Annotated in this window: 52 protein-coding genes, 1 tRNA gene and 8 pseudogenes (1 of these 61 only partly in view); 36 read left to right on the forward strand and 25 right to left on the reverse strand. The window is 62.7% G+C overall.

Translation table 11 applies throughout. From position 1 onward, the window contains the following. From miaB to BF95_RS02065, 5 genes and pseudogenes are all read left to right on the forward strand, one after another. Positions 1-229, forward strand: a pseudogene (miaB, locus tag BF95_RS02045) (tRNA (N6-isopentenyl adenosine(37)-C2)-methylthiotransferase MiaB); it begins 1,120 nt to the left of the window's first position. A gap of 100 nt (positions 230-329) precedes the next feature. Next, positions 330-1,334, forward strand: coding sequence for a PhoH family protein (locus tag BF95_RS02050; RefSeq protein ID WP_043149081.1), 1,005 nt, complete (start codon positions 330-332; stop codon positions 1,332-1,334). Between the two features lie 117 nt (positions 1,335-1,451). Beyond that, entirely contained in the window at positions 1,452-1,967 is a 516-nt protein-coding gene (gene ybeY, locus BF95_RS02055; protein ID WP_043148973.1) for an rRNA maturation RNase YbeY, read from the forward strand. Between the two features lie 8 nt (positions 1,968-1,975). Then, the gene (locus BF95_RS02060) at positions 1,976-2,920 is read left to right on the forward strand and encodes a hemolysin family protein (RefSeq protein WP_043148974.1); all 945 of its coding nucleotides are present in this window, start codon (positions 1,976-1,978) and stop codon (positions 2,918-2,920) included. 86 nt (positions 2,921-3,006) lie between these two features. Then, a complete protein-coding gene (locus tag BF95_RS02065) occupies positions 3,007-4,497 on the forward strand; it encodes a DUF2142 domain-containing protein (RefSeq protein ID WP_043148976.1) in 1,491 nt (496 codons plus the stop codon). On the opposite strand, the gene BF95_RS02070 is transcribed toward BF95_RS02065, so the two are convergent. The 4 genes from BF95_RS02070 to BF95_RS02085 are packed head-to-tail and all read right to left on the reverse strand — an operon-like array spanning position 4,477 to position 8,206. Then, the gene (locus BF95_RS02070; protein WP_043148977.1) at positions 4,477-5,109 is read right to left on the reverse strand and encodes a phosphatase PAP2 family protein; all 633 of its coding nucleotides are present in this window, start codon (positions 5,107-5,109) and stop codon (positions 4,477-4,479) included. The genes BF95_RS02065 and BF95_RS02070 overlap by 21 nt on opposite strands. After that, complete coding sequence (gene lpdA / locus BF95_RS02075) at positions 5,087-6,484, reverse strand: dihydrolipoyl dehydrogenase (protein WP_043148978.1); 1,398 nt, start codon at positions 6,482-6,484, stop codon at positions 5,087-5,089. Before lpdA ends, BF95_RS02070 begins: the two co-directional genes overlap by 23 nt. Positions 6,485-6,506: 22 nt before the next feature. After that, positions 6,507-6,908, reverse strand: coding sequence for an acyl-CoA thioesterase (locus BF95_RS02080; protein ID WP_043148980.1), 402 nt, complete (start codon positions 6,906-6,908; stop codon positions 6,507-6,509). After that, positions 6,908-8,206 (reverse strand): pyruvate dehydrogenase complex dihydrolipoamide acetyltransferase, encoded by a 1,299-nt coding sequence (locus tag BF95_RS02085; protein ID WP_043148981.1) that lies wholly within the window; start codon positions 8,204-8,206, stop codon positions 6,908-6,910. The genes BF95_RS02080 and BF95_RS02085 overlap by 1 nt, the downstream gene beginning before the upstream one ends. 185 nt (positions 8,207-8,391) lie before the next feature. Between BF95_RS02085 and BF95_RS02090 the strand changes: the two genes are divergently transcribed. The 5 genes from BF95_RS02090 (at position 8,392) to BF95_RS02110 (ending at position 11,873) form a co-directional block, all read left to right on the forward strand. Beyond that, positions 8,392-8,847: a universal stress protein gene (locus BF95_RS02090; RefSeq protein WP_043148982.1), complete on the forward strand. Its 456-nt coding sequence runs from the start codon at positions 8,392-8,394 to the stop codon at positions 8,845-8,847. A 42-nt stretch (positions 8,848-8,889) separates the two neighbouring features. Then, positions 8,890-9,240 carry a hypothetical protein gene (locus tag BF95_RS02095; protein ID WP_043148984.1) on the forward strand — a complete coding sequence of 117 codons (351 nt, stop codon included), beginning with the start codon at positions 8,890-8,892 and terminating at the stop codon, positions 9,238-9,240. A 33-nt stretch (positions 9,241-9,273) separates the two neighbouring features. Further along, the gene (locus BF95_RS02100) at positions 9,274-9,939 is read left to right on the forward strand and encodes a response regulator transcription factor (RefSeq protein WP_043148986.1); all 666 of its coding nucleotides are present in this window, start codon (positions 9,274-9,276) and stop codon (positions 9,937-9,939) included. Between the two features lie 206 nt (positions 9,940-10,145). Beyond that, positions 10,146-11,450: a sensor histidine kinase gene (locus tag BF95_RS02105; protein ID WP_043148988.1), complete on the forward strand. Its 1,305-nt coding sequence runs from the start codon at positions 10,146-10,148 to the stop codon at positions 11,448-11,450. A 69-nt stretch (positions 11,451-11,519) separates the two neighbouring features. Further along, a complete protein-coding gene (locus tag BF95_RS02110) occupies positions 11,520-11,873 on the forward strand; it encodes a YbaN family protein (RefSeq protein WP_043148989.1) in 354 nt (117 codons plus the stop codon). Between the two features lie 6 nt (positions 11,874-11,879). On the opposite strand, the gene BF95_RS02115 is transcribed toward BF95_RS02110, so the two are convergent. Both BF95_RS02115 and BF95_RS02120 read right to left on the reverse strand, forming a co-directional pair. Further along, positions 11,880-12,344, reverse strand: coding sequence for an EF-hand domain-containing protein (locus BF95_RS02115; RefSeq protein WP_043148990.1), 465 nt, complete (start codon positions 12,342-12,344; stop codon positions 11,880-11,882). Between the two features lie 45 nt (positions 12,345-12,389). Further along, positions 12,390-13,043 (reverse strand): squalene/phytoene synthase family protein, encoded by a 654-nt coding sequence (locus BF95_RS02120; protein WP_043149082.1) that lies wholly within the window; start codon positions 13,041-13,043, stop codon positions 12,390-12,392. 145 nt (positions 13,044-13,188) lie between these two features. On the opposite strand from BF95_RS02120, the gene BF95_RS02125 reads away from it, so the two are divergent. Genes BF95_RS02125 through BF95_RS02135 form a run of 3 tightly spaced genes read left to right on the forward strand, consistent with a single transcriptional unit; the run spans position 13,189 to position 16,099 of the window. Continuing rightward, positions 13,189-14,859, forward strand: coding sequence for a TadE/TadG family type IV pilus assembly protein (locus BF95_RS02125; RefSeq protein ID WP_081764003.1), 1,671 nt, complete (start codon positions 13,189-13,191; stop codon positions 14,857-14,859). Beyond that, positions 14,856-15,452, forward strand: a complete 597-nt coding sequence (locus BF95_RS02130) for a TadE/TadG family type IV pilus assembly protein (RefSeq protein WP_043148994.1) — start codon at positions 14,856-14,858, stop codon at positions 15,450-15,452. Before BF95_RS02125 ends, BF95_RS02130 begins: the two co-directional genes overlap by 4 nt. Before the next feature lie 2 nt (positions 15,453-15,454). After that, entirely contained in the window at positions 15,455-16,099 is a 645-nt protein-coding gene (locus BF95_RS02135) for a TadE/TadG family type IV pilus assembly protein (RefSeq protein WP_051519814.1), read from the forward strand. A 21-nt stretch (positions 16,100-16,120) separates the two neighbouring features. Here BF95_RS02135 and BF95_RS02140 read toward each other — a convergent pair whose 3' ends face one another. The 4 genes and pseudogenes from BF95_RS02140 to eno all read right to left on the reverse strand — a co-directional run bounded on the left by BF95_RS02140 (position 16,121) and on the right by eno (position 20,356). Then, positions 16,121-17,485, reverse strand: coding sequence for a pyruvate dehydrogenase complex E1 component subunit beta (locus tag BF95_RS02140; RefSeq protein WP_043148997.1), 1,365 nt, complete (start codon positions 17,483-17,485; stop codon positions 16,121-16,123). Beyond that, positions 17,485-18,558, reverse strand: coding sequence for a pyruvate dehydrogenase (acetyl-transferring) E1 component subunit alpha (gene pdhA, locus BF95_RS02145; protein WP_043148999.1), 1,074 nt, complete (start codon positions 18,556-18,558; stop codon positions 17,485-17,487). Before pdhA ends, BF95_RS02140 begins: the two co-directional genes overlap by 1 nt. Positions 18,559-18,694: 136 nt before the next feature. After that, positions 18,695-19,005: pseudogene (locus BF95_RS02150) on the reverse strand (FtsB family cell division protein). 76 nt (positions 19,006-19,081) lie between these two features. Then, positions 19,082-20,356: a phosphopyruvate hydratase gene (gene eno, locus BF95_RS02155; protein ID WP_043149084.1), complete on the reverse strand. Its 1,275-nt coding sequence runs from the start codon at positions 20,354-20,356 to the stop codon at positions 19,082-19,084. A 240-nt stretch (positions 20,357-20,596) separates the two neighbouring features. On the opposite strand from eno, the gene BF95_RS02160 reads away from it, so the two are divergent. From BF95_RS02160 to BF95_RS02180, 5 genes are all read left to right on the forward strand, one after another. Further along, positions 20,597-21,184: a hypothetical protein gene (locus BF95_RS02160; RefSeq protein WP_043149001.1), complete on the forward strand. Its 588-nt coding sequence runs from the start codon at positions 20,597-20,599 to the stop codon at positions 21,182-21,184. A gap of 78 nt (positions 21,185-21,262) precedes the next feature. After that, positions 21,263-21,646, forward strand: a complete 384-nt coding sequence (locus BF95_RS02165) for a phage holin family protein (RefSeq protein ID WP_152542524.1) — start codon at positions 21,263-21,265, stop codon at positions 21,644-21,646. Continuing rightward, the gene (locus BF95_RS02170) at positions 21,643-21,966 is read left to right on the forward strand and encodes a hypothetical protein (protein ID WP_043149004.1); all 324 of its coding nucleotides are present in this window, start codon (positions 21,643-21,645) and stop codon (positions 21,964-21,966) included. The genes BF95_RS02165 and BF95_RS02170 overlap by 4 nt, the downstream gene beginning before the upstream one ends. Then, positions 21,959-22,567: a hypothetical protein gene (locus BF95_RS02175; RefSeq protein WP_043149005.1), complete on the forward strand. Its 609-nt coding sequence runs from the start codon at positions 21,959-21,961 to the stop codon at positions 22,565-22,567. The genes BF95_RS02170 and BF95_RS02175 overlap by 8 nt, the downstream gene beginning before the upstream one ends. Before the next feature lie 104 nt (positions 22,568-22,671). Continuing rightward, positions 22,672-22,896 carry a DUF4170 domain-containing protein gene (locus BF95_RS02180; RefSeq protein ID WP_037473495.1) on the forward strand — a complete coding sequence of 75 codons (225 nt, stop codon included), beginning with the start codon at positions 22,672-22,674 and terminating at the stop codon, positions 22,894-22,896. A 55-nt stretch (positions 22,897-22,951) separates the two neighbouring features. Here BF95_RS02180 and BF95_RS02185 read toward each other — a convergent pair. From BF95_RS02185 to carA, 7 genes and pseudogenes are all read right to left on the reverse strand, one after another. Beyond that, a pseudogene (locus BF95_RS02185) lies at positions 22,952-23,589 on the reverse strand (rhomboid family intramembrane serine protease). Between the two features lie 25 nt (positions 23,590-23,614). After that, positions 23,615-24,091 (reverse strand): transcription elongation factor GreA, encoded by a 477-nt coding sequence (gene greA, locus BF95_RS02190; RefSeq protein ID WP_043149006.1) that lies wholly within the window; start codon positions 24,089-24,091, stop codon positions 23,615-23,617. Positions 24,092-24,170: 79 nt separating this feature from the next. After that, a pseudogene (gene carB, locus BF95_RS02195) lies at positions 24,171-27,505 on the reverse strand (carbamoyl-phosphate synthase large subunit). Next, positions 27,505-27,906, reverse strand: coding sequence for a hypothetical protein (locus tag BF95_RS27200; protein ID WP_152542525.1), 402 nt, complete (start codon positions 27,904-27,906; stop codon positions 27,505-27,507). Before BF95_RS27200 ends, carB begins: the two are co-directional and overlap by 1 nt. Then, positions 27,887-28,270 carry a hypothetical protein gene (locus BF95_RS27205; RefSeq protein WP_152542526.1) on the reverse strand — a complete coding sequence of 128 codons (384 nt, stop codon included), beginning with the start codon at positions 28,268-28,270 and terminating at the stop codon, positions 27,887-27,889. The genes BF95_RS27200 and BF95_RS27205 overlap by 20 nt, the downstream gene beginning before the upstream one ends. Next, positions 28,267-28,635, reverse strand: coding sequence for a ribonuclease E inhibitor RraB (locus BF95_RS02200; protein WP_043149007.1), 369 nt, complete (start codon positions 28,633-28,635; stop codon positions 28,267-28,269). The genes BF95_RS27205 and BF95_RS02200 overlap by 4 nt, the downstream gene beginning before the upstream one ends. Next, positions 28,632-29,897 (reverse strand): glutamine-hydrolyzing carbamoyl-phosphate synthase small subunit, encoded by a 1,266-nt coding sequence (carA, locus tag BF95_RS02205; protein ID WP_043149008.1) that lies wholly within the window; start codon positions 29,895-29,897, stop codon positions 28,632-28,634. The genes BF95_RS02200 and carA overlap by 4 nt, the downstream gene beginning before the upstream one ends. Before the next feature lie 160 nt (positions 29,898-30,057). On the opposite strand from carA, the gene BF95_RS02210 reads away from it, so the two are divergent. The 8 genes from BF95_RS02210 to BF95_RS02240 all read left to right on the forward strand — a co-directional run bounded on the left by BF95_RS02210 (position 30,058) and on the right by BF95_RS02240 (position 37,955). Then, positions 30,058-30,510 (forward strand): GatB/YqeY domain-containing protein, encoded by a 453-nt coding sequence (locus tag BF95_RS02210; protein WP_043149009.1) that lies wholly within the window; start codon positions 30,058-30,060, stop codon positions 30,508-30,510. An 86-nt stretch (positions 30,511-30,596) separates the two neighbouring features. Continuing rightward, positions 30,597-30,734, forward strand: coding sequence for an endonuclease domain-containing protein (locus BF95_RS30260; protein ID WP_268747134.1), 138 nt, complete (start codon positions 30,597-30,599; stop codon positions 30,732-30,734). A 32-nt stretch (positions 30,735-30,766) separates the two neighbouring features. Continuing rightward, the gene (locus BF95_RS30265) at positions 30,767-30,952 is read left to right on the forward strand and encodes a DUF559 domain-containing protein (protein ID WP_268747135.1); all 186 of its coding nucleotides are present in this window, start codon (positions 30,767-30,769) and stop codon (positions 30,950-30,952) included. 6 nt (positions 30,953-30,958) lie between these two features. Continuing rightward, entirely contained in the window at positions 30,959-32,869 is a 1,911-nt protein-coding gene (dnaG, locus tag BF95_RS02220) for a DNA primase (RefSeq protein ID WP_043149012.1), read from the forward strand. Positions 32,870-32,981: 112 nt separating this feature from the next. Further along, positions 32,982-35,039 (forward strand): RNA polymerase sigma factor RpoD, encoded by a 2,058-nt coding sequence (gene rpoD / locus BF95_RS02225; protein ID WP_043149015.1) that lies wholly within the window; start codon positions 32,982-32,984, stop codon positions 35,037-35,039. 141 nt (positions 35,040-35,180) lie between these two features. Next, entirely contained in the window at positions 35,181-35,861 is a 681-nt protein-coding gene (locus tag BF95_RS02230; RefSeq protein ID WP_043149017.1) for a DUF6975 family protein, read from the forward strand. A gap of 85 nt (positions 35,862-35,946) precedes the next feature. Continuing rightward, positions 35,947-36,792 carry an AAA family ATPase gene (locus BF95_RS02235; protein WP_043149018.1) on the forward strand — a complete coding sequence of 282 codons (846 nt, stop codon included), beginning with the start codon at positions 35,947-35,949 and terminating at the stop codon, positions 36,790-36,792. 128 nt (positions 36,793-36,920) lie between these two features. After that, positions 36,921-37,955, forward strand: a complete 1,035-nt coding sequence (locus BF95_RS02240; protein ID WP_043149019.1) for a hypothetical protein — start codon at positions 36,921-36,923, stop codon at positions 37,953-37,955. Between the two features lie 256 nt (positions 37,956-38,211). Here the strand turns inward: BF95_RS02240 and BF95_RS02245 are convergent. The 3 genes and pseudogenes from BF95_RS02245 to BF95_RS02255 all read right to left on the reverse strand — a co-directional run bounded on the left by BF95_RS02245 (position 38,212) and on the right by BF95_RS02255 (position 41,125). Then, positions 38,212-38,287: transfer RNA gene (locus BF95_RS02245), tRNA-Ile, on the reverse strand. Between the two features lie 31 nt (positions 38,288-38,318). After that, positions 38,319-39,355, reverse strand: a pseudogene (locus BF95_RS02250) (polysaccharide deacetylase family protein). Between the two features lie 54 nt (positions 39,356-39,409). Then, a complete protein-coding gene (locus BF95_RS02255) occupies positions 39,410-41,125 on the reverse strand; it encodes a sensor histidine kinase (protein WP_043149020.1) in 1,716 nt (571 codons plus the stop codon). Positions 41,126-41,305: 180 nt separating this feature from the next. Between BF95_RS02255 and BF95_RS02260 the strand changes: the two genes are divergently transcribed. Beyond that, a complete protein-coding gene (locus BF95_RS02260) occupies positions 41,306-41,779 on the forward strand; it encodes an Lrp/AsnC family transcriptional regulator (RefSeq protein WP_043149021.1) in 474 nt (157 codons plus the stop codon). 15 nt (positions 41,780-41,794) lie between these two features. Here the strand turns inward: BF95_RS02260 and BF95_RS02265 are convergent, their stop codons facing one another. Beyond that, positions 41,795-43,039, reverse strand: a complete 1,245-nt coding sequence (locus tag BF95_RS02265) for a tetratricopeptide repeat protein (protein ID WP_043149023.1) — start codon at positions 43,037-43,039, stop codon at positions 41,795-41,797. A gap of 109 nt (positions 43,040-43,148) precedes the next feature. Continuing rightward, the gene (locus tag BF95_RS02270) at positions 43,149-44,432 is read right to left on the reverse strand and encodes a hypothetical protein (RefSeq protein ID WP_043149024.1); all 1,284 of its coding nucleotides are present in this window, start codon (positions 44,430-44,432) and stop codon (positions 43,149-43,151) included. A 282-nt stretch (positions 44,433-44,714) separates the two neighbouring features. Here BF95_RS02270 and gyrA point away from each other — a divergent pair. Further along, positions 44,715-47,383, forward strand: a pseudogene (gene gyrA / locus BF95_RS02275) (DNA gyrase subunit A). Beyond that, positions 47,380-47,727 (forward strand): DUF952 domain-containing protein, encoded by a 348-nt coding sequence (locus BF95_RS02280; RefSeq protein WP_043149026.1) that lies wholly within the window; start codon positions 47,380-47,382, stop codon positions 47,725-47,727. The pseudogene gyrA and the gene BF95_RS02280 overlap by 4 nt, the downstream one beginning before the upstream one ends. On the opposite strand, the pseudogene BF95_RS02285 reads toward BF95_RS02280, so the two are convergent. Next, positions 47,724-48,834 (reverse strand): annotated as a pseudogene (locus BF95_RS02285) (glycosyltransferase). The gene BF95_RS02280 and the pseudogene BF95_RS02285 sit on opposite strands and share 4 nt — an antisense overlap. A 52-nt stretch (positions 48,835-48,886) precedes the next feature. Between BF95_RS02285 and BF95_RS02290 the strand changes: the two are divergent. The 7 genes and pseudogenes from BF95_RS02290 (at position 48,887) to BF95_RS02320 (ending at position 55,307) form a co-directional block, all read left to right on the forward strand. Continuing rightward, the gene (locus BF95_RS02290) at positions 48,887-49,765 is read left to right on the forward strand and encodes a lysophospholipid acyltransferase family protein (RefSeq protein ID WP_043149028.1); all 879 of its coding nucleotides are present in this window, start codon (positions 48,887-48,889) and stop codon (positions 49,763-49,765) included. Between the two features lie 31 nt (positions 49,766-49,796). Beyond that, the gene (locus BF95_RS02295; RefSeq protein WP_043149029.1) at positions 49,797-50,441 is read left to right on the forward strand and encodes a phosphoribosylanthranilate isomerase; all 645 of its coding nucleotides are present in this window, start codon (positions 49,797-49,799) and stop codon (positions 50,439-50,441) included. 98 nt (positions 50,442-50,539) lie between these two features. Next, positions 50,540-51,781, forward strand: coding sequence for a tryptophan synthase subunit beta (gene trpB, locus BF95_RS02300; protein WP_043149030.1), 1,242 nt, complete (start codon positions 50,540-50,542; stop codon positions 51,779-51,781). A 2-nt stretch (positions 51,782-51,783) separates the two neighbouring features. Continuing rightward, entirely contained in the window at positions 51,784-52,602 is an 819-nt protein-coding gene (trpA, locus tag BF95_RS02305) for a tryptophan synthase subunit alpha (protein ID WP_043149031.1), read from the forward strand. After that, positions 52,599-53,449 (forward strand): annotated as a pseudogene (gene accD / locus BF95_RS02310) (acetyl-CoA carboxylase, carboxyltransferase subunit beta). The gene trpA and the pseudogene accD overlap by 4 nt, the downstream one beginning before the upstream one ends. A gap of 27 nt (positions 53,450-53,476) precedes the next feature. Next, positions 53,477-54,799, forward strand: coding sequence for a bifunctional folylpolyglutamate synthase/dihydrofolate synthase (locus BF95_RS02315; RefSeq protein WP_043149032.1), 1,323 nt, complete (start codon positions 53,477-53,479; stop codon positions 54,797-54,799). A 67-nt stretch (positions 54,800-54,866) separates the two neighbouring features. Further along, positions 54,867-55,307, forward strand: a complete 441-nt coding sequence (locus tag BF95_RS02320; RefSeq protein ID WP_043149033.1) for a DUF6628 family protein — start codon at positions 54,867-54,869, stop codon at positions 55,305-55,307. Here the strand turns inward: BF95_RS02320 and BF95_RS02325 are convergent. Next, complete coding sequence (locus BF95_RS02325; RefSeq protein WP_043149035.1) at positions 55,292-56,617, reverse strand: AmpG family muropeptide MFS transporter; 1,326 nt, start codon at positions 56,615-56,617, stop codon at positions 55,292-55,294. The two genes, BF95_RS02320 and BF95_RS02325, sit on opposite strands and share 16 nt — an antisense overlap. A gap of 76 nt (positions 56,618-56,693) precedes the next feature. Next, entirely contained in the window at positions 56,694-57,149 is a 456-nt protein-coding gene (locus BF95_RS02330) for a response regulator (protein WP_043149036.1), read from the reverse strand. Positions 57,150-57,262 lie beyond the last annotated feature (113 nt).

Consider the following 57,262-nt stretch of genomic DNA (forward strand, 5'->3'; position numbering starts at 1 on the left):
CAACCGGCATCAGGTGGCGTTTAACAGTACGACCGTCGGTCGCCGCACCGACATCTTGCTGGAACGCAAAGGCCGTTATCCAGGTCAATTGATCGGCAAGACGCCCTGGCTCCAGTCCGTCCACGTCACCGCGCCCGACCATGCGATCGGTGACCTGATCGAAGTCGATATCATCAGCGCCGGTCCCAATAGTCTGGCCGGCGAGTATAGCAGGAGGAAAGCCGCTTGAACCAAGGCCTCGTCATTCCCGCATGTGTGGGACGCCATCTCCCCGATCTACCGCTATGGCGGATCTTCACGAGATGCATGACGAGCAAGGGAGGCTGACCATGGGCAAGAAACCGAACCCCAACCATCGCACCGACGTCGCCGAACGCGCCCGGCTCGAAGTCACTTTCGACAAGCCGCACCTGCTCGGCACGTTATTTGGCCAATATGACCAGAATCTGGTCGCGATCGAAAATCGGCTGGGCGTCTATATCGCCGCGCGCGGCAACAAGTTGCAGATCGAGGGTGAGGCGCAGGCCGCCGCCCGGGCGCGCGACGTGATGACCGGCCTCTACAACCGCATCGTGGCGGGTCAGCAGATCGACACCGGCGCGGTCGAGGCGGTGATCGCCATGTCGTCCGAACCGACGCTGGACGGCATCATCCGCCATGACGTCGCCGAACCGCCCACGGTGATGATCCGCACCCGCAAGAAGACGATCGTGCCGCGCTCTGCGACGCAGGTCACCTATATGGAGGCGCTGAACCGCAACGACATCATCTTTGCATTGGGGCCAGCAGGCACCGGCAAGACCTATCTGGCGGTGGCGCAAGCGGTCAGCCAGTTGATCACCGGCACGGTGGACAAGCTGATCCTGTCGCGTCCTGCGGTCGAGGCTGGCGAGCGGCTCGGCTTCCTGCCCGGCGACATGAAGGAGAAGGTCGATCCCTATCTCCGCCCAATCTACGATGCGCTTTATGATACGCTTCCCGCCGAGCAGGTCGAACGGCGCATCGCCAGCGGCGAGATCGAGATCGCGCCGCTCGCCTTCATGCGCGGGCGGACGCTCGCCAACGCCTTCATCGTGCTGGACGAAGCGCAGAACACCACCATCGCGCAGATGAAGATGTTCCTCACCCGCTTTGGCGAAGGCAGTCGCATGGTCATCTGCGGCGACCCCAAGCAGGTCGATCTGCCGCAACCCGGCGCATCGGGCCTCGCCGACGCGGTCGCGCGGCTAGATGGAGTCGAGGGGATCGCCATGGTGCCCTTCGGCATCGGCGATGTCGTCCGCCATCCCGTCGTCGGGCGCATCGTTCAGGCCTATGAGGGGCCGGATGCTTAACGCCGCGGACGTCCCAATCCCCGTTCGGTTCGAGCAGCTTCGAGCTTGTCGAGAAGCGTCCGTCGAGAACAGTTCTCGACAAGCTCGAACCGAACGGAATGATGAGATTCATAAATCATGATTGAAGTCGCTCTCCTCCATGAAGATGGCTGGCCCGGACCGGACTGGGAACAGCTCGCCCAAAGCGCCGTCGCCGCCGCCATCGCGCATAGCCCCTATGCTGCCTTCGCGACCGATCAGGCGCTGTATGAAATCGCGGTCAAGCTGACGAGCGATGCAGAAGTGCATGAATTGAACCGCGCCTATCGCGACAAGGACAAGCCGACCAACGTCCTGTCCTTTCCGATGGTGCAGGCCGACCTGTTGCAGGGCACCGCCAATACCGACGATGGCGAAGTCCTGCTCGGCGATATCGTGCTGGCCGAGGGGGTTTGTGCCGCCGAAGCGGCCGACAAGGGCATCGCCATCGCCGATCATGCCGTGCATTTGATCATACACGGGACTTTCCATTTGCTTGGATATGATCATATGGACGACAATGAGGCGCAGGCCATGGAAGCGCTGGAAGTCGCTGCCTTGGCCAGTCTTGGGCTAGCCGATCCCTATGCGGATCGCATAACGACAGGGGATTAGGACTAACTATGGCTGAGGGCAGCCCGAAGGACGGCAACGGTTCCAAGGAATCGGACAGTAGTAACGACGGCGGTTTATGGAGCGGCATCAAGTCGCTCCTGTTCGGCGACAGCGAATCCACCAGCCTGCGGCAGGAGCTGGAAGAAGCGCTCGACGAATATGACGAGGATAGCGAGGAAGTCGGCGCAGCGCCGCCGACCAAGGGCGACCTGTCGGCGATCGAGCGGCAGATGGTCCGCAACCTCCTTCATTTTTCCGAACATACGGTCGACGACGTCGCCGTGCCCCGCGCCGACATCATCGCGATCGAGGAGAAGGCGAGCTTTGCCGATCTCGCCGCGCTGTTCGCCGAAGCGGGCCATAGTCGCATCCCGGTCTATCGCGACACGCTCGATACGATCGTCGGCATGGTCCATATCCGCGACGCCTTCGCCATCCTGGCGGGCAAGGAACCCGTGCCAGACACGCTCGAACCGCTGATCCGCCAGCCGCTCTATGTGCCCGAAAGCATGGGCGCGCTCGACCTGCTCGCCGAAATGCGCGCCAAGCGCACCCATCTGGCCATCGTGCTGGACGAATATTCGGGCACAGAGGGGCTGTTGACCTTCGAAGATCTGGTCGAGGAAATCGTCGGCGAGGTCGAAGACGAGCATGACGACGCCCCCGAAGCCATGCTCGTGCAACTGGAAGACGGCCTGTGGGAGGCCGATGCCCGCGCCGAACTGGAAGACGTCGCCGAAGAGATTGACGAGAAATTGGGCGATATCGACGAAGATGTCGATACGCTGGGCGGCCTTGCCTTCGTCATCGCCGGGCGCGTGCCTGAACCGGGCGAAATCCTGGCGCATGTGCAAAGTGGTTGGAAGCTCGAAATCCTGGCCAGCGATGGACGGCGCGTCACCCGGCTAAGGTTGCATCCGCCAGTCAAACATGCCGCCGCCGAGGACGGTTAAGGCCGCCCCAGCAAAATTTGGTTACGGACTGGAAATATTAAGGGCTCCCGCTTAGCATCGCGGCCAAAGGGCAAAGTGCGGCGGCGATGCGAAGCGAACGGATCAGGACGAAGACAGGCGCGCCCAGTCCCGACATGCTGGTGGCGGCGCCATGGAGCCGGCTGGAAAGGCTGTTGCTGACCGCGATCGCCATCGCCACTTTATTCTTCACGCTGATCACGCCGCCTTTCCAGGCACCCGATGAAAACCAGCATTATATGAAGGCGCTGCTACTGTCGGAAGGCCGTGTCCTGGCCGAACAGCGGGGCGATCTGATCGGTGCGCCCCTCCCGCGCGCGGCGGTGGCGTTTCATGGCGTCGATTTCCCAACCGATGTCCCCGCAACGCTGCGCCGTTTCGACCGCACGATGCTGGAACAGAGCCCGGACGCGGATGCACGACGGCCGGGCATGGCCTTTGCCGAATTTCCCAACGTCGCGAGTTACGCGCCCAGCCTGTATGCGCCCGGCGCGGTCGGCCTGTATCTGGGCGATGCGCTCGACCTCTCGCGACGCGATGCCTTTTATGTCGGTCGCCTTGTCAATGCGGCGACGGGACTGCTGCTGCTGATTGGCGCGCTGCAACTCCTGCCCTTCGGCCGCAACGCACTGCTGGCGACGGCGCTGCTTCCCACCTTCGCCTATCAAACCGGGTCGCTCTCGCCTGATGCCGTCATCAATGGCCTTGGCTTTCTCGGCCTCGCGCTGGCACTACGGGTCGGATTCATGGGCGCGACCCCGGCCCGTACCGCCGGGCTGTTCGTCACCGCGCCGATTCTGGCCTTGGCCAAAGGCGTCTATCTCCCGCTCATGGCGGCGGGCTTGCGCTGGCCGCAGGACCGCCGTGACCGGCGGCCCTGGCTGCTGATCGGCGCGATGCTGGTGGGCGCGATCGGCTTCATCCTGTGGATGAAATTCTCGGGCGGCAGCCAGGCGCTCTACCATATCCAGTCGCGCCGCACCGGCGAGACGATGATGACCGCGCCGTTGGCCGACCAACTCGCCGTCGTCCTGCGCGATCCGCTGGCTTATGGGCGCGTCCTTATCTCCAGCGTGACCGAGCGTGCGCCGGTCTATGCGCTGCAGATCGTCGGGCGCTTCGGGTGGAACGCGATCCTGCTGCCGCTGATCGCGTATCCGCTGGCGCTGCTGATGCTGGGCGCGGGCGTTGCGACCGGCACGGGCGCGCGTTTCGGCATCGGCCAACGGCTATGGTGGCTGGCGGTGGCGGGCGGCATCGCCCTGCTGATCGAAACCGCCATGTATCTGACCGGCACGCCGCTCGGCGCGGATTATATCCAGGGGACACAGGGCCGCTATTTCCTGCCGATCCTGCCCCTGATCCTGATCGCCTTGTCCCCCGGTCGGCCGATACGCGGTGCGCCGCGCCTATTTGCGGGTGCAGCCTTGCTGCTACTCGGCGTCGCCGCTGCGACGGTCTTCGACAGTTTCTGGGTGCATGGTTTCATCACGACCGACGGGATGCCGCCCCACGACAGCCTCCTCCGCGCGCTGCTGCTACCCTCGCCGCGCTGGTAACCAGACGCGGCACAGCAGCAGCCAGCCAAAGCCTTCGACCCACCCGGCCATCACGTCGCTCGGCCAATGCACCCCCAGCCAGACCCGGCTGACGCCGATCAGCGCGATCATCACGCCCGCCGCCCAATAGACGCTGCGGCGCGCGGCCAGCATCGCCAAAGCGCCGAACAACATCATATTTCCCGCCGCATGGCCGCTCGGGAAACTGTAGCTGTGAACGACATCCAGATGCGGCAGCAGATCGGGGCGCGGCGCGGCGAATAGCTGCTTGAGGATCAGGTTGAGCGCGGTGCCGCCCGCCATCATCAGCGCCAGCCAAAGCGCATCCGCGCGTCGCTGCCGCCAAAGCAACAGGGGGAAAACGATCGCCAATATCGCGATCCTGCCGATCGTATCGCCGATCGCCGTCGCCAGCCGCATCAGCGCAATGGATGGCCCGCCCCAGGCGCTATCCCGCGCCTGGCCCGCTGCTCCCATCAGCCCATTGTTCAGCCCGTCGAGCCACCCGGCCCGCTGCATCCACGCTATGGCAAGCACGCAAAAAAGCGCGAGGACCAAAGCCCCCGCGCCTTTCTGTGCTGTCCAGCGATCAGATATGGATCGCACGCCCATAGGCCGCCAGCACGCTTTCATGCATCGATTCCGAAATGGTCGGATGCGGGAAGACCGTATGCATCAGTTCCGCTTCGGTCGTTTCCAGCGTCTTGCCGATCGTATAGCCCTGGATCATCTCGGTCACTTCCGCGCCGATCATATGGGCACCCAGCAATTCGCCGGTCTTGGCGTCGAACACCGTCTTGGTGAAGCCTTCGGCCTCGCCCAGCGCGATCGCTTTGCCATTGCCGATGAAGGGGAACATGCCGACCTTCACCTCGTAACCCGCTTCCTTCGCCTTCGCCTCGGTCAGGCCGACGCTGGCGATTTGCGGGTGGCAATAGGTGCAGCCGGGAATATTGCGCGGGTCCATCGCATGGGGGTGTTGACCCGCAATCGCCTCGGCCGTGATCACACCCTCATGGCTCGCCTTGTGCGCCAGCCATGGCGGCGCGGTTATGTCGCCGATCGCCCAGACGCCATCGACGTTGGTGCGGCACATCGCATCGGTCTTCAGGAAACCGCGATCGTCCATATCGACGCCCAATTCCTTCAGGCCAATGTCGGCCGTATTGGGAACGATGCCGATGGCGACGATCATATGGCTGAATTCGGCGGCCGTTTCCTTGCCAGCCTTGTCCTTCAGCTTCACCTTGACCCCGGTGTCGCTGACCTGAATGTCGCTGACGCCCGCGCCGGTCAGGATAGTCATGCCCTGCTTCTTGAGAGCCTTTTCCAGGAAGGCCGAGACGTCGGCATCTTCGACCGGAACGATCCGATCCATCATTTCGACCACGGTCACCTCGGCGCCCATGTCATTGTAGAAGCTGGCAAACTCGATGCCAATCGCCCCCGAGCCGATGACCAGCAGCTTGGTCGGCATTTCCGGCGGGGTCATGGCATGGCGGTATGTCCAGACACGCTTGCCATCAGCCGGCGTGCCGGGCAGGTCGCGGGCGCGCGCGCCGGTGGCGACGATGATGTTCTTCGCCGTCAATTCTTCGGTCTTGCCATCCTTGGTGACGGACAGCTTGCCCTTCGCGATGAGCTTGCCCTCGCCCATATGGACGGTGATCTTGTTCTTCTTCATCAGGTGGGTGACACCCTGATTAAGCTGCTTGGCGACACCACGCGACCGCTTCACCACCGCTTCGATGTCGGCCGTGATATTGTCCGCAGCCAGACCATAATCCTTGGCATGCTGCATATAATGGAAAATCTCCGCCGATCGCAGCAGCGCCTTGGTCGGGATGCAGCCCCAATTGAGGCAGATGCCGCCGAGATTTTCACGCTCGACGATGGCGGTCTTGAGGCCCAACTGCGCCGCGCGGATCGCGGCAACATAGCCGCCGGGGCCGGAGCCGAGGACGATGAGATCGTAGGTATCAGCCATGGGTCACACTCGCTTCTTGTAATTAGGCTTCCGCGATCGGCGGAACGGAACGGGGCTGGCGATCCTCGCCGATCGCCACGAAGGTAAAGGTCGCTTGGGTCACGCGATACGATCGGTCGTCATGACGCGCACGACGCCATGCTTCTACCGCGATCTTCATCGACGTGCGCCCCACGGAATTGAGGGTAGCAAACACCGAGACTTCATCGCCGACCACGACTGGGCGCAGGAATGTCATGCCTTCGACGGCGATCGTCACGGCACGGCCATGGCTGTAGCGGGCCGCCACCGAGCCGGCGGCCGAATCCATCAGGCTCATCAGCCAGCCGCCGAAAATATCCCCATAGGGATTGGTATCGGCGGGCATGGCGATGATCCGCACCGCCGGGCTATGCTCCGGTGGCTGCTCGTCGACGAACGGCATCAGGCCAGCATGCCGATCGGGTTTTCGATCAGTTCCTTAAACGCCTTCATCAACCGCGCGCCGTCGGCACCGTCGATGGCGCGGTGGTCGAAGCTGCCGGTGGCCGACATGACGGTGGCGATCTGCAGGCTGTCTTCGACGACATAAGGCCGCTTCTCGCCCGCACCGATCGCCATGATCATGCCCTGGGGCGGGTTGATGACCGCTTCGAACTGCTTGATGCCGAACATGCCCATGTTGGAGAGCGAGGCGGTGCCGCCCTGATATTCCTCCGGCTTGAGCTTGCCGTCCTTGGCGCGACTGGCGAGATCCTTCATCGCATCCGAGATGGCGGCCACGCCCTTGCTGCCTGCATCGGTGATGATCGGGGTGATCAGACCGCCGGGGATCGACACCGCGACCGAAATGTCGGCGCGCTTGAACTGCAGCATCTGGTCGCCTGCAAATTGGACATTGCATTCGGGCACTTCGGCCAATGCGACGCCCAGCGCCTTGATCAGCAAATCATTGACCGACAATTTAACCTTGCGGCTGGCAAGGCCCGCATTGAGGTCGGCGCGCAACTTTAGCAGTTTGTCGAGCTGGATATCGACCGTCAGGTAAATATGCGGAATCTGCTGCTTGGATTCGGTCAGGCGACGCGCGATCGTCTTGCGCATACCGCTGAGTTTGACGACCTCGTGCGGAATACCGAAATCCTGCGCGGCGGTCGGGGTGGCCGGAGTCGGCGCAGCGGGCGCCTTTTCGGCAGGCGCAGCAGTGGCAGCGGCCGATGGGGCGACGCCTTCCTTGGCTCCGTCCAGATCGCCCTTGACGATGCGGCCATTGGGACCGGAACCGGTCACTGCCGCCAGATCGATGCCCTTTTCCTGGGCCAAACGACGCGCAAGCGGGCTGGCCTTGACCCGGCCCTCGGCCGGGGCAGCGGCGGGCGCGGCAGCAGCCTTGGGTGCGGCGGCAGGCGCGGCGGGTTCTTCGGCTTCCGCCTTGGCAAGCGCGGTATCAGCCTTGGGTGCGGCCTCGCCCCCACCAGCCGCGACCGTCGCGACGTCTTCCCCCTCTTCGGCGATGATGGCAATCACGGTGCCGACCTTCACGCCCTCAGAGCCTTCGGATATCAGGATCTTCGCGATCACGCCTTCATCGACCGCCTCGAACTCCATCGTCGCCTTGTCGGTCTCGATTTCCGCCAGCAGATCGCCGGACGATACCGTATCCCCTTCCTTGACCAGCCATTTGGCCAGCGTCCCTTCCTCCATAGTGGGGGACAAAGCGGGCATCTGGATCGTCTTGCTCATGCGTTCGGGGCCTCTTCTGGTTTATGCGGCACGCGCCATTTGCTGTTCGTTTTCACCCATTCGCCGGAACGGTCAAGGGACGCCTTGCACCAAAGCCGATTATGGCCCACATTTCACCCCTATGGTTCGTTCGGCCCGATTGACCGAACGGCATAGCCATTAAATCTTTGCAGGGGCGATAAGAAGTGCGGGCATATCTGGTTGTTGTGGACGAATCGCCGGAGGCCGAAACCGCGCTGCGCTTTGCCGCGCGGCGCGCGGCCAAGACCGGGGGGACGGTTCGCATCCTCGCCCTGATCCCGCCCGCCGAGTTCGTCCAATGGGGTGGCGTGCAGGCAACGATGGAGGATGAGGCTTTGCAACGGGCCGAAGCGCTGGTGACCAGCGCGGCAGGCACGCTCACCGACGAATCCGGCATCCGTCCCAGCATCACCGTGCGCCAGGGCGAAGCCGTCGCGGTCGTGCGCGGAACGCTGGATGAAATGGAGGACGTGGCTGCGCTGGTATTGGGCGCCGCCGCCAGCGGCCCGCCCGGCCCGCTGGTATCGCATTTCGCCGGGGCCGATGCAGGCCGGATGCCCTGCCCGATCATGGTCATCCCCGGCGCGCTCGACGCGGAATCGATCGACCGGCTAAGCTAAGCCACAGCATCGAGACCCACGTCGTCATTCACCACCTGTTCAATGCCCTGCGCCTATGTCATGCCCATGTTCATGAAGTGGAAAATCCTGCCAGCCTCTGTGACGATCGGCATTGGCGCGGCCATGGCGCTGGTAGCGGCCATGCCTGCGGCCGAAGCCGGTGGTCGCCGCGACGAGCAGGACGCTGCTCGACGCGCCATGCTGGACGGGCATGTCATGCCTTTTTCCATGATCAAGCGCCGCGTCGATGCCCAGATGGACGGGGCCGCCTATGTCGGCAGCGAGTTCAACCCTGGTTCCAACCGCTATCGCCTGAAATATGTGAAGGATGGCAAGGTGGTATGGGTTGATGCCGACGGCCGGACAGGCGATATCATCGGCTGGGCGCGCTGACCGCGCTCGCTTTATAATAGAAACGGAAAGCCCATGCGCCTGCTGATCGTCGAGGATGAACCGAATCTGGGCCAGCAGCTCAGGAACACGCTGGAGGGCGCGGGCTATGCCGTCGACCTCGCCACCGATGGCGAAGACGGCCATTTCCTCGGCTCCACTGAAAATTACGACGCGGTCGTGCTCGACCTTGGTCTGCCGACGATCGACGGGCTGACGGTGCTGGACCGCTGGCGCAAGGAAGGCCGCGCCTTTCCGGTGCTGGTGCTGACCGCGCGCGACAGTTGGTCGGACAAGGTCGCGGGCCTCGACGCGGGGGCGGACGATTATCTCGCCAAGCCGTTCCAGAGCGAGGAACTGATCGCCCGGCTGCGCGCGCTGATCCGCCGCGCATCGGGCAATGCGTCGAGCGAACTGACGGCGGGCGACGTTCGCCTCGACACGCGCTCGGGCAAGGTCACGCTCAAGGGCGATCCGGTAAAGCTGACCGCGCAGGAATATAAATTATTGTCCTATCTGCTCCACCACAAGGGCAAGGTGGTCAGCCGCACCGAATTGATCGAACATATATACGACCAGGATTTCGACCGCGATTCCAACACGATCGAAGTGTTCGTGACGCGCATCCGCAAGAAGCTGGGCGCGGACGTCATCACCACCATTCGCGGTTTGGGCTACAGCCTGGACGAGCCGGGGCGCTGATCTGATTTCTCGTCCCGTTCGCCCTGAGCGAAGTCGAAGGGCTCTGCCGAACGCAGTGAGGTGCCTTCGCTCCGCTCAGGAGAGGGCTTCGACAGGCTCAGCCCGAACGGATATGGGGCCGAAGGGACATGGGACAGTCTGACAATAGCATGACCGAACCCCAGTCCCCTCCCCCCGTCCGCTCCACCGGGTCCATCAGCCGCCGGATGATGGGCATTGCTGCGCTGTGGATCAGCGTGTTGCTGCTGGGTGGCGGGGTGGCGCTGGACCGGGTGTTGAGCGACGCGATCACGCGCAATTTCGACGATGGCATGAATTATGTACTGACCGCGATGATCGCGGCGGCCGAGATCGGGCCGGAAGGCGAAGTCTTGTTCAACCGGGAACTCGCCGATCAGCGTTTCCTCGAACCCAATAGCGGGCTTTATTATCAGGTGAGCGCCAAGGGGCATGAGGATTGGCGCTCGCGCTCGCTGTGGGACCGCGCGCTTAAAGTCCCTGCCGAACATCGCGACCGGCATCTGCATGTCTATGACAGCAAACAGTTTCCCGGCGAAGATTTGCGCATCATGGAGCGGAGCGTAGTGCTGCCCGGCTCCGACAGCCGCTGGCTGTTCATGGTCGGCCAGGCGCGGTCCGGGCTGGACGCGCAGATCAAGACGCTTCGCGCGACGCTGTTTCAGAGTTTCGCGCTGCTGGCGCTCGGGCTGTTCGTGCTGGCGACGCTTCAGACCTTCTATGGGCTGCGGCCACTGCGCAAGGTGCGGCAGGAAATCGTGCGGATGCGCGACGGCCAGAAAAGCCGCCTGACCGAACCGATGCCCGCCGAAGTGCTGCCCATGGTCGAGGAACTAAACGCCCTGCTCGCCCATAATGAGCGGCAGGCGGAGGAAGCGCGCACCCATGCCGGCAATCTCGCCCATGCGCTCAAGACCCCGCTGACCGTCATCATGAATGCCGCGACCGCGCAATCGCCCGACCTTGGCGAAGCGGTCATCCGCGAGGCGACGACGATGCGGCGGCAGGTCGACCATCATCTCGCCCGCGCCCGCGCCGTCGGGCGGCGCGGCGCGGCGCAGAGCCGGGCCGAGGTCTGGGCCAGCCTGACCGCCGTCGAGCGCGCGGTGCAGTGCCTTTACCCACACACGCGGGTGGATATGGACGGCGACAAGGCGGCGGCCGTGCGCGTCGAGCGGCAGGATCTGGACGAAATGCTGGGCAACCTCATTGAAAATGCCGCGAAATATGGCGGCGGATCGGTGTTCGCGACGGTCACGCGCGCAGGCGACATGGTGGAGATACTGGTCGAAGATGATGGCATGGGCATCCCCCAGGAAGAGCGCGTCCGCATCTTCGATCGGGGCGTCCGGCTCGATTCGGGTAAGCCGGGCACCGGCCTTGGCCTCGCCATCGTGCGCGATGTCGCCGAAATCTATGGCGGATCGGTGCTATTGGAGGAAAGCGAGGATCTGGGCGGGTTGCTCGCGCGTTTGCGCTTGCCTGCGGCCTGATCTTTTCCTTGCCATCATGGTTCGCAGTTGCGAAACAATAGCAACAACCCCGCTCCCACAGGACCGATCATGCGGCGATATCTCTATTTCATCGCAGGTTGGGCGTCGCTGGGCCTCGGCACGATCGGCGCGTTCCTGCCCTTGCTGCCGACCGTTCCCTTCATGATCCTCGCTGCCTTCTGCTTTGCCCGGTCCAGCCCGAAACTGGAGGCCAAGCTGCTCGATCACAGGCATTTCGGCCCGCATATCCGCCGCTGGCGCGACGGCGGGGCGATCAGCCGCCGGGGCAAGAAGGCCGCGCTGGGTGCTTTCGCCTTCAGTGCCGTGCTGGCGCTGATCCTCTCGCCCTTCCCCTGGTTCCTGATCCCGATCGCCGCTGCACTGATCGGTGGGACGTGGATCTGGACCCGGCCTGAGGCCTGAGTCTTTTCAGCAGCGACATTTGGGTTTCGTGGCGCGCTTGGGCGCGGTCGTGGCGAATTCGGCGGGGGTCAGTTTGCCATCGCCATCGGCGTCCGCTGCGGCGAACCGATCCGATGTCGCCACCGCCCATTCCTCGAAAGACAGCAGGTTGTCGCCATTTTTGTCGAGCGCCTTGAACGCCTTGGTCCGGCTGCCCAGCATTTCGATGCGGGTGATGACCCCGTCGCGATTGCGGTCGTAGCGGGCAAAGCGTCGCTCTTCGCGGCTTTGCGGGCTGGCTTCGGCGGGCATGGGTGGCGCGTCCCCCACTGCGTCGGACCTGCCCTCCGGCAGGCTCTCCACGGCAGGCGGGGGTGGCGCGGCCAGGGCCAGTTGCGGCACAGGATCACTGCTCGCTTGGCCCGACCACCAGAACAGGCCGCCCGCAACCAGCAGCAACGCCGCCATGCCCCCTGCCAGCAATCGCCCCATATGCCCGCTCCCTCGCTCCTGCGGAACGCAGCCTATCGCGTCTGCCTATCGTCCGACAAGCGCGATCCGCAGCAGCCGCCATGCGAGCGAACGCGGCATCCCCAGCGGCGCGCGCCGTCCGGCCAGCACATCCTGATGCGCCAGCGTGGCCACTATCCGCACCGGTTTCCAGCCAAGCGGCCAGCGCGCGCCGTCCATCTGTGGCGCGATTTCCCGCGCGAGCGCCAGCGCGGCGTCGGCCAGTGCCGCGTCGCCGACATGGCCGGCCATATCCCATAAAGCCCAGACCTGCCCCGCCGCGTCCAGCCAGTCCGGCGCATCGGCGGCATCGACCAACGCGCGGAACAGCCCCCCGCCCCGCCCGGCGGCGTAAGCGCGCAGGCCTTCCACGTCGATTTCCGGTTCGACCACCAATATTTCCCAGCCGTCGATCATCGCCACCAGCCCCGGCGCGGCCATCGCGCCCGTCGCGCGCAGCGCATCGACCACCGGCTCGCCGCGCCCCTTGCGCGCGTCGGCATCGTCGATGACGTCATTCCACCAGGCCAGCCGCATCTGCCCGATCGCCGGTTCGCTGGTCGTGCGCGCGACATGGGCGAGCCGCGCGTCGAACGCCCAGAGTGCGCGGTGTCGGCCCGCTCGTGGCCCGGCATGCGCCGCCAGCACAGCGACCAGCGGCGACAGCTCTTCCCCGGCCATGCTCATTTGCGCAAATGTCCGCAGATCAGGCGGGATTGGCGGGTTATCGGTCCTTTAACCATCTTCCTCATACACATTCTAACGAGTGCGCCTGCATAGGCGACAATAATCTGTCCGGCCCGAAGTGGGGGGCGGCGGGCACGACATGGGTGATGGCGGACAAATGGGCAAGCAGATCGAACATCCTGTAGGGTTTCTTCGCCGTTTGGCGAAGAACCAGGCGGGGAACACGCTGGCGATCGTCGCTGCCGCGCTCGTGCCGCTCGCGGGCATGATCGGTGGTGGGCTCGACATCAGCCGGGGCTATCTGAGCCAGACCCGCTTGCAGCAAGCCTGCGACGCCGGAGTGCTCGCCGGGCGGAAATTGATGGGGACCAGTGGCGTCCTGAGCGATGCCGTAACCGCCGAAGTGCGCAAATATGTCAGGTTCAACTACCCCAACAACTATCTCGGCGCGACGTTGCAGGACGCCGATATCGTGCCAACGGTTGGCACGAACGAACAGATCGTTCTCACCGTCTCCACCGCTGTTCCGACCGTCATCATGAAATTGTTCGGTAAGGACGAGATGGCCGTCTCCGCGACGTGCAGCGGGCGCAACGATTATTCGAACATCGATATCGTACTGGTGCTCGATACGACCGGATCAATGGCGTGCAAGCCGGAATATACAGCGACCGAGTGCTCGGATTGGATTGCCGCCTATAGACGAGGTGGCAAGAAAATGACGGTGGATAACAAAACCGTCACTTATGTTTTAGAGCAAACGGAAGGGACTACCAATATCTCCCGTATGGAGGCACTTCGTACCGCCCTGACCAATCTACAAACTCAAATGGCGACGATCGAAAGCCAGTTCAACATGACTGAACAAGGCAAGCGAAAGCGTGTCCGCTGGTCGATCATTCCTTTTTCGCAAATGGTCAATGCTGGCTTCAGTAGGGGAACAGCTAACACCACGCTATATGATCGCAATCCTGGCTGGTTCAATACGACAGGCAGTTACAAGGAAACATCGTGTTACTCGTACCGCGGCCAAATATATTGCTCGGTCGACAAGAACCACAATAATCTTGCGCATGACTCGACGTGGATGACCAACATCTGGGATGGCTGCGTCGAAGAACAGAGCACGAGTAACGCGATCACGTCGAAAACAAGCACTATCCCGTCCACAGCATATGATATGCAGTATAATACGGTGCCGACTTCTACAGCGACGAAATGGACCGTAGCGGACCCGTCGATGACCGGCACCGCACAATATGCCTGCCCGAAGGCCATGCGCGAATTACAGCCCATGACGGCGACGACCTTCAACGACTATTTCAAGCTGACGAATGGCTTTGCAGCCAATGGCGGTACCTATCTCGACATTGGCCTGTTGTGGGCGGCCCGACTGCTGTCGCGCAGCGGCAATTGGGCGTCCGATAACCCGGCAACCTACAATACCTATCCCGTGAACCGCTATGTCATCTTCATGACGGACGGCGAAATGGATACTGGCAGCACAGGTTATGGGGCCTATGCGCAGGAATTCACCTGGAAGCGTATTGCCTCGAACGGCAACGCAACCACGTCCAACACCAATCACACAGCCCGCATGCTGATCACCTGTGCCGCCATCAAGAACATGGCGAGCACGAAAATCTACACCATCTCCTTTGGCGCAGGCTCCGGCTTGACCCAGGATCTCATCGACTGCTCGTCAGGTGCAGAGGATGAATATGCGTTCGAGGCGGCCAATGCGTCCGATCTGAACAACGTCTTTCGCGACATCGGCGAAAATATCGGCTCGCTGAGGCTGGCGCAGTGACGCAACACCCACATCTTTCGCGCAGGCTTGCAGTCGATCAGCGCGGTGCCTCCGTGCCCGAATTCGCGCTGATCCTGATACCCCTGTGCCTCATCCTGTTTGGCGGGTTGGAGATCGGCTATCAAATCTATGTGCGGTCGGTGCTGCTGGGCGCGATGGAACGGGCCACCCGCCTGACGACGCTGCAAACGGTGGACAGCACCGCCGTCGAAACCGACATTGAAGCCACCATCAAGCGCCTGGCCCCCAATGCGACGGTGCGCACGACCAAGGGCAGTTTCCTGCAATATAGCCAGATCAACGCGATGGAACGGCTGACCAAGGACACGAACAATAACGCCACGCTCGATAGCGGCGATTGCTGGGAAGATGTCGATGACAATGGCGTTCGTAACGTGGTGACGGAGGGCAAGACGGGCATCGGCGGTGCGGACGATATCGTGCGGTATAACACCGTCGTCACCTATAACCGTATCCTCCCAATCTATCGCTTCACCGGGATCGGTAATACCGCCACCCTGTCGGCAACCACCATGACCCGGCGCCAGCCCTATGAGCTGCAGAATGTCCTAACCCCCAAGTGCAAGGCATGACCATGGCCATCGGCAAAAAGTTTCGCCGGTCCTATCGCGAAATCCGGCATAATATGGCGGGGGTGGCGGCGATCGAATTTGCGCTGGCGCTGCCCGTTCTCATGGGCCTTACCCTTTACGGTGCCGAAGCCGCCAATATGGCCTACACGTCCCAAAAACTGGGCGACATCGCGACGCTGACCTCCGACAGCGTTTCACGCATCCGCCTCAGCATTTCCAATGGCGATGTGACTGATGCTCTGGGCGGTATCAAGATATTGGGCGACAGTATCGATCTGCGGAACAATGGGCGCATCATCGTTTCCAGCATCGCGCCGGTGCTCGACAATTCGAACAATGTTATCAATCAAAAGCTGCGCTGGCAGCGCTGTTCGGGCGCTCTGGTCAAGACATCGGCCTTTGCCACCACCGAAAACAGCAATATCGGCATTGATGGCATGGGTCCGACGGGTCGCAAAATCGCGGCGACAAAAGGCAGCGAACTAATTTTCGTCGAAGTCTATTATACGTATCGGCCGCTTGTTTCCGCGTCATTCTTCGGCACGCCGCAGATGTCGGCCTTTGCCGCGATGGCCGTCCGCGAGCGGACGGCCAATGATCTATTGACGAATGGCACCAATTCGCCCTGCACCACCTACGCCGCCTGACGGCGGCGTAGGCATGTTGGTTCAGCGATAGCAGACCTTCTTCGCCGCTTCGACCACGCGGGCGGCGTCGATAAGGGCTGCCTTTTCGAGGTTCGCAGCATAGGGGAGTGGCACGTCTTCGTTGGTGACGCGCAGCACCGGGGCATCGAGATCGTCGAAGCCCTTTTCCATCACGACCGCGGCGATTTCCGACGCGATCGAGCAGGTCGGCCAGCCCTCTTCGACCACGACGATGCGGTTGGTCTTCTTGAGGCTTTCCAGAACCGTTGCCGTGTCGAGCGGGCGCAGCGTGCGCAGGTCGATGACCTCCGCATCAATGCCCTCGCCTGCCAGCGTTTCGGCCGCGTCGAGCGCGAGGCCGACGCCGATCGAATAGCTCACGAGCGTCACATCCTTGCCCGGCCGCATGATCCGCGCCTTGCCGATCGGCAAGACATAGTCATCAACCTTGGGCACGTCGAAGCTGCGGCCGTAGAGCAGTTCGTTTTCGAGGAACACGACCGGATCCTGGCTGCGGATCGCCGCCTTGAGCAATCCCTTCGCATCGGCCGCATCATAGGGTGCGATGACGATCAGACCGGGGACGGCAGCATACCAGGGACCATAATTCTGGCTATGCTGCGCGCCGACGCGGCTGGCCGCGCCGTTGGGGCCACGGAACACGATCGGGCAACGCATCTGGCCACCGGACATATAGTTGGTCTTGGCAGCGGAGTTGATGATGTGGTCGATCGCCTGCATGGCGAAGTTGAACGTCATGAACTCGACGATCGGACGCAGGCCGCCCATGGCCGCGCCCGTACCGATGCCGGCAAAGCCATATTCGGTGATCGGCGTGTCGATGACGCGCTTGCCGCCAAATTCATCGAGCAGACCCTGGGTGACTTTGTAGGCGCCCTGATATTCGGCGACTTCTTCCCCGATCACAAACACGCGCTCGTCGGCGCGCATTTCTTCGGCCATCGCGTCGCGCAGCGCTTCGCGAACCGTGGTTTTGACGAACTCGGTGCCTTCGGGCAGGTCCGGGTCGGCGACGGTTGCCTTGGCTTCCGACGCCAACTTGGCGGTCCCGCTTTCGGGTGCCTTGGGCGCTTCGGCCTTGGCGGGCGCTGCCGCCTTGGGCGCGGGCGTGGCGTCCTCGCCCTCTTCCCCCGCCATCGTCGCGATGACGGTGCCGACCTTTACGCCCTCAGTGCCTTCGGCAATCATGATCTGGCCGATCTTGCCTTCGTCGACGGCTTCGAATTCCATCGTCGCCTTGTCGGTTTCAATCTCGGCCAAAATGTCACCGGATTTGACCTCGTCGCCTTCCTTCACCAACCATTTGGCCAGCGTACCCTCTTCCATCGTCGGCGAGAGTGCCGGCATCTTGATTTCGATACCCATTAATATTGCTCCACCAGCACGTCGGTATAGAGTTCGGCCATATCCGGCTCAGGCGAAGATTCTGCGAAATCGGCCGCTTCACTGACGATTTTGCGGATGTCCTGGTCGATCTTCTTGAGTTCGTCCTCGCCCACGCCATGTTCGGCAAGATAGGCCTTGGCACCTTCGATCGGGTCGGACTTGTCGCGCATCGCCTGCACCTCTTCGCGCGAGCGATATTTCGCCGGATCGGACATGGAGTGGCCGCGATAGCGGTAGGTTTTCATTTCCAGCAGGATCGGGCCATTGCCGCCCTGCACCCACTTCAATGCTTCCTCGGTCGCGCCGCGCACGGCCAGCACGTCCATGCCGTTGACCTGGATGCCGGGAATGCGGAAACTTTCGCCCCGGCGATAAAGCTGATCTTCCGCCGAAGAGCGGTTGACGCTGGTGCCCATGGCATATTGATTATTTTCGATCACGAAGATGATCGGCAGCTTCCACAATTCGGCCATGTTGAACGATTCATAGACCTGGCCCTGGTTGGCCGCGCCATCACCGAAATAGGCGACGCACACACCGCCATCACCATTATATTTATGCGCAAAGCCCAGGCCCGCGCCGAGCGACACCTGCGCGCCGACGATGCCGTGGCCGCCGAAGAATTTATGTTCGACGCTGAACATATGCATCGAACCGCCCTTGCCGCGCGAAATGCCAGCGCCACGGCCGGTCAGTTCGGCCATGATGACGTTGGGATCGATGCCATAGGCCAGCATATGGCCATGGTCGCGATAGCCGGTGATCACGCTGTCCTTGCCGGGCACGAGGGCCGACTGAATGCCGACGGCAACCGCTTCCTGCCCGATATAGAGGTGACAAAAGCCGCCGATGAGACCCAGGCCGTACAATTGGCCCGCTTTCTCTTCAAAGCGGCGGATGAGGACCATCTGCCGGTAGAATTCCAGCAATTCTTCCTTGCTGGGTTTATAATCGGTCGGAGTGTCGGGGCGAGGCCGGTTATGGTCCGCGCCGACCGGGCTTTTCGCCTCGGCCTCTGCGCGGGTCGGGCGCGGCGTCGTTGGTTTCGCCAAGGCTCTTATCCTCTTGCGTGGGGTAGGATGGAAGGAAGCCTGATATAGCGATAGAGTTGCATATATTGCAACGGCGGACCCAACGGAATCCGGGCAGCAGCTATAACCTCGCGCTAATATTGGTCGTGGCAAAGGCTCAGTTGAGCGGCACGATCACTTCATCATGATGGATGACGCCGAGTTGGCGACGGATCAACTCATCGGACAGGTCGGGATCGACCCGGCGTGGGTTCAGCAGATCGACCCGGTTGCGCAGGTCCGCCCGGGCATCCTGCACACGCTTGAGCTCCGCCTTCGCCGCGCCGAGCTGCCGCGAATAGTCGCCCCAGGCAAGGATGCCGTTCGAGCCCACGACGACATAGCCCGCGAAGGACAGCAGCAGCAGCAGCGCAATCGCAGGGCCAAGGCCGAAAATAAAAGAAGACGAAGCTTCGCGATGTGCGCCATAGCCCACAAGAATCACAAGAAAAGGTCGGCCGCAAGCGAATTTTATCGAACTTGCGGCCAACCGAAGGAAAGCCGATCAGCGGAAGATGGAGCGTCCGGCATAGACGGCGACATCGCCCAGTTCTTCCTCGATGCGGATGAGCTGGTTATATTTGGCGAGCCGATCGGAACGCGCGAGCGATCCGGTCTTGATCTGGCCACAGTTGGTGGCGACGGCGAGGTCCGCGATCGTCGCATCCTCGGTCTCGCCCGACCGGTGCGACATGACGGCGGTGTAGCGCGCGCGGTGCGCCATATCGACTGCCGCCAGCGTTTCCGTCAGCGTGCCGATCTGGTTGACCTTGACCAGCAGCGAGTTGGCCAGCCCCATGTCGATGCCCATCGACAGGCGCTTGGGATTGGTGACGAACAGATCATCGCCGACCAGCTGCACCGATCCGCCAATCTTGTCGGTCAGCGCCTTCCAGCCTTCGAAATCATCCTCGCCCATGCCGTCCTCGATCGACTTGATCGGATAGTCGGCGCACAGGGCGGCGAGATAGTCGGCCATTTCGACGGGGCTGAGCGACAGGCCTTCGCCCGAAATCTCGTACTTGCCGTTCTTGAAGAATTCCGTCGCGGCGCAATCGAGCGCCAGCATGACGTCGTCGCCCGGCTTGTAGCCCGCCTTTTCGACCGACAACATGATGAAGTCGAGCGCATCGCGGGTCGAGGCGATGTTGGGCGCAAACCCGCCTTCGTCGCCGACCGATGTCGCCAGCCCCTTGTCGTACAGGCCCTTCTTGAGCGTGTGAAAGATTTCCGACCCGATCCGCACGGCGTCGGCGATGCTTTCGGCACCGACCGGCATGATCATGAATTCCTGGAAATCGATCGGGTTGTCGGCATGTTCGCCACCGTTGATGATGTTCATCATCGGCACTGGCAGTACATGCGCGGACACGCCACCGACATAGCGATAGAGCGGCAAACCGCGCGCGTCCGCCGCAGCCTTCGCCACCGCCAGGCTGACGCCCAAGATGGCGTTGGCACCCAGGTTCGATTTATTGTCGGTTCCGTCGAGCGCGATCATCGCGGCATCGACTTCACCCTGGTCCTCGGCGTCGAAACCGATCAGCTCTCCGGCGATTTCGTCATTGACGGTATCGACCGCCTTCAGCACGCCCTTGCCCATATAGCGGCTCTTGTCGCCGTCGCGCTTTTCCACCGCTTCATAGGCACCGGTCGATGCGCCCGACGGGACGGCGGCGCGGCCGAAGCTGCCATCTTCCAGCATGACGTCGACTTCGATGGTGGGGTTGCCCCGGCTGTCGAGGATCTGGCGGGCGTGAATGTCGAGAATGGCGGTCATGATCGCTCCCTGCACTGGCGATGGGCTGGCGACCATGGTGGCTGCCCGTCCCTGTTTGTCCGCGCTCCGCTTAGCCAGCGCCCCGATGCTTGGCAATGCAGGGTTGCAAGGATCGTAAAAATGCCGATGCTCGAAAATGTAACGGCAACGGAACTGTAAGCCGCTGCGGAGCATTAGGAATATAACAACCTGCCGCCTCGTGCGGCGCACCATGCTGCATCAAGAGGGAGATTGAGGACGATGGTCGACACCCCGGAAACCCAGCCTGCAAAGCGCGGACGTCCAGCCAAGGTCAAGCCAGTGGACGACACCATGGCGGCGATTGCCGTGAAGGCCGAACCGCTCAAAACGGCGGCGACCGAAAAGGCCGCTGCAGCCGAAACTGCTGCCAAGAGCCTGTCCGACCAAATCGCACCGATCAAGGAACAGGCAGAAAAGGCCGCCAAAGCCGCTGCCGAGAAATTGAATGCGGTCGATTGGAAAGCCCATATCGACCCGATCAAGGAACAGGCCGGCAAGACCGCCAAGTCCGCCGCAGGCATTGCGAAGGACAAGACCGGCACGGCCATGCAAAACCTGTCCAAGCTGATCGCCGACACGGCGGGCACAGTGGACGCGAAACTCGGCCCGCAATATGGCGATTATGCACGCCAAGCCGCCGAACAGGTGGCCGGTGCCGCAAACAGCCTCGACAGCAAGGATGTCGATGCGTTGATGGCCGAAGCACGGGATTTCGTGCGGAAAAGCCCGGCGGTCGCAATCGGTGCGGCGGCCGTGGTCGGCTTCGTGTTGATGCGCCTTGCCAAAGGGTCTGACGATAAGGCCTGACGGTCTGGCTTTCCCGTCACTGACACTAAAGGCTCCGGTTCCGGGGCGGAGGATCTATTGACACAAGAGCCAGCGGATATGGCGGTAACGCCGAACGCCGAACAACCGGAACTAAACAGCGGTGAAGAGGGCACGCGCACCGAAAGTGTGCGCGATGTCTTCTCCCGCCTCTATGCGGATGGCCGCGCCTATGCCGCCGCCGAAGCCGATCGACAAAAACTGCGCCTGAGCCTTGTCGGCATCGGTGTCCGCAACGCAGCCGTGCTTGGGTTGGTGGCGTTGATGTTGGCTTTTGCCAGCATCGTATCATTGCTGGTGGGTCTGATCATTGCTTTGTCCCGCCATATCGAACCGCTATGGGCGACGCTGATCGTCACGGGCGGCGGGCTGGTCGTAACGATCGCGCTGCTGCTGCTGGCGAAGGGCTGCATTACCCGCATGAAGAAGGCGATCACGCCATGACACAGGAACTGGCCTATCGCGAAGCCTGTGCGCGCGCCACGCTGGCCCGGGCACAGATGATGTCGAGCGCTACCGAGGCCAAGGCCCGGATCGCGCCGGCCCGTTTGGTGCAGGATGTGAAGGACAAGGCGACTGGCACCGTGTTGGGTGCCGTGGCCCAGGGCGCGGCCAAGGCCCATCAACGCCCGGTCGCTGTTGGCGCGGCCGCTGCGGCCTTCGCGCTTTTTCTCGCACGGCGGCCGATCGCGGCACTTTTCGAACGTTTATACGTTCGCATAAGGAACACCCCAACAGATATGCCGGAGAATGACCATGGCTGACGTTCGTGCCCAAGTTAATCGTGCCCGTGATGCAGCGAATGACGCTGCCACGACGGCCACGGGCCGTATCCGCGAAACCACTGCCAAGGCGCGCGAAGGCGCGGGCGAATTGGTCCAGACCGGTCGCGACAAAGCTGGCATGGCCTATGGCGATGCCCGCGACAAGACGCAGCGCGTTGCAACCCGCGCCAACCAGATCGTGCAGGACCATCCCGTCGCCGCCGTCGCTGGCGCAATCGCCGTCGGTGCCGTCGTCGCGTGGATGTTCCCCAAGAGCCGCGCGATGATGAAAGCGCTGCCGGGCCTCGCCGTCACCGCCGGATCGCGCGTTGCCGAAGCGGCCGTCGCGGCCCGCGTGGCGGCTGCCGAAGGCGCTGAAACCGTCAAGACCAATGCCGCCCATGCACTGCATAACGCTGGCGACGCTGCCTCGCATGCGCTGCACAGCGCTACCGACGCCGCCGCGCATGCGCGCGACAATCTCGCATCGGCCGATCTGTCAGCCAAGGCATCGAAGCTGGCCGACGACGTGACATCGCTTGTTGCGCATCGCATCGAAGCGTTGGGCGATGCCGTCAAGGCGCGGTTGCCCAAAAGCTAATCGCGCACGCAGTAAAAGCATGCCAACAAGGCTTTAGTCCCCCTTGGATGGGACGTGCGGCGCTGCTAGGGTCGCCGCCCATCCAAGGGAGATAATAGAACGCCATGAGCAAAATGCATCTGGTGCTGGGCGGTCGCGTAACCGATCCGCAGACGCTCGAATTTCAAGACCTCAGCAAAGTCGACCTGGTCGGCGTATTTCCTGATTATGCCTCGGCCGAAAAGGCCTGGCGTGGCGCGGCGCAGCGGACGGTGGATGACGCTGAAATGCGCTATGTGATCGTGCATCTTCACCGCCTGCTCGAACCCGAATTGCCCAAGGCAGATTAAGCAACGACCATAGCCGTTTCCTGGCGAGCCCGGGGGACGGCTATTTTTTTGGCAATCAGTTGACCGCGCTTGGCCGCTTGCGGAAGCGCCATCGCAGCAATGGCCGGGTCAGCGCCAGCCCGGCGAGAAATCCCCCAATATGCGCGGCAACCGCAATCTGCCCCAGATCGCCCATGCCGCCGGCGGTGGCAAAGCCAATCATCAACTGGAGCGCGATCCAGCCGCCAGCCAGCCAGGCGAGACGCACGATATTGGCCGAAAACGGCCCGATCCGGCGCACCTGTTGCTGGCTGTAGAGCAAGGCGTAGGTCGCCACGACCGCTGAAATGGCCCCGCTCGCCCCGACCATCGGGCCGGTCGAGCCTGGATCGACCAGCCACTGCGCTCCGCAGGCCGCATAAGCGCCCACGCCATAAAGCAGCAGCGTCGGCCCCTTCCCCAGCACATGTTCGACATGCCGCCCGCAAAAGACGAGCATCAGCAGGTTGAATCCAACATGCAGCCACCCGGCGTGGATCAGCGTGCAGGTGAGCGGCGTCAGCCACCAGGCACCGCCGCCAGCCCAGCGAGCAGTTCTGGATCACCGACCCGCGCGGGGATGAACCCGCCCAAGACCGCTGCATTGTCGATATTCCCCGTCAGATACAGGATCAGGAACACGGCGAAGCTGATCGCCGCGATCCCGTTCGTCATGGGGCCAGCAGGCAATTTCACGGGATCAGATGAACTCGATTTTTTCGACCGAGTAGAATTTGTCGCCCGACGGCACCGAAACCTCAACATCCTCGCCGACCGTGCGCCCAATCAGGGCACGACCCAGCGGGCTGTTGTACGAGATCATGCCCGCCTTGGCATCCGCCTCGGCCTGGCCGACGATCTGATATTTCACCGGCTTGTCATCTTCTTCAAGCAAAGTCACGGTTGCGCCGAACACGATCTTATTGCCTGACAGCGTCGCGGGATCGATGATCTGCGCGCGCGACAGCTTGTCTTCCAGATCGTTGATCGTGGCCTCTACCTGGCCCTGCCGTTCCTTGGCGGCATGATATTCCGCATTCTCGGAAAGGTCGCCATGGGCGCGCGCTTCCTCGATGGCGTCCACGATCAGGGGCCGTTCGGCCTTGAGTTCGCGCAGCTGCGTATTGAGCTTGTCATAGCCCATCTGCAGCATCGGCATCTTCTCAACGGTCGCCATTATGCAAATCCTTCGTCAAAACTTCCCTTTGGCGGCCCGAACAGCGGGCCGCCCGCAGCATGCTTCCTTGTGCAGGGGATCAGGCGTGCGACAGGGGATAATAGGACTGGAGCGAGCGCACTTCAAGGGGATGCCCCCGTAAAGCCTCGATCGCATCGGCTGCAGCAACGCTGGCGGCGGCCGTGGTGAAGCTGGCGACCTTACCGCGCAGCGCGCTGGTGCGGATCGCCTTGCTGTCCTTCAAGGACTGCCAGCCCTCGGTCGTGTTGAAGATCAGTTGCACGTCGCCATCGGTGATCTTGTCCACGATATGCGGACGCCCCTCGGCGACCTTGTTCACCTTTTCCACCGCGATGCCATGGTCCGCCAGATAATCGGCGGTGCCGCCGGTCGCGATGAGCGTGAAGCCCATATCGGCCAGCTTGCGCGCGGCGGGCAGGATCACGGGCTTGTCGCTATCCTTGAGCGAGATGAAGACTGTGCCGCTGGTGGGCAAGACAGTCCCCGCCCCGATCTGCGCCTTGGCGAAGGCGGTCGCGAAATTGCTATCGATTCCCATGACTTCGCCGGTGCTCTTCATTTCCGGCGACAGGACGGGATCAACGCCGGGGAAGCGACCGAACGGGAACACCGCTTCCTTGACCGCCACATGGTCGATCGCATTGCGGTCGATCTTGGGCAGGTCGCGGATCATCTCCCCCGCCATCACGCGCGCAGCGATCTTGGCGATCGGGGTGCCGATCGCCTTGGCGACGAAGGGCACCGTGCGGCTGGCGCGCGGGTTGACCTCGATCAGATAGACCATGCCTTCCTTCACCGCGAACTGGATGTTCATGAGGCCGCGCACCGACAGCGCATGGGCCAATACCTCGGTCTGCCGCTCGATCTCCGTGATAATCTCGTCGGACAGGCTGTAGGGCGGCAGCGAGCAGGCGCTGTCGCCCGAATGGACCCCCGCCTCCTCGATATGCTGCAATACGCCCGCGACCACGACATCCTCACCATCGCACAGCGCATCGACATCGACCTCGATCGCATCGCGCAGATATTGGTCGATCAGCACCGGTGATTCGCCCGACACCTGAACGGCGGTGGTGATATATTCCTCCAGTTGCGCCTGCCCGTCGACAATCTCCATCGCCCGGCCGCCCAGCACATAGCTTGGCCGCATCAGCACCGGATAGCCGATGCGGTTGGCGACCGCGATCGCCTCCTCCCGGCTGCGCGCGATGCCGTTGGCGGGCTGGCGCAGCTTGAGCTTGTCGATCAGTGCGGCGAACCGCTCGCGATCTTCGGCCAGGTCGATGGCATCGGGCGAGGTGCCCAGGATCGGGATGCCCGCATCCTCCAGCGCCTGCGCCAACTTGAGCGGCGTCTGCCCGCCAAACTGCACGATCACGCCCTTGAGCGTCCCGTTGGTCATTTCGATGGCCAGGATTTCCAGCACATCCTCGGCGGTCAGTGGCTCGAAATAAAGCCGGTCCGACGTGTCATAGTCGGTCGACACCGTTTCCGGGTTGCAGTTGACCATGATCGTTTCATAGCCCGCTTCCGACAGCGCGAAGCAGGCATGGACGCAGCAATAGTCGAACTCGATACCCTGCCCGATCCGGTTCGGCCCGCCGCCCAGGATCACGACCTTTTCGCGATCGGTCGGCGCGGATTCATTCTCCGCCTCGCCAAAGATCGGCGCTTCATAGGTCGAATACATATAGGGCGTTTTGGCCTCGAACTCGGCGGCGCAGGTGTCGATCCGCTTGAACACCGGGCGCACGCCGAGCTTGTGGCGCAGCTTGCGCACCTCCGCTTCGGTCACGCCGCCCGTCATCGCCTTGATCGCGTCGTGGATCAGGCCCGACCCGCGCGCAATGCCCCGCTCCATGCCGCGCAGATTGGCGGATTTGAGCGCGAGATAGGCAAGCCGCTTGTCGGAAAAGCCCATGGATTTGAGGTGCCGCATAGCATCGGCATCACGCGGCAGGCCGTTCTCCAAAACCTGCGCCTCCGCCTCGATGATCTCCTTGATCCGCTCCAGGAACCAGGGATCGAATTTGGCGATATTGTGGATTTCCGCGACGGTCAGGCCTTCACGCAATGCCTGCGCCGCGACCAGCAACCGGTCGGGCGTCGCTGCGCCAGGGCCGCGACGATGTCGTCCTTGGGCGCGCCCGCCAGATGATCGACATCGTTGAAGCCGCACAGCCCGGTTTCCAGCCCGCGCAGCGCCTTCTGCATCGATTCATGGATGTTACGGCCGATCGCCATTACTTCGCCGACCGACTTCATCGCGGTGCCGAGCAGCGGTTCGGCGCCCTTGAACTTCTCGAACGCGAAGCGCGGGATCTTGGTCACGACATAGTCGATCGTCGGTTCGAACGAGGCCGGGGTCGCCCCGGTAATATCATTCTCGATCTCGTCGAGCGTATAGCCCACCGCCAGCTTCGCCGCGACCTTGGCGATCGGGAAGCCCGTCGCCTTCGATGCCAGCGCCGACGAGCGCGACACGCGCGGGTTCATCTCGATGACGACCAGGCGGCCATCCTTGGGATTGACCGCGAACTGTACGTTGGAACCGCCTGTTTCCACGCCGATTTCACGCAGCACCGCAATGGATGCGTTGCGCATGATCTGATATTCCTTGTCGGTCAGCGTCAGCGCCGGCGCGACGGTGATGCTGTCGCCAGTATGGACGCCCATCGGGTCCACATTCTCGATCGAACAGATGATGATGCAATTGTCGTTGCGGTCCCGCACGACCTCCATCTCGTATTCTTTCCAACCGAGCAGCGACTCCTCGATCAGCACTTCGGTCGTCGGCGACGCATCCAGCCCGCCGCGCACAATGGTCATGAACTCGTCGCGATTATAGGCGATGCCCCCGCCCGTGCCGCCCATGGTGAAGCTTGGCCGGATAATCGAGGGAAGCCCTGTAAACTCCAGCCCTTCCAGCGCCTCTTCCATCGTATGGGCAATGCGCGAGCGCGCCGATTCCAGCCCGATCTTGTCCATCGCGTCGCGGAACTTGATTCTGTCCTCGGCCTTGTCGATCGCCTCGGCATCCGCGCCGATCATCTGGACGCCGTACTTCTCCAGCGTGCCGTCGTTGAACAGCGCCAGCGCCGTGTTCAGCGCCGTCTGCCCGCCCATCGTCGGCAACACCGCATCCGGCCGCTCCTTCTCGATGATCTTCGCCACGATTTCGGGCGTGATCGGCTCGACATAGGTCGCGTCGGCAAATTCCGGGTCGGTCATGATCGTGGCCGGGTTGGAATTGACCAGGATGATGCGATAGCCCTCTTCCTTGAGCGCCTTCACCGCCTGCGTGCCCGAATAATCGAACTCGCACGCCTGACCGATGATGATCGGGCCAGCGCCGATGATGAGGATGGAGGAGATGTCTGTGCGTTTAGGCATTAGTGTCCTGCCGCTGAAAAGAGTGCTAAAATCGAAACAAACAACGAGGCAACACCGCAAATTTGGTTAGCTCGGCTTATTAGTTCCCAGATAATTGTGTCTGGAGGATCAGGTGAGTCAGCAAGCATTTTGGCCGCCATGACATGTGCCCGAACCGACGCTTTCTCGCTGTTAGGTAAAGGCAATTGGTCAAGCCGCCCTTCTACCTCACGTAGCATCTCAAGAAGACTATCATGGTCGATAGGAACAACTTTACGCCCGGTCCAGGCAGCGCTATCGACGGGCACATCGCTGACTTCGTCAAGATGCGTATCTTCCATTGCCAACTCGCCATCTAATTCACTGATCGCGGTAAAATCTTTGTCGTGAGATTCTACTGCTTCATATAAAAAAGTCGGCACCGAGATCTGCGTACGATTCTAGAAATTGAAATTTTACATCGTCATCCACTGCACCGGCAATATGATACATTCGGACACTGAAAGCGCCCATCTTCATCGATGAGAAAAACTTATTACTATCTACTAAATAATACGTCTGTATTTTATCATGGCTATATTTATTTAAACAACCTAGCTTTTCCAAAATACTGAACGAAGATTTTATTACAGCGTCAGAATGAGGAAGATTAAAGAAATCCCTAGAATACTTAATTACTGAATACCCAGCGCCTTTTAAGATGCCGCCCTCTTGCTGCTTGGCATATTCTACGATGCAGGCAGCATATATCTCCGACAGCAGAGGAAATATCGCGTCCCCGCTCAATGCACCGCCCCCGTCCGCGCCTCACAGCCCCAGCCGTCATATTCCACACCGCATAATATCTCGATCTGCAGGCATGTCTTGGTCAGCGCGCGGATCGATGCTTCGTCCACCGCCTGCTCACATTCCAGGAACAGGTAGAGTTCGCCGTCATCCCCCTCTTCGCGGTCCAGTTCGACCATGCCGAACTGGCTGGCGATCGTCAGGACACGGTCGAAATCCTTTTCGCTGCCTTTGAAGCTGACGTCCACGGCGCGCGGGATCATCGCCTTGTCGCCATTGGCGGCGAGGTTGGCGAGAACGTCCTTGTCTGCTTCCCACTCGGCGGCGAGGCGGGCTTCATCGACGGGGGGCAGCTTGATGCTCATGCCGCCACCGGCTTTTTCAGGCCATCGACGAACCGCTGGAACAGATAAAAGCTGTCCTGCGGCCCCGGCGAGGCTTCGGGGTGATATTGCACCGAAAAGGCGTTCTTGTCGGTCAGTTCGATACCGCAATTGCTGCCATCGAACAGCGACACATGGGTCGTGCGGACATTGGCGGGCAGCGTCTCTGCATCGACCGCAAAGCCATGGTTCATCGACGTGATTTCAACGAGGCCATCGCTCAGCCGCTTGACCGGATGGTTCGCGCCGCGATGCCCCTGATGCATCTTGATCGTCTTGGCCCCCACCGCCAGCCCCAGCAGTTGATGGCCAAGGCAGATGCCGAAGATCGGCACGTCGCGCGCCAGCAGCGCGGCGATCACCGGCACGGCATAGCTGCCGGTCGCCGCCGGATCGCCCGGCCCGTTGGAGAGGAACACGCCATCGGGCGAGAGGTCCATGATCTGCTCGAAGGTCGCGGTCGCGGGCAACACGGTCACGCGCGCGCCGGCCTGCACAAGATTACGGAAGATATTATTCTTCGCGCCATAATCGATCGCCACGACATGCGGGCGCGGCGTGGTGGTCGGGTGCTCCGCCTCAACCAGACGCAGCGCCTCGCCATTTTCGCCCGCTGCGGGATAGCCCGCCGCCACCGTCTCGACCTGCTCGGTCGCGTCCAGCGCATAGCCTTTGCCCAGCGTCCAGCCGCCATCCTTCCACAGCCGCGTTTCCTGGCCCGTGACTTCGATGGCGAGGTCCATGCCCTCCAGCCCTGGCCAGGCCGCCGCCTTCGCCGCCAGCGCAGCGAGGTCAAATGCGCCATCAGGGTCATGCGCGATCACGACATTGGGCGCGCCCTTTTCGCGGATCATACGGGTCAGCGCGCGGGTATCGACCCCGGCGAGGCCGATGCGGCCATTATCGGCCATCCACTGGTCGAACGGCATGACGTTGCGGAAGTTGGACGGCGCGGTCACATCCTCGCGCACCACGCAGCCCAGCGCATAGGGGTGCGCCGCCTCGACATCGTCCAGATTGGTGCCGACATTGCCGATATGGGGGAAGGTGAAGGTGATGACCTGCCCCGCATAGCTGGGGTCGGTCATGATCTCCTGATAACCGGTGATCGCGGTGTTGAAGCAGAGTTCGCCCACCGCATCGCCGACCGCGCCGAAACCGCGCCCGAACACGGCGCTGCCATCGGCGAAAACCACGACCCCGGTCGCTCCTTTGGGCACGGTAAGGGTCTTGGCGTCAGCCATGAGATCAGCGTCCTTTTTTGCGTTGGCTTTGGAACCCGTCTGCTGCGGGTTAAACGGCCGGTCACCTATGCCTGTGTGCGCTTGGGGTCAACGTCTGTTAAAAATCTCTTTTCGCTCTATATCTGTCCCTTTCCGCAAAGACACGAGGATTCGCTGCGCCATGATTCGCGAGCAGATAAAGAGCGCCCAGATCACCGCCATGAAAGCAGGCGACAAGGAACGCCTCGCCGCCGTGCGCCTCATCCTGGCCAAGCTCAAGGACCGCGACATCGAACTGCGCACCGCATCGACCGTGCCCGACGATGACGCCACCGTGGTCGAAGTGCTGCAGAAGATGGTCAAGCAGCGCCGCGAATCGATCGAGATGTTCACCAGCGGCGGTCGCGAGGAGCTAGCGGCCAAGGAACAGGTGGAACTGGACGTCATCGAAAGCTTCCTGCCGACGCAATTGAGCGAGGACGAGACCAAAGCCGCGATCGACGCGATCAAGGCGGAAGTGGGGGCCGCGAGCTTGAAGGATATGGGCAAGGTCATGGCCGTGCTGAAGGAACGCCACGGCAGCGTGATCGACATGAGCAAGGCCAGCGGCATGGTGAAGGCGGCCTTGGGCTGACTTGAAAGCCCCTCCTTTCAAGGGAGGGGTTGGGGTGGGTGATGGCGCTACGCATCAATGCCAGACTAGGCCAATATGCACGCGACATGCGCCGCGAACCCACCGACTATGAACGCCGCCTTTGGAGCGCCCTGCGCGCTTCCCAACTGGGCGGCTTCAAATTTCGACGCCAGGCAGTGATAGAGCCTTATATCTGCGACTTCCTCTGCCCATCGATCGGCTGATCGTCGAAGTCGATGATGATCGGCACGATCCGATCAAGGACAGGGACCGCGATTTCGATCTTGCCCATCAAGGCTATCTGGTGTTGCGCTTTTCCAATGCGGATGTGCGCGACAATATGGAAGGGGTGCTGAGCGTCATTCTTGATCGGGCGAATGCCTTGCCGCCAAGGCAGAAGATTACCCACCCCAACCCCTCCCTAAGTAGGGAGGGGCTTTAATCCGCCATGTCGCTAACCCCCGCCTTCCTCGACGAACTGCGCATGCGTACGTCGCTGTCCACGCTCATCGGCCGCACCATCAAGGTGCAGAAGGCCGGGCGCGAGTATAAGGCCTGCTGTCCGTTCCATAACGAAAAGACGCCCAGTTTCACGATCAACGATGAAAAGGGCTTCTACCATTGTTTCGGCTGCGGGGCGCATGGCGATGCGATCCGCTGGATGACCGACCAGCGCGGCCTGCCCTTCATGGAGGCGGTGAAGGAACTGGCGCAGGCGGCAGGGATGGATGTGCCCGCGCCCGATCCGCGCGCCGCCAAACGCGCCGAAGCGGCCAAGGGCCTGCACGACGCGATGGCCGCCGCGCAGGATTTCTTCGCCGCGCAACTCGACGCGATCGAGGGGGCGGAGGCGCGCGCTTACCTCAGCAAGCGCGGCATCAGCGACGCCACCCGCCGCACCTTCGGCTTTGGCTATTCGCCCGACAGTCGCGGGCGGCTGCGCACCGCGCTCAAGGACTTCGGCGATCCGATGCTGGTCGAAGCGGGACTGCTGATCGATCCAGACGCCGCCGAACCAGTCAGCGACCGGGCCAAGAAGCGAGATCCCTATGACCGGTTCCGGGGTCGCCTCATGCTGCCGATCCGCGACATTCGCGGGCGGACGATCGCCTTTGGCGGACGGATTTTGGGTCAGGGCGAGCCTAAATATCTCAACTCCCCCGACACCCCGCTGTTCGACAAGGGCCGCACCCTCTACAATATCGACCGCGCCTCCCCCGCCAGCCGCCAGACGGGCCGGGTGATAGTGGTCGAAGGCTATATGGACGTGATCGCGCTGGCGCAGGCGGGGTTCGGCGATGCCGTCGCGCCGCTCGGCACGGCACTGACCGAGCATCAGATCGAACGGCTGTGGAAGATGGTGGAGGTGCCGATCCTCTGTTTCGATGGCGATTCGGCGGGGCAGAAGGCGGCGATCCGCGCCGCCACCCGCGCTCTGCCGCTGCTGCGTCCCGGCCACAGCCTCGCCTTCGCCACCCTGCCCCAGGGTCAGGACCCTGACGACCTGCTGCGCGCCAGCGGCCCGGCGGCGATGGACGCCGTGCTGGACGCCGCGCAGCCGCTGGTGGAGCGCCTGTGGAGTCATGAGCAGACCATCGCCCCGCTCGACACGCCCGAACAGAAGGCCGCGCTCAAGCAGCGGCTCCGCGTCATTACCGACGCGATCGCGCATCCCGATGTCCGCGCCCATTATGCCCACGCCTTTCGCGAGCGTTATGACGCGCTCTTCTTCGCCCGCCCCGCCTTCACCCCCACAGCGCGTGGCCCCGGCGGTGGCGGCGGCAATAGCGCTGCCCGCTGGCAACGCGACAAGCGCGGCAACTGGAAAGCGCCGATCGGCCCGGCGGGCTATGAGGTCCGCGCCATCGGGGCCAGCGGCATGGAACAGCGGCTTTTGCGCGCAATTCTGGCCGGGTTGCTGCGCCATCCCGACCAGATCGCGCTCCATCGCGAGACGCTGGCGGGCCTGCCGATCGGCGATCCCATCCTCGCCCGGCTGGCCGATTCGATGATTAGTGCGTCGCTACGCAAAGAAACTGTTGAAACACAGGGCCTCCTTACCATATTGGAGCCAGGTGAAGTGTATAATATGGCTAAAGGGATGCTCCGGGCCGACACGTTCACACTCACCCCTCACAAGATGACCGCTGACCCGGATCGCCTTGCGCGCGATCTGGAGGAGGCCATTCGGGTGATGGCGCAGGGACCGGAGCTTGAGGCGGCGCTGGCGGAAGCGACACGGCGGTTCAAGAGCGACGTCAGCGAGGACAATCTCGCTGAGCAACAGCGCTTGCTGGCGCTCAAGGCCGACCATGACCGTCGATTGGCGGAACTGGCGCAGCCCGAAGACATTGTTTGACCAGGTCGTTCCTTCGCGGAGCGACAGGGTTTGAACGGAACGTCCCTTTGGCGGACGATGCATTGGAATTGATCGCTCCCGCCAGAGGGAGCGGCGGAGTTAAGGCGAATAGATGGCGACCAAGGCGAACAGCAAGAATGCGGCGGGTGCAGGCGATGGTGGGGATGAAGGTGGCGATGCGCCCCTGCTCGACCTCAACGAAGCCTCGGTCAAGAAGCTGCTCGCCCGCGCCAAAAAGCGTGGCTACATCACCTATGACGAGTTGAACAACGCCCTGCCGCAGGACCAGATGTCCTCCGAGCAGATCGAGGATGTCATGTCCGCGCTCAACGACATGGGCGTCAACATCGTCGAAAATGAAGAAGCCAGCGAGGATGGCGAGGACCAGCAGCGCGAGGACGACAACGACGACGCCAATGAGGCGGCGGACGATGACGATGGCTCGCCGCGCCTGGTCACCGAGAAGAAGAAGGAAACGGTCGATCGCACCGACGATCCCGTGCGCATGTATCTGCGCGAAATGGGCGCGGTGGAACTGCTCAGCCGTGAGGGCGAAATCGCCATCGCCAAGCGGATCGAGGCCGGCCGCGACACCATGATCCTGGGTCTGTGCGAAAGCCCGACCACCTTCAACGCGATCATCGAATGGTCGACCGCGCTCAACAATGGCGAAATGCAGCTGCGCGAGATTCTCGATCTCGACGCCATGCTCTCCAAAGACCCTGCCCCGGAAAGCCTGGAGGAAGGCGCCGAGGATGATGATGGCGAGATCAGCGAGAAGACCGCTGGCCCCAGCTTCAAGGAAGAAGAAGAGCCGGAGGAAGAATCCGCCGACGCCGATGAGGATGAGGAGGGCGCCGAACGCCGCCCCCGCCGCGTCGAAGAGGAAGAGGAGGAGGACAACACCCTCTCCCTTGCGCAGATGGAAGAAACGCTCAAGCCGATTGCGCTGGAGAAGTTCGCGACCATCACGGAAATCTTCCGTGCCTTTTCGGCCATTCAATCGTCGCGCATGCTGGCCATGGGCACCGGCGAAGTGCTGAGCCAGAAGGATGAGGATGATTATCAGGAACTGCGCGAAAGCCTGACCGCGCAGGTCGAGAGCGTCCAGTTCCATCAGCAGAAGATCGAATATCTGGTCGATCAGCTTTATGCCTACAACCGCCGCCTGACCGCGCTGGGCGGGCAGATGCTGCGTCTGGCCGAACGGCACAAGGTCAGCCGCAAGGATTTCCTCGACCGCTACGTCAATTTCGAACTGGACGACGCCTGGCTCGACCGGGTCAGCGGCATCGACAAGAAATGGGCCGCCTTCGCCGCCGCCGAAGCGCGCGCGGTCGAACGCATCCGCAACGAAGTCAGCGAAATCGCGCAGGCGACCGGCATGTCACTGGGCGAATTCCGCCGCATCGTCAACATGGTGCAAAAGGGCGAGCGCGAAGCGCGCATCGCCAAGAAGGAAATGGTCGAAGCCAATCTGCGCCTCGTCATCTCCATCGCCAAGAAATACACCAATCGCGGTCTGCAATTCCTGGATCTTATTCAGGAAGGCAATATCGGCCTGATGAAGGCGGTCGATAAGTTCGAATATCGCCGCGGCTACAAGTTCAGCACCTATGCGACCTGGTGGATCCGGCAGGCGATCACCCGCTCGATCGCGGATCAGGCGCGGACCATTCGCATCCCGGTGCATATGATCGAAACGATCAACAAGCTGGTGCGCACCAGCCGCCAGTTCCTGCATGAGCAGGGCCGCGAACCGACCCCGGAGGAGATGGCCGAGCGCCTCTCCATGCCGCTGGAGAAGGTCCGCAAGGTGATGAAGATCGCCAAGGAGCCGATCAGCCTCGAAACGCCGATCGGCGACGAGGAAGACAGCCACCTGGGCGATTTCATCGAGGACAAGAATGCCATCATCCCGGTGGATGCCGCGATCCAGGCGAACCTCAAGGAAACGGTTACCCGCGTCCTCGCCAGCCTGACGCCCCGCGAAGAGCGCGTGTTGCGCATGCGTTTCGGTATCGGCATGAACACTGATCATACGCTGGAGGAAGTCGGCCAGCAGTTCAGCGTGACCCGCGAACGCATCCGTCAGATCGAGGCGAAAGCGCTGCGCAAGCTCAAACATCCCTCGCGCAGCCGCAAGATGCGCAGCTTTCTCGACCAATAAAACCTCGCTTTCCGGCGATATGATAAAGGGCGGCCTCCGGGTCGCCTTTTTTTATGACGGCGTAAACGGGTCCTTTACCCCCTGTTGCTTAACCTGCGTTACGAAGCCCGTCGGCGGATCGGGCAAGACAGGAATCACGGCATGAGCGAAGCGGCACCGCGCTACCAATTTGGCGATATCGCGCGGATATTGGAGGCATTGGTTGCTGCCGATGGCACCGCAGCCCATAGCTATGCCTTGCGCGCCGGCACCGGTGTGGTCCGCGACACACTGCTCTCGCTTGGCGATCTGGCGGACGCCGCTTATTATCTTTGCCTGCTCCATGGCCGCCATCCCGGCGTCATCGATCATGCCGCCACCCGCTCTGCCGACAATGCCGCGCGCAACTGGCTGATCGAAGCCGCCGACGCCTTCGCTGCGGAGCGCGCCTATATTACCCAGGTCACCGTTGCCGCCGGCCCCGTGCCCAGCACCGCTGGCCAGGCCGATTGCGAAACCGCCGTCAGCCAGCAACGCCATGCGATCGACATGCTCGCCCAGTCCGACCGGCGCGGCTGTGCCATGGGTGCGGCGATGGCGCTGGTGCTGGACTGGCGCGCGGTGCGTCATGTGCTCGACATTGCTGCATTGCGCGCGGGCATCGAGCCCCATGCCTGCACTCTGCCCGACCGCGCCACCACGCTGGACGTCGCCCGCGCGATCGGCGGTGACGATGGTGTCGACCGCGCCATCCAGTTCGGCGCGCGGCAGTTGCTCAACCAACATCGCGGCCTGTGGGACTTGCTTGCCGCCCGCGCCGACGTCCGCACGCGCCAGGGCTGATCGATAGGTAATATCCACGCGGCTTGCGCCCGCGTGCCGCTTTGCCTAGTCCAGACGGAGGCACAGGCGAAGCGGACGGGAACATATGCGTTTTGAAGGCACCAGCGATTATGTCGCCACCGACGATCTAAAGGTCGCCGTCAACGCCGCCGTGCTGCTCCGCCGCCCGTTGCTGGTGAAGGGGGAACCTGGCACCGGCAAGACCGTGCTAGCGCAGGAGATCGCGACCGCGCTCGGCGCACCGCTGATCGAATGGAACGTCAAATCGACGACCAAGGCGCATCAGGGCCTCTATGAGTATGACGCCGTCGCCCGCCTGCGCGATGGCCAACTCGGCGACCCACGCGTCCACGAAATCTCTAATTACATCCGCAAGGGCAAATTGTGGGAGGCTTTCACGTCCCCTACCCTCCCCGTGCTGCTGATCGACGAGATCGACAAGGCCGACATCGAATTCCCCAACGACCTGTTGCAGGAACTCGATCGCATGGCCTTCCACGTCTATGAAACTGGCGAGACGATCGCGGCCGCCGACCGGCCCGTGGTCATCATCACCTCGAATAATGAGAAGGAACTGCCCGACGCTTTCCTGCGCCGCTGCTTCTTCCATTATATCAAATTCCCCGATCGTCAGACGATGCAGGCGATCGTCGACGTCCATTTCCCCGGCATCCAGAAAATCCTGGTCGGCAAGGCGATGGATATTTTCTACGAGATTCGCGACGTCCCGGGCCTCAAGAAAAAGCCTTCGACCAGCGAATTGCTCGACTGGCTCAAACTCCTGCTGAACGAAGATATGCCGCTCGACGTCCTGCAGAATAGCGACCCGACCAAAGCCATTCCCCCGCTTCACGGCGCGCTGCTCAAGAATGAGCAGGATGTGATGCTGTTCGAGCGCCTTGCCTTCATGGCCCGGCGACAAGGTCGGTAAGGGCTCAACTCAACGCAGCTCTCTTCAATTCCCTCACGAATCCCCTTGCGCCTGCGCGCATTGTCTGTAGCCTTCCTGTAACTATTCAACGCCGCGCCAAGACGGTCTGGATCAGGAGACGGATGCCAATGCCCAAGCGCCCCCTTTTTCTAGCAGCCGCCGTCCTCTCTCTGGCTGCACCCTTCGTCGCGCAGGCCGCAGATGCGCCCGAAGCCTGGACGCCGACCGACAGTAGCATCCGCGCGACTGCCGCGGGGATCAGCCTGCCCCACAGCATCGCCACATTGTCGCTCACCAAAAGTGGTGAAGCCTCGAACGGCGGCCGCGGTGTCGACAATTATGCGCAATATGTCTCGCAGGACGGCGCGGTGCAGGCGACGCTCTACGTCTATCTGCCCACCTATGCCGACGCCTCGCTCGCCGCCTATATGACCGACAAGGCGGTGATGGAGCGTTTCGGCCCCAAGACCCGCCGCACCGCCTATGCCAGCGCGCCCGTGGCAGGGCACACGGATGGCGCGATCCGCGCCGTCTATGAAGATGCGGCCGACGGCGCGCTCACCACGGCTGCAGGTTTCGTCCATGCGGGCCGCTGGATCGTCAAGATCCGCGTCACTGGCCCCACTGATCGCCGCGCCGAAGTGCTGGCTGGGTTGGACGGCATGCTTGCGCAGATGACGCTGGATGATCCGACGTCGTTGCACGCCACCACCCCCGCCCGGTTCGACGCTTGCCCGGTCGCCGCCAACAAGGACGCGCGCCTCACCCGCACGACCGAGCGCGGTGAAGCCGTTCCGCAGGACGTGCGCATGCCCCGCGAAGGCAAGGACGCCCTATGTGTGCGCGGCACCGTCGCCACCGCACAGGGCAGCTACGAAATGCTGCAGCAAGTGGGCCGTGACGACGGTGCGATCATCGTGCCGGTCGATGACAGCGGCACCGTTCTTGCCTTTGACCCGGCCGACAGCGGCGCAGGCTATAAGCTGTCGATCCACATGGTCGGCCAGACCGATCTCTATGGCGTCTATGATCGCGTCCCCAGCGCCCGACAGGTCGCCGCCATTCTCGACGGCGAAGACCCCCATACGGCAAAAGCCAGTGCAACAGCGGCCTACACCGCAACCGGCGACGTTACGCTCGTACAGGCGACGCCGGCGCGCTGATCCCGTTATCGTCGAGCGCTATCGATGGTGGGGGCGAGCGGATGGTTGTGCCCCGCAGCAGATCGGGCAAAGCATCTCGCCACCCGATCGATTTTCTTTCGACAACGCTTTGCCGAATGCTCCGCTGCGTCGAAGACGACGGAGCCGCACCCGATGAAGAGATCAGATTTTCAGCAGTTTCTACGCCTGTGGCCGATGCGCGCGATGAGCTACAGAAGCCGATATTTCACGAACCAATCCAAGGTCTGGAAATATTTGGTGGGCCCGGCAGGAATCGAACCCGCAACCTAGCCGTTATGAGCGGCCAGCTCTAACCGTTGAGCTACAGGCCCCACCTGTCGATGAAAGGTGGATTAGGCAGCATCAGGCGGCTTGGCAAGCCTCTGCGCGCATCGGAACTGCGGCCAGCAACTGATCCAGGCTCGCGGCGCGGACACCACGCCGCGCCAGATGGTTCAACACTGCGTCCCACCAGCCGTAAAAGGCGGTCCGATCCGCTCATCGCGGACATAGGGGGTATGACCCGGCTCCAGCGTGGGCGAATGAAAACTGAAATTCAGCAGCCGCACGCCTTCTTCCATCAGGGCGTCGATCGCCTGGATCGCTTCCTGTGCCGAAACCCCTTCAGGCGTTAGTGGGACGCGGCTAAGCATCCGCGCCCGTGCCATCGCACCTGCGAGCGGCCCCATGGTCTGGGCAGCGCGGTACAGGCGCTCTCCTGCCCCACGCAAAAGTCCGACAAAGGCCGTCGAAAGCGGCAGCTCGACCAATGTCCGGTTTGGCCCCGCCCAATAGGGCGTGAGCGGCATTCCGCAAAAATCCGGTCCATATTGGCCGCTATAATCAAACCGGCTCCGCACTGAACTGTCGAGCCGAAATCCGGCTGCCTCCAGCAGGCGCGCACTGTTGGGACCAACGCCATAGCGACCCGCTCGATAAGCGATTGGCCGTTGTCCGAATCGCTGTTCGATTCGGCGGCACAACGCCTCCAGCTTAGCCTGCTCGACCGCTTCGGGCAGAGACCCGGCATAGCTGTTGGCGGCCGTTACCTCTTCGACATGCGGCGGATTAACCCAGGGATGAAGATGCGCGCCGATGTCGGCCGCGCCGTCGTTGGCCCACTGCCCCATCATCGCGGCAGCGGCATCGCAATCGACCACGGGATAGTCGGTTACATAAATTGGCTTCACCCCAGCGGTGACAAAATAGCCTTGTCCGCGTGCCATGCCGTCCAACGCGGTGACGCCATGGCCAGTCCGGCTGAAGGGCGCATTCCAGTCGAATTCTTCCTCGGTATCGACGAACAGCATGAAGCGCGTGCCGAAATCCGGCGACAACGCGATCCGGTCCTGCGGCGGCGGGGCAACCAGAAGATTGCCGTCGAAGGGATGAGCGCTCATGGCCGTCGGTTTACCGCCCAATGGTTGCGATAGGGTTTCCCCCATCCCCGAAGATCAGCCGTGATCAGCCGCATCGTCGGCGATCGTGGCAGCGGGGATCGCCAGCAACAGCCGCCCCGGTTCGATTTCCAGGCTGCCCCGGCAACTCGCCGCCAGACTACGGATCAATCGCAGCGAAAAGCCGAGGCCCAGCAGCGGCCCGTCGGCCCAGTCGCCATCGGCGCTGTAACCCGGATCCAGCAACTGCGCTTCTTCCAGTCCGGTCAGGCTCGACGGCCGGTCGATCGCCAGCACGACCCGCCCTGCCCCGCCATCGGGCTGGAACCAGCAGGCCCCCGTCACCGTCTCCCCTGCCGGCGCGACCGAAATCAACGTCCGCAGCAGATGCTGCACCATCCGTTCGCCCTGGATCGGGTCGATCCGCACAGGGGGCAATGTCGGCGCAATCGCGATGTCGATGGCTGATCCGCCTGCCTGCGCCTGATCTTCGAACCGGGCTGCAACCTGCGTTACCAGCAGGTCGAGGTCCATCATCTCCGGCGCGCCCGTGCCATCACCCCGCGACACGCGCGCGGCAAGGTCGAGATCGTCGAACGCTGCGAGCAGGTGCCGCGCATCGACGGCGATCTTGCCCGCCATGTCGCGATACGCGACCCCCGCCGCGCCGAATAATTCCTGCTCGATGATTTCGGCGAAACCCAGGATCGCATTCAGGGGCGTGCGCAGTTCGTGCACCAATTGACGCAGGGAATCGGAAGAAAGACCGCTGATCGCCGAATGTTCGGGCTGGGCCGCGACTTCGTGCAGATAGGGACGCCGGGCCTGCCCACGATAACCCTGAAAGCGGCCAGAGCGCGGATCGAAAAAGGGTGTAGCCGATAGGCGCCATTCGCCCGACATCCGCCCGCCCACAATGGTGAAGCGGCCATTTTGAAAGCCACTGCGCCGGGCAAAGGCACCCGCGACATGGCCATCAGGGCCGCTGCCGCCGTCCAGCGCCACCTCGCCCAAGGACAGGCCGATGAGGGCGGCCCGCGGTCCTTGATCGACCCAAAGCAGGATGCCGGATGCGTCCGTCTCAAAAGCAAATTGGCGCGGCGCTTCGGCAACGGGCGTTTCGCCGGGTGCGGAAGCGACGCCCACCGGACGGCGCGTGCTGGTAAAATGGGCGATGCGATCGACCAGATTGCGGATCTGGTCCTGATCCTGCGCGGGCGGTCGCAAAGGCGTGACGACCGACGGCGCTTGCGATGTAGCCGGTTCAGCTTCCATGTCCGGCGTCAGCAACATGTCTGCCTCGCCCACCATATCCCGCCGCTCGGTGGTCAGCACCAGATCGACAGAACCGAAGGCTTCCAGCGCCTGTCGCGCCAGCGGGCCGACATCCCGACGTCCGCGCAGGACACCCCGCGCGGTCGGCGTCAGTCGGGGCATCATATCCGCCCAGATCGCATCAGGCAATTGCGCACGTGCCATCGCCGCCGCCGCTATCGCCGGGCGGTCCTTCGCGAAAAAAACCACGAGGCTAGCCGATCGCAGCCGCCGGCCCAGTTCCACCACCGTCGCGATTCGCTGCGTTTCGGATATCGTCGGCCGCAACGCTTCCAGTCGATCAAGCAATATCGTGCGATCCGATGCACCCATGACCGTGCGGTCCGCGCGATCATGCTGCGCCAACAAATCGACACATTGGCGCCAGGACGTCACCGCACCCAGTCCCGCACGGTTGTCGGCCGCCAGCACCGTTTGCATGAGATCGTTAAAACGCACCGAAAATCCCCATAAGCCGCGCGCCGCAGCCCGCTCGCCCTATCGTTAGGCGTTCATCGCGGCAAGGGAAAGGGGCGGCTCGGCGCGATCAAAAAGGATCGTCGCATAGTGGGACAATTGCATTGGCCTGAAACATTATTATGATGGGTGCTTCGAACAAGACAGGAAATAAGCACAATAATGGCCGGCCCGAATATCGACGACATCGACCTGCAGATCCTTGGAGAATTGCAACAGGACGGCAGGATGACCAACGTGGAACTGGCGCGCAAGGTCGGCCTGACCGCGCCGCCATGCCTGCGCCGTGTCCGCGCGCTGGAGGAAGCGGGCGCCATCACATCCTATCATGCGGTGGTCGATCCCGGCATGTTGGGCTACACCATCACGGTGTTCGCCATGGTGAGCCTCAAAAGCCAGGCCGAAGCCGATTTGACGGCATTTCAGGACCATATCGCGCTGCTGCCCGAAGTGCGCGAATGTCATATGCTGAACGGGGAAATCGACTTTATCCTGAAGGTCGTTGCCAAGGATTTGCAGAGCTTCCAGCAATTCCTGACGTCAAAGCTGACGCCCGCCCCCAATGTCGTAAGCGTCAAGACGTCGCTCACGATCCGCACGTCGAAAAACCTGCCGGGGGTGCCGCTGCCGGTCTGATCCGGCAGCGCGCGATCAGGCCGCCTTGCGGCTTTGCTGTTCCACCCAAACCGACCAGAAGCCCGCGACACTGGCCCAATCGCCGGTTGCCTGGCCAAGCGCAGCCTGCGCGCCGGGCAGGTCGCCCGAGCGCGCGAGCGCAACGCCGAGCCGCGCATTGACGCGCCCGGCATCGACACCGCCTTTGGTCAACGCGATGCGATAATGTTCTGCCGCCTGGGGGAACTGCCCCAACGCGAAATAGCTGTCGGCCAGCGACGCGGCTTCCTTACCACTGGATGCGCTTGCAGCCTTCTTGGCCAGCGCAGGTAGTGCGGCGATTTCCTTGGTCGCCTTCGGCGTGACATTCTTAAGCAACTTGCTGGTGGTCGGCTGCGTCGCGGTCAGCTTGCCGCCCTTGCGTCCGGCTTCGATGATCGCCTTGGCTTCGGCATAATAGCCCGCCTTTTCGGCCAATAGGGCATAGGATTGATAGTCGCGTTCGCTCGCCATGGCGCCATTGGCGGCTTGCAGGCGATAGAGGTCCAGTTGCAACTGAGGTTCGACATCGCCCGCCGCCAGATAATTGGTCAGCGCCGACCGCCACTCTTCCTTGTCGCCCGCCTGCCCCAGGCGATCGCGATATAATTGCCCGACCTCTGCCCAATCGCGCGCTTGATAGGCCATCGACAAAGCCCGATCGGTCCAGGCGATCGGCACAGGCTGACCCGAGGCGCGCTGCTGGGCAACGGCTTCCTGCACGAAGCGTCGTGCATCCTTGGGCTTGTTGCGACGCAACGCGATGTCGGCGCGCAGCATGGTTGCATCGACCCCGGCATAGCCCAAAGTCTTGGCATAATCGAGTTGCGCCGTCGCATCGTCATAATTGCCCACCTGATAGGACAGATAGGCTGCAACAAAGCGCAGACGCGGGGCTGCCGTCGCTGGCAGGGCGCTGGTCTTGAACACGTCCGTCAGCGCGATGCGCTGGGCCTGAACATCGCCGCGCATCACTGCAAGTTGGTAGCGCAAACTGGCCGTCGCATAGGTTTCGAAATCATTGGCTGGGGCCAAGGCACCGATCCGTGCGCTGGCCGTGGTTACGTCACGCGCCTGCACGGCGGCGTCAGCGGATTGCAGCGCCGCCCGGAACGTGTCGGACATGGCAATGGGCGGTCCTGCCACCACCAGCTTTTTCTTGGCCAAGGCAGGTGTCGCCATCAGAATGGCGGCCGCCAGGGCCACCGGCAGACCGGATGTCAGATTAGTCAATCGCCGCATGGCCTTACAGGCCTCCCCACATCATTTGCCGGGATAATGCCCGGCCGCACCTAAACCTATGCATCAAGCCAGGTCGGCGCGCCACCCCGGGGGATGGCGCGCCCGATTATCAAGCGCCCTTGCTGCCCAGATAGGCCAGCCACAGACCAGCGATCTGCTTGCGCGCGCCGCCCTGTACCGCTTCGAATGCTGCCTTGGCTGCGGCGTTGTCGCCGACCTTCATCTTGGCGATGCCCATGCGGGTGTTGATTTCGTCAGCATCAACACCGCCCTTTTCCTTGGCGAGTTCGAACATCGCCGCGGCCTTGGCATAGTCGCCATAGCCAAGATACGCGTCGGCGGTCGCCGCTGCGATCTTGCCAGTGGCAGCCTTGCGCGCGTCGGCCTCCGCCGCACCCAGCGTGCTCTTGTCACCCGCAATACGACCCATGGCGGTCTGATACAGATCTCCGCCCTGGCTGGCATTTAGCACATTCTTGGACCGACCCAGATCGATCGAGGATTTGACCTCGCCATAAATGCCCGTCTTTGATGCCATTTCGGCATATTCCAGGAAGTCGCCAGCGACGACGAGGCCGTCCGATGCCGACAGAAGGCGCAGCACGTCAAGATTTTCACGATTGGTGATGTTCGGGTTAGCGCGCTGGAACAGGCGTACCAGCGTCCGCAAATTGGCACCGCTCGGTTCGGCCTGATAGGCCATCTTGGCCCATTCGGTCACGTCCGGCAACTTGGCGGCTTCCGCGCGGCTAACGCCGATCTGATACCATTGCGCTGGCACCTGCTGACCGGATGCCTTCATGGCTTCGGCCGCTGCCTTGAGCGCGGCAAGGCCCTGCACATTGAAGCCACGTGCCGGTTCGACGGTCGCATTGGTCGTGCCTGCCTTGCCGAAATAGGCTTGCGCCAAGGTCGGGTTGACGCTTTCCGACTTCGCACCGGCGGCCAACGCCGCCTGCGCGCGCTGGATCGTCAGATCATAGTTTTTCGCATCAAGCGCCTGGTTGGCGGCGATCGAATTGAACTGCGCGGCCTGCTCCGGCGGCGTCAGGCCGCTATCGAGCATCTGGGTCAGCGCTTCGCTCTGCATCGCCGTATCCTTGGACGCGATCGACGTGTTCAGCTTGATCGCACCGATCTGATATTTGTCGTCGTTCGACACGGCCTTGCTGTCGGCTTCCGCCAGCGCAGCCTTGGCACCGGCAAAATCCTGCGCTTCGGCAGCCTTCTGCGCCGTCTGCAGCGACTTGATCACGTCGGGCGTGACATTCAGCTTGGGACCGGCTGCCTTTTCCTCTTTCTTGTCCTTCTTCGCAGCGAAGGCAGGGGCCGAAACGGCACCGCCGGTTACGGCCAGAGCCAGTACCAGCGCGAACGGGGTAACAAAACGCATAATCCTCATCTCCTATGCACGCCTGGCCGATGGCTAGAGGCGCGTTTTGGGGGTTGAACGCCGATTAGGGAACGGCGCGTGAATGACTATTGAACAAGCCTATATCGGCTGATTTTGCAACTGTCATGCCCGCAGCTTCGTTCCAGCAACGCCAAGCCGATAGCCGCTGTCCTTATCGATGCCCCGCGCGGGCGCGCGTCTGCGCGCGAGGGGTGACAGATTTGTTTCGCTCGGCTAGAGATCGAGCAACACAGCCAACATCATCGAAAAAAGAGAATCGCATTGACCGACGAGACTGTCCTCGCCGACCCTTCGGACATCAGCCCCGTCTCCATCGTCGAGGAGATGAAGACCAGCTATCTCGACTATGCGATGTCCGTCATCGTTTCGCGCGCCCTGCCGGACGTGCGCGACGGGTTGAAGCCGGTTCATCGCCGCATTCTCTTTTCGGCCCAGGAATCGGGCTTCCTCTACAACCGCCCCTATCGCAAGTCCGCGCGCCTCGTCGGCGAGGTGATGGGTAAATATCACCCGCATGGCGACAGTTCGATCTACGACGCTTGGCGCGGATGACGCAGGACTGGTCGATGCGCGTGCCGCTGATCGACGGTCAGGGCAATTTCGGCTCGATGGACCCCGATCCGCCAGCCGCCATGCGCTACACCGAAGCGCGTTTGGCCAAGGTGGCGGGCGCGCTGCTGGAAGATCTCGACAAAGATACCGTCGATTTCACGCCCAACTATGACGCATCGGAACATGAGCCGCAGGTTCTGCCCGCCCGCTTCCCCAATCTGCTCGTCAACGGTGCTGGCGGCATTGCCGTCGGCATGGCGACCAACATTCCGCCCCATAATCTGGGCGAAGTGCTGCGCGCCTGCCTTGCCTATATCGACAATCCCGGCATCACGACCGATGAACTGATCGCCATCGTCCCCGGCCCCGATTTCCCGACAGCGCCGCTGATCCTCGGCCAGTCGGGCGCGAAATCGGCCTATCATACCGGCCGCGGCTCGATCATGATGCGCTCGCGCTATGTGATCGAAAGCGGGCGCGGGGATCGCGAATCCATCGTCCTGACCGCCATCCCCTATCAGGTCGGCAAGAACGGCCTGGTCGAGAAGATCGCCGAAGCCGCCAAGGAAAAGCGGATCGAAGGCATTAGCGACATTCGCGACGAATCCAGCCGCGAAGGCGTGCGGATCGTCATGGACCTGAAGCGCGACGCGACGCCCGAAGTCGTCCTCAACCAATTGTGGCGCAACACGCCTGCCCAGTCGAGCTTCCCCGCCAACATGCTCGCCATTCGCGGCGGTCGCCCGGAACTGCTGGGCCTGCGCGATATCATCGAGGCTTTCGTCAAGTTCCGCGAAGAGGTCATCACTCGCCGCACCAAGTTCGAATTGAACAAGGCGCGCGAACGGGCGCACATCTTGCTCGGCCTCGTCGTCGCGGTCACCAACCTCGATGAGATGGTCAAGATCATCCGCGGTTCGTCCAGCCCGGCCGAAGCCCGCGAAAAGCTGCTGGCACGCGAATGGCCGATCAGCGAGATCGCCCATTATATCCGCTTGGTCGAAGCGATCGACACCGAGATTTCGGGCGACGTCTATAAACTGTCCGAAGTGCAGGTCCGCGCCATCCTCGATTTGCGCCTGCATCGCCTGACGGCGCTGGGTCGCGACGAGATTGGCAAGGAACTGGCTGGTCTGGCCGAAGCCATCGCCGAATATCTCGCCATTTTGGGCGACCGGGTGAAGCTTTATGCCGTGATGCGCGGTGAGCTGGAAGCGATCGAACGCGAATTCGCGACCCCGCGCCTGTCCGAGATCACCGCCGCAGCCGATGGCATCGAGGATGAAGATCTGATCGAGCGCGAGGAGATGGTCGTCACCGTCACGGTGCAAGGCTATATCAAGCGCACCCCGCTCGAAAGTTTCCGGGCGCAGGCGCGCGGCGGCAAGGGCCGTTCGGGCATGGCGACCAAGGATGAGGATGCGATCACCGAATTGTTCGTGACCTCGACCCACACCCCGGTCCTCTTCTTCTCGACCGCGGGCAAAGTCTATCGCATGAAAGTGTGGCGCCTGCCCGAAGGTGGCCCGGCGACACGCGGGCGGCCGATGGTCAACCTGCTGCCGCTGGCGGCCGGTGAAACCATCCAGACCGTCCTGCCACTGCCGGAAGACGAGGAAAGCTGGAAGGATCTGCACGTCATGTTCGCTACCGCGAACGGCACCGTGCGTCGCAACAGCATGGACGCTTTCGCCAATGTGCCGAGCAATGGCAAGCTCGCCATGCGCTTCGATGATGGCAGCGATGATCGGCTGATCGGCGTGGCGCTTCTGTCGGAAGAAGATGATGTTCTGCTCGCCACGCGGCAGGGCAAGGCGATCCGCTTTGCTTCGACCGATGTGCGCGAATTCCAGAGCCGCACCTCGACCGGTGTGCGCGGCATGACGCTCAAGGGCGATGACGAGGTTATCTCCCTTTCCATCCTTCACCGCTCCGGTGCCGATCAGGAACAGCGCGAGGACTATCTGCGCTTCGCGCCCTGGAAGCCGGAGAAGGAAGGCGAAATGGGCGATCAGGCGATGTTTGCCCTGATGCGCGAGCGGGAGCAGTTCATCCTGACCGTGTGCGCCAATGGCTACGGCAAATTGTCGTCCGCCTATGATTATCGCCGCACCGGGCGCGGGGGTCAGGGCATCACCAATATCGACAATATCGGTCGTAACGGGCCGGTCGTGGCGAGCTTTGCCGCGACCCAAGGCGACCAGTTGATGCTGGTCACCGATCAGGCCAAGCTCATCCGCATGGGGCTGGACAGCCTGCGCGTCATCGGCCGCAATTCGGCGGGCGTGCGCCTGTTCGATGTCGCCAAGGACGAACATGTCGTGAGCGCAGCCAAGATCGAGGAAAGCGACGAAGCACCGGAGGTCGAAGAGGCGTGAGCGACCTCTTCGCCTATAAGATATTGACGGCCGAGCAATATGCGCAGTTCAAGGCCGATGGCGTGTTCAAGGGCGCGCCGGTCGACCTGGCGGATGGCTATATCCATATGTCGACCCGCGATCAGGCGGCCGAGACGGTGGCCAAACATTTTGCGGGGCAAGACCGCCTGGTCATGGTGATGATCGACCTTGCCCCCTTTGGCGAGGCGATCCGCTGGGAGGAATCGCGTGGCGGCGCGCTATTCCCCCATCTCTATGCCGACCTGCCGATCACGGCGGTCGCGGGCAAGGTGGTGCTGCGCATCGGCGACGATGGCACCCATTCGTTTCCCGCCGGCTTTTAAGGCGCGACCCGCGCCATCCGCGCAACCTTCCCACGCTGCATCCAATAGTCCCATCCGCCCCATCGGATATGGTTGGACGTCCCTGCTACCCCCTGCACGATCAGATGCGCCCAGCTTACCGCAAAGGGCGCGATACAATCCCACCAGAGCGAACGCCTGGCACGCCTCGCCTGTTCAGGCTCCAGCACCGCGCCGATGATCCGCCGCCGCACCAGTGCCCTGCCCCAGGCCGCACCATAGCCGATCGCGATCGCCCCCCAGCCGCCCCCAGCCCAACGCCCAGGCCCACGCGCCGGACTGCACCGCCACCACCGCCGTCGCCAGCGCCCACATGCCCCGATTATTGGTGGCGATATGCCGATATTGCCGCACACCGAAACCGATCAGATCACTAACACGGCCCTCCAGCGGGCTGGCCACTAGCAAATCCCGCACTGGCCGCATACGCAGCTTGGCGCGCCAGCCCGCCAGCCCAATCGCCATATCGTCGGATAATCGCCCGGCCAGCACTGCATCCAGGTCCAGCCGCTCCGCCACCGCGCGCGACAGGGCCATCGCCCCACCCCAAGGCATGGTCGCACTCGCGGCGCGCGGCAGCGTCGCCAACTGCATCTCGACCGCGCCGACCATCGCGGCCATCAATCCACGCCCCGGCAGCAACAGTCGATAGCCGGTGACGATGTCCGCCTTGTTCCGCACCAGCGGAAAAAGCAGCCGACCGACCAGCCGCGCGGGTGGCTCGATATCGGCGTCGATAAAGACCAACCACTGATCATCGGGTCGCAACGCTCGCAACGCCGCGCGCAGCTTGTGAACCTTTTGCCCCTCGTCCCTCGCCACACCCGCATGCACGACTTGCACATCCGCGCCCGCCAACGCCTCCGCCGCTGGGCAAGCCCCCGAAGTCGCGATCAGCAATCGACCTGCCGCGCTTTGCGCTGTCAGCCGCGCCATTAGGGGTGCACCACCATCCCAATCGTCGCGCACGCTCAGGATCACCACGACCCCATCGGGCGCTTCCTCCCGGCGCTCGACGGGCAGATGCCGCCAATAATTGACGACCCCCAGCAGCGTTAGTCCCTGAAGGACAATCCAGACCCAGATCATGACGCCGCACACCTCTTTACCGTCTCGCTGCCTGCTGTATGACGGGCGCCCTATGCTCTCCAACCCCTTTCTTTTCACGCTGATGCGCGTGCTCCCGGCACGATCAGCCTCCTGGCTCGGCGGATGGCTGTCCGCCCATGTCGCCCGCCCGCGCATGAAGTTGCGTGATGCTCGCGCCCGCGCCAATCTCGCACTACTCCGCCCCGATCTTGACGAAGCGGCGCGGGAAACGATGCTGACCCGCCGCTGGCGCAATATCGGCCGGACACTGGCCGAACTCGCCAATGTCGACCGGCTTGTCAGTCCGCATCATGTGCGCGTGCTGGACCCGGCTGGCTATCAGGCCGTGCTCGACCTGCCAGGGCCGATGATTTTTCTAACCACCCATATCGGCAACTGGGATCTGATGGCCGCGCATCTCAAGGCGGCGACCGATCGCCCCCCGCTTGGCGTCTATGATCCGCCGGACGATCCAAAGATCGCGGCTCAGCTCAAAAAGGCGCGGCAAAGTTATATGGGCGAAGCCATCACCGGCAGTGGCGGTGCCGCGCGCGGCATATTGCGCCATTTGGCCAAGGATCGGGCAATGCTCTATATATTGATCGACGAACGTCGCGATCATCAGGTCTGGTTCCCGCGTTTCGGGCGCGACCATCCGCTCTCCGGCAACATGTCGGTCGCGTTGCGGCTGGCACGCAAGTCCGGCGCGCGCGTCACCCCATTCTATCTGACCCGCACCAGCGGCCCCCATTTCGATCTACACTGGCACCCGCCGCTCGACCCCGCAACCCTGACGGATGACGCCATCGGCGCCGCCGCCGACGCTTTTCTGGGGCAGGCCTGCATTACCCACGCCGACGAATGGCTGGCGCTGCACGATATGGACCTGACGCAGCCGGGCCATGCGCCCACTGCCCCACCGGTCATGTGACTTGGGCGCACTTGCCCGCTAAAGCCCCTGCATGTCCCGACTCGCGATCAAAATCTGCGGCATTTCCACGCCCGACACCGTTGGCGCAGCCGTGCGTGCGGGGGCGAGCCATATCGGCTTTGTCCACTTCGCCAAAAGCCCGCGCCATGTCGATGTAGCCCAGATCGCCGCGCTGGCAAGAATCGCGCCTGCACATATGGAAAAGGTCGGCGTCGTGGTCGATCCCACCGACGATCTGCTGGTCGAACTGACCGCCAGCGGCGCGCTCACCGCGCTGCAGCTCCATGGCAAGGAAAGCCCGCAACGCGCCGCCGCCATCCGCCAGCGCTTCGACCTGCCTGTCTGGAAAGCGATATCGGTCAAGACCCGCGCCGATATCGATGCTGCGACCGCCTATGTCGGCGCCGTCGATCTGTTGCTGTTCGACGCCAAGACGCCCGATGGCGCGGCCTTGCCCGGTGGCATGGGGCTGCGCTTCGACTGGACGCTGCTGCGTGGCCTTTCGATCTCGGTGCCCTGGGGCCTGTCGGGCGGCTTGTCGGCCGACAATGCCGTCGAAGCCGTCCGCATCACCAGCGCCCCGCTGATCGACGTATCTTCAGGCGTGGAAAGCGCGCCCGGCATCAAGAGTGTGGACAAGATCATGGCCTTCTGCAAAGCGGTATCCGCATGTTGACGCTCACCGCTCCTGTCGAGCGCATCGGGATACGATGGCGCTGATCGCTTCTCCCTTGATCGAAGCGAACCGCCCTTCATGCCTGAAAGATTGATATCATGACCGACACGATTACCTTGCCCAACAGCCTGCGATCGCAGCCCGACGCCAATGGCCATTTCGGCGCATTTGGTGGCCGCTATGTCGCCGAAACGCTGATGCCGCTGATCCTGGACCTCGAAAAAGTCTATAAGGCAGCGAAGGAGGATCCGGCGTTCGAGGAGGAATATGACCATCTCCTCAAACATTATGTCGGCCGCCCCAACCCGCTTTATTATGCCAGCCGCCTGACCGAAGCGCTGCGCGCCCATGCACCGACGGGCAAGGGCGCGAAAATCTATCTGAAGCGCGAGGAGTTGAACCACACCGGCGCGCACAAGATCAACAATTGCATCGGCCAGGCGCTGCTCGCCCGCCGCATGGGCAAGAAGAAGGTCATCGCGGAAACCGGCGCTGGCCAGCATGGCGTCGCCACCGCGACCGTCGCTGCGCTGTTCGGCATGGAATGCAAGATCTTCATGGGTGCCAAGGATGTGGAGCGCCAGCGCCCCAATGTCTTCCGCATGAAACTGCTGGGGGCCGAGGTCATTCCCGTCACCTCCGGGTCGGCGACGCTCAAGGATTCGATGAACGACGCGCTGCGCCATTGGGTGTCGAACGTGCATGACACATTCTACATCATCGGCACGGCGGCAGGTCCGCACCCCTATCCTGAAATGGTGCGCGATTTTCAGTCGATCATCGGCAAGGAAACCCGCGCCCAGATCCTGGAAGCCGAAGGCCGCCTGCCTGACATGTTGATCGCGCCGGTCGGTGGTGGATCGAACGCCATCGGCATGTTCCACCCCTTCCTGGACGATCTCGACGTTGCGATGATCGGCGTGGAAGCGGCAGGCGAAGGCCTCGACAAGAAGCATGCAGCCTCGCTTGCGGGCGGCGCGTCGGGCATCCTGCACGGTAACCGCACCTATTTGCTGCAGGACGAAGATGGCCAGATCACCGAAGCGCACAGCATTTCGGCAGGTCTCGACTATCCCGGCATCGGGCCGGAACATAGCTGGTTGCACGAGATCGGCCGGGTCAAATATATGCCCGTGACCGACGATGAGGCGCTGGCCAGCTTCCAGAAGCTCTCCGCGCTGGAAGGCATCATCCCCGCGCTCGAATCCGCTCATGCGATCGCGGCCGCCGAGCAGGTGGCCCCCACCATGGATGCGGACAAGATCATCGTCATCAACCTGTCCGGCCGGGGCGACAAGGACATCTTCACCGTCGCCGAAGCGTTGGGAGTGGAAATGTGAGCATGACTGACCGCCTCTCTACCCGCTTCGCCACCTGCAAGGCGCAAGGACGCGCCACGCTGATCACCTTCGTGACGGCGGGTGATCCCGATGTGGCGGCGACGCCAGCCATTCTCGACGCGCTGGTCGCGGGTGGGGCTGACATCATCGAACTGGGCATGCCCTTCACTGATCCGATGGCCGATGGCCCCGCGATCGAACTGGCCAATCTGCGCAGCCTGGGTTCGGGCACCAAGACGAAGCATATTTTCGCGCTTGCCGCCGCGTTTCGGGCGCGGCACCCCGAAACGCCGCTGGTGCTGATGGGCTATGCCAATCCGATGCTGGTGCGCGGGTCCGACTGGTTCGCCGACCAGTGCAAGGCCGCTGGGGTGGATGGCGTCATCTGCGTCGATGCGCCGCCGGAGGAAGATGCCGAGATCGGCCCGGGGCTGCGTAACGCGGGCGTCCACCTCATCCGCCTGGCCACCCCGACCACCAACGCCGCGCGTTTGCCCGCCGTGCTGAATGGCGCGAGCGGCTTCCTCTATTATGTCTCCGTCGCCGGCATCACCGGCAAGCAGCAGGCGGCCCAGGCCAATATCGAAATGGCCGTGGATCGCCTGAAAGCCGCCACCGACCTGCCGGTTGCGGTCGGCTTCGGCGTCCGCACCCCTGAACAGGCCGCCGCCATCGGGCGCATTGCCGATGGTGTCGTCGTCGGCTCGGCCATTGTCGATATCGTTGGCAGCCATGGCGATGCCGCTGCGCCCTTCGTCCAGCAATTCGTCGCCGCCCTGTCCGGCGCACTCACTCCCAAAATTCAAGAGACCGCCGCATGAGCTGGATCAACCGCGTCCGCAAGGCCATCCCCTTCATCGCCAAGAAGGAACAGAGTGCCGAGACATTATGGTATAAATGCCCGGCCTGTTCGGAGATGCTGTTCATCAAGGAATGGGAGGATAACCTCTCCGTCTGTCCGCGCTGCAACCATCATGGCCGCATCGGTCCGGCGGCGCGGTTCGAGCAGATCCTCGACGCGGGTTTCATCCTGCTGCCAACGCCGCAGGTGCAGGAAGACCCGCTCAAATTCCGCGACACCAAACGTTACCCCGATCGCATCCGGGCGGCCCGTGCCGCGACCGGCGATCAGGACGCTCTGATCAACGCGCGCGGCGCGATCGATGATGTGCCGCTGGTCATGGGCGTACAGAATTTCGCCTTCATGGGCGGCTCCATGGGCATGGGCGTGGGCGCGGCCTTCATCCAGGGCGTCAATGACGCGATCGCCCATCATTGCCCCTATGTCATCTTCACGGCCGCCGGCGGCGCGCGGATGCAGGAAGGCATATTGTCGCTGATGCAGATGCCCCGCTCCACCGTGGCGATCCAGAAGCTGCACGCGGCGGGTCTGCCCTATATCGTCGTGCTGACCGATCCCACCACCGGCGGCGTGACGGCAAGCTATGCCATGCTGGGCGACGTACAGATCGCCGAACCCAATGCCCTGATCGGCTTTGCCGGGCAGCGCGTCATTGAGAGCACGATCCGCGAGACACTGCCCGAAGGTTTCCAGCGCGCCGAATATCTGCTCGACCATGGCATGATAGACATGGTGGTCCATCGCCATGAGCTGCGCGATACGCTGGCGCGCGTGATCGCTATCTCAGCCCGCGTATCGCCGCCTAAATCGACGCTCGGGGGGGGGACGCGCCTGTGGCAGACCATGCCGTTTCGGACGACCCGCAGGTACAGGCGCAGCTTGACCGGCTCTGGTCGCTGTCGCCAGGTGCCGACATATTGGGACTGGAGCGCATCACCCAGTTGATGACGCGGCTGGGCGATCCACACCTCGCCCTGCCCCCGGTTTTCCATGTCGCAGGCACGAACGGCAAAGGATCGACCTGCGCTTTTTTGCGCGCTGCGATGGAGGCGGACGGCAAGACTGTCCATGTCTTCACCTCGCCGCATCTGGTGCGCTTCAACGAACGCATCCGCGTGTCGGGGCAACTGATCAGCGACGAAGCGCTCGCCCGCTATCTGGCGCGCGTGTTGGACATTGCCGAGGGCATTGGCGCCAGCTTCTTCGAAGTCACCACGGCGGCAGCGTTCCTGGCCTTCGCCGAACATCCCGCCGACGCCTGCATCATCGAAGTGGGCCTGGGTGGTCGCCTCGACGCGACCAACATCATTACCGATCCGGTCGTCTGTGGCATTGCCCAGCTTGGTATCGATCATCAGGCCTTTCTGGGTGATACGCTGGCTGGGATCGCGGCGGAAAAGGCGGGAATCGCCAAGCCCGGCGCGCCGCTGGTGACGCAGCGCTATGACGACGCGCTCTTCCCGATGATGATCGATGCCGTCGCCAAGGCCCGCACGACCTGGATTGCCCAAGGCGATGGATGGGATGCGGCCGTCTATCGCGATCGGCTCCATTATCGCGATGAGCAGGGTCGGCTCGACACGCCGCTCCCGCGCCTGGCGGGTGCGCACCAGGTCCAGAATGCCGCGCTGGCCTTTGCCATGCTGCGGCATCAAAGCGCCGTCCCGCTCTCCGATGCCGCGCTCAAGGCCGCGCCGCTCTGGGCGCACTGGCCTGCCCGGCTTCAGCGACTCGACCATGGTCCGTTGTTGGCGATACTGCCCGCGGCTGCCACGGTCTGGCTCGATGGCGGCCATAATGCAGGCGCGGGTGAGGCGATCAGCGCCTTCTTCACGCCCGATCGGCTGGAGGGCCATAAGCTGCACCTCGTCATCGGCATGCTGGCCAACAAGGATGTCGACGCCTTCCTTGCGCCCTTCGCCGGACGGATCGCCCATATCCACGCGCTGCCCGTACCGGGTCATGAGCATCATCCGGCGGAACGCTTCGCCGCGATCGCGGCACAATGGGGCATCGGCTGCACGGCCCATGCCGATGCGCAAGGCGCTATCGGGGCCATTGCCGCGCAGGCTGATCCCGCGCCCAAGCTCTTGATCGGCGGCTCGCTCTATCTGGCGGGCGAAATTTTGCGACTAAACGCGCAACTGCCTGACTGATTATACTTGCGACTAACTCGCAATAGCGTAGTCTGCGGAGAGCAATCACCGCAGAAGGCGTATCATCATGGCTCATGGCGAGACCTCCCCCATCGATCTGCCCCGGCCCATGCCCACGGGCTATGGCAACCGGCTGTTCCTGTTCGTCATGCGCCGTATGGCCAGTGCGGGCGTCAATGACGCCCACGCCGCCAACGCCATGTTGGGTGCGTTCGGGCGCAGCTATCGCCGCCCGCTCGTGCTGATGCGGGCCATGATGCTGGAACTCGCCCGCGCCTCCAGCCGCAAGATATTGGTCGCGCCTTGTTGCTGCGCCCGCATGACGGCGGACGAGGCGATGCTGATGGAAGCGACGGGCGAAGCGTTGCGCGATCCCAACGCCGCCTATGAGCAACTGAGTGACCTGCTCGGCAATGATCATGCCCTGGGCGCGCTTACCTGCATGCAGGCCGTCGCGCAGGCCCATGCCGATCTGGGGCGGCCGCTGGAACTCTATTCGGGTGGCTGAGACGCCGGATCGGTAGCGGCCGTGCCGACGCTGGCATCGATCAGACCAGCGCGCATCATCAGCCAGAACAGGGCGATGCCGGGCAACGCCGCTGCGGTGGTGAACAGGTAGAAATCCACATAGCCGAACTGTTCGATCAGGCCGCCTGCCGTCGTGCCGGTCAGGAACCGTCCGACGATGCTCGCCGCCGCCGAGATCAGGGCATATTGCGCAGCGGTGAAGCGCAGGTCGCACAGGGCGGAGAAATAGGCGACCACGGTCACGCCGCCGATCCCGCTTGCGAAATTCTCGAACCCGATCGCGCCCGCCATGCCCCAATTGCTTTTGCCGAGCGCCGCCAGTGCTGCAAAGCTGAAATTGGATACGCCCATCAGGATCAGGCTGAGCAACACCGACCGTTTCATGCCGATCCGTGCATAAAGGATGCCGCCGATGAATATGCCGATCAGATAGGCCCAAAAGCCGATACCGACGTCGTAAATGGCGATTTCGTCATTGGTATAGCCCATATCATCGAACAGCAGGCGAAAGGTCAGGTTGGCCAGCGTGTCGCCGATCTTGTGGAGCAGGATGAACAGCAACACGAGCATCGCCCCGCGCCGGCGGAAAAATTCGAGCAGCGGCCCTGCGATCGACTGCCATAATTCGCCAGCACCCCGCCGCGCCAGCGGATCGCGATGCCGTTCCGGTTCGCCGAGCAGCAAACCCGTCAGCATGGCGGGCAGCGCGAACATGGCGCAGGCCATATAGGCCCCCTGCCAACCGATCCGCGCCGCCAGCACCAGCGCCAAAGCTCCCGCCGCGACCGAACCGATGCGCCAGCCATATTGCGACATGCCCGACCCGACGCCCAATTGCTCGGGCTTCAGCAATTCGATGCGATAGGCGTCGATCACAATGTCGAACGTCGCCCCCGCCACCCCGACCAAGATCGCGGCATAGGCGGTCTGAATCAGGCTGGCGGAGGGGTCGACCAGCGCCAGATTGACGACCGCCGCCATGACCAGCAGCCCCGCAAAAACCAGCCAGGAGACACGCTGGCCCAAGCGGCCAAACAGCGGCAGGCGAACGCCATCGACCAGCCAGGCCCAGAGCCATTTGAGATTATAGACGAGGAAAGCGAGGGTGAAGGCCGTTACGGCTTTCTTGTCGATGCCATCCTGCGCCAGCCGGGTCGTCAGCGTCGCGCCGATCATGGCAAAGGGGAAACCCGACGACACCCCCAGGAAGAAGGCCGCCAGCGGCGCTTTTTCGACATAAGGTTTCACGGCGTCGAGCCAGCTTTTGCGGCCCGCTATGGCGTCAGTCACTTCATTCCCCCGGCCGGTGTCGTCTGTTGCGCGCCACCATATGGCCTCGCGCCGTGCTGGCAAGCGCTGCGTGGGGTCAGTTCGGCTCGAACAGGCTGAGGCCCACCGGCGATCGTGGCTGGCGCACACCGCGCAGCCTGGCGTCGATCACGCCGATTGCGGCGACAAGGTCGCGCGGGGCATAGGGTTTGGCAAGGCAGCCCACGGCCAGTTCGCGCGCGTCGATCGGGCAACGGCCGGTGACGAAGAGCACCGGCAATCCCTTGGCATAGGCGTGGCGCGCCACGTCGATGCCGCTCTTTGGGCCATGCAGGGCGACGTCCGCGATGACGAGGTCGAGGCCACCGGCATCGATCACCGCGACGGCATGGTCATAATCATCGACCGTGGCGGCGATCTGGTATCCAGCCTGCTCCAGCGCATGTTCATTGTCGAACGCGACCAGCGGTTCATCCTCCACCACCAGCACGGTGCGGATCGCCTTGCGGCGCGGCAGGCGCACGCCCCCACTATTCAAAAGCCCGAAAAACATTTGCCAAGTCCGCCCTGTTTCCGCCATGCAACCGAACAAACGCCGCGCCCCCGCGCCGGGTTGCCGGTGCGATAGGGTTTTTCCCCCTCGCTCAAGCGCCGGGACGGCACATT

The sequence above is a fragment of the Sphingobium sp. Ant17 genome (assembly GCF_000588875.1).
Lineage (GTDB): Bacteria > Pseudomonadota > Alphaproteobacteria > Sphingomonadales > Sphingomonadaceae > Sphingobium.

Bases quoted from the DNA above. Each gene is read 5' to 3' on its own strand.
- BF95_RS02240 (WP_043149019.1), top strand. From the start codon at position 36,921: ATGCCCAAGCGCCCCCTTTTTCTAGCAGCCGCCGTCCTCTCTCTGGCT.
- BF95_RS02330 (WP_043149036.1), bottom strand. From the start codon at position 57,149: ATGTTTTTCGGGCTTTTGAATAGTGGGGGCGTGCGCCTGCCGCGCCGC.
- BF95_RS02175 (WP_043149005.1), top strand. From the start codon at position 21,959: ATGGCTGACGTTCGTGCCCAAGTTAATCGTGCCCGTGATGCAGCGAAT.
- BF95_RS02065 (WP_043148976.1), top strand. From the start codon at position 3,007: ATGCGAAGCGAACGGATCAGGACGAAGACAGGCGCGCCCAGTCCCGAC.
- BF95_RS02135 (WP_051519814.1), top strand. From the start codon at position 15,455: ATGGCCATCGGCAAAAAGTTTCGCCGGTCCTATCGCGAAATCCGGCAT.
- BF95_RS02210 (WP_043149009.1), top strand. From the start codon at position 30,058: ATGATTCGCGAGCAGATAAAGAGCGCCCAGATCACCGCCATGAAAGCA.
- BF95_RS02160 (WP_043149001.1), top strand. From the start codon at position 20,597: ATGGTCGACACCCCGGAAACCCAGCCTGCAAAGCGCGGACGTCCAGCC.
- BF95_RS30260 (WP_268747134.1), top strand. From the start codon at position 30,597: ATGCGCCGCGAACCCACCGACTATGAACGCCGCCTTTGGAGCGCCCTG.
- rpoD (WP_043149015.1), top strand. From the start codon at position 32,982: ATGGCGACCAAGGCGAACAGCAAGAATGCGGCGGGTGCAGGCGATGGT.
- BF95_RS02100 (WP_043148986.1), top strand. From the start codon at position 9,274: ATGCGCCTGCTGATCGTCGAGGATGAACCGAATCTGGGCCAGCAGCTC.
- BF95_RS02080 (WP_043148980.1), bottom strand. From the start codon at position 6,908: ATGCCGTTCGTCGACGAGCAGCCACCGGAGCATAGCCCGGCGGTGCGG.
- BF95_RS02235 (WP_043149018.1), top strand. From the start codon at position 35,947: ATGCGTTTTGAAGGCACCAGCGATTATGTCGCCACCGACGATCTAAAG.
- BF95_RS02115 (WP_043148990.1), bottom strand. From the start codon at position 12,344: ATGGGGCGATTGCTGGCAGGGGGCATGGCGGCGTTGCTGCTGGTTGCG.
- BF95_RS02085 (WP_043148981.1), bottom strand. From the start codon at position 8,206: ATGAGCAAGACGATCCAGATGCCCGCTTTGTCCCCCACTATGGAGGAA.
- BF95_RS02230 (WP_043149017.1), top strand. From the start codon at position 35,181: ATGAGCGAAGCGGCACCGCGCTACCAATTTGGCGATATCGCGCGGATA.
- BF95_RS02260 (WP_043149021.1), top strand. From the start codon at position 41,306: ATGGCCGGCCCGAATATCGACGACATCGACCTGCAGATCCTTGGAGAA.
- BF95_RS02265 (WP_043149023.1), bottom strand. From the start codon at position 43,039: ATGCGGCGATTGACTAATCTGACATCCGGTCTGCCGGTGGCCCTGGCG.
- BF95_RS02290 (WP_043149028.1), top strand. From the start codon at position 48,887: ATGCTCTCCAACCCCTTTCTTTTCACGCTGATGCGCGTGCTCCCGGCA.
- BF95_RS02095 (WP_043148984.1), top strand. From the start codon at position 8,890: ATGCCCTGCGCCTATGTCATGCCCATGTTCATGAAGTGGAAAATCCTG.
- greA (WP_043149006.1), bottom strand. From the start codon at position 24,091: ATGGCGACCGTTGAGAAGATGCCGATGCTGCAGATGGGCTATGACAAG.
- eno (WP_043149084.1), bottom strand. From the start codon at position 20,356: ATGACCGCCATTCTCGACATTCACGCCCGCCAGATCCTCGACAGCCGG.
- BF95_RS02320 (WP_043149033.1), top strand. From the start codon at position 54,867: ATGGCTCATGGCGAGACCTCCCCCATCGATCTGCCCCGGCCCATGCCC.
- BF95_RS02120 (WP_043149082.1), bottom strand. From the start codon at position 13,043: ATGGCCGGGGAAGAGCTGTCGCCGCTGGTCGCTGTGCTGGCGGCGCAT.
- BF95_RS02295 (WP_043149029.1), top strand. From the start codon at position 49,797: ATGTCCCGACTCGCGATCAAAATCTGCGGCATTTCCACGCCCGACACC.
- BF95_RS02165 (WP_152542524.1), top strand. From the start codon at position 21,263: ATGGCGGTAACGCCGAACGCCGAACAACCGGAACTAAACAGCGGTGAA.
- trpB (WP_043149030.1), top strand. From the start codon at position 50,540: ATGACCGACACGATTACCTTGCCCAACAGCCTGCGATCGCAGCCCGAC.
- BF95_RS02105 (WP_043148988.1), top strand. From the start codon at position 10,146: ATGATGGGCATTGCTGCGCTGTGGATCAGCGTGTTGCTGCTGGGTGGC.
- dnaG (WP_043149012.1), top strand. From the start codon at position 30,959: ATGTCGCTAACCCCCGCCTTCCTCGACGAACTGCGCATGCGTACGTCG.
- BF95_RS02270 (WP_043149024.1), bottom strand. From the start codon at position 44,432: ATGCGTTTTGTTACCCCGTTCGCGCTGGTACTGGCTCTGGCCGTAACC.
- BF95_RS02050 (WP_043149081.1), top strand. From the start codon at position 330: ATGGGCAAGAAACCGAACCCCAACCATCGCACCGACGTCGCCGAACGC.
- BF95_RS02125 (WP_081764003.1), top strand. From the start codon at position 13,189: ATGGGTGATGGCGGACAAATGGGCAAGCAGATCGAACATCCTGTAGGG.
- ybeY (WP_043148973.1), top strand. From the start codon at position 1,452: ATGATTGAAGTCGCTCTCCTCCATGAAGATGGCTGGCCCGGACCGGAC.
- trpA (WP_043149031.1), top strand. From the start codon at position 51,784: ATGACTGACCGCCTCTCTACCCGCTTCGCCACCTGCAAGGCGCAAGGA.
- BF95_RS02170 (WP_043149004.1), top strand. From the start codon at position 21,643: ATGACACAGGAACTGGCCTATCGCGAAGCCTGTGCGCGCGCCACGCTG.
- carA (WP_043149008.1), bottom strand. From the start codon at position 29,897: ATGGCTGACGCCAAGACCCTTACCGTGCCCAAAGGAGCGACCGGGGTC.
- BF95_RS02200 (WP_043149007.1), bottom strand. From the start codon at position 28,635: ATGAGCATCAAGCTGCCCCCCGTCGATGAAGCCCGCCTCGCCGCCGAG.
- BF95_RS02070 (WP_043148977.1), bottom strand. From the start codon at position 5,109: ATGGGCGTGCGATCCATATCTGATCGCTGGACAGCACAGAAAGGCGCG.
- lpdA (WP_043148978.1), bottom strand. From the start codon at position 6,484: ATGGCTGATACCTACGATCTCATCGTCCTCGGCTCCGGCCCCGGCGGC.
- BF95_RS02060 (WP_043148974.1), top strand. From the start codon at position 1,976: ATGGCTGAGGGCAGCCCGAAGGACGGCAACGGTTCCAAGGAATCGGAC.
- BF95_RS02110 (WP_043148989.1), top strand. From the start codon at position 11,520: ATGCGGCGATATCTCTATTTCATCGCAGGTTGGGCGTCGCTGGGCCTC.
- BF95_RS02140 (WP_043148997.1), bottom strand. From the start codon at position 17,485: ATGGGTATCGAAATCAAGATGCCGGCACTCTCGCCGACGATGGAAGAG.
- BF95_RS02180 (WP_037473495.1), top strand. From the start codon at position 22,672: ATGAGCAAAATGCATCTGGTGCTGGGCGGTCGCGTAACCGATCCGCAG.